Source organism: Nonomuraea sp. NPDC049480 (assembly GCF_044465905.1).
Lineage (GTDB): Bacteria > Actinomycetota > Actinomycetes > Streptosporangiales > Streptosporangiaceae > Nonomuraea.
Map to the genome: position 1 here is coordinate 625810 of NZ_JBITMD010000003.1, position 56400 is coordinate 682209.

At 71.4% G+C, this 56400-nt stretch carries 51 protein-coding genes and 1 pseudogene (2 of these 52 cut by a window edge); 30 read left to right on the forward strand and 22 right to left on the reverse strand.

The window, feature by feature from the left end; translation table 11 throughout:
• The 3 genes in view from ACIBX3_RS12610 to ACIBX3_RS12620 are tightly spaced (at most 1 nt apart) and all read right to left on the reverse strand, a layout consistent with a single transcriptional unit that may run on beyond the window.
• Positions 1-1635: the 5' portion of an aerobic carbon-monoxide dehydrogenase large subunit gene (locus ACIBX3_RS12610; RefSeq protein ID WP_397116130.1), read on the reverse strand. It extends 714 nt beyond the left edge of the window; the window shows 1635 of its 2349 coding nt (coding positions 1-1635); the start codon lies at positions 1633-1635; its stop codon lies beyond the left edge, outside the window.
• Entirely contained in the window at positions 1632-2114 is a 483-nt protein-coding gene (locus ACIBX3_RS12615) for a (2Fe-2S)-binding protein (RefSeq protein WP_397116132.1), read from the reverse strand. Before ACIBX3_RS12615 ends, ACIBX3_RS12610 begins: the two co-directional genes overlap by 4 nt.
• Before the next feature lies 1 nt (position 2115).
• On the reverse strand, positions 2116-2979 hold the full coding sequence (locus tag ACIBX3_RS12620) for an FAD binding domain-containing protein (protein WP_397116134.1): 864 nt from the start codon (positions 2977-2979) through the stop codon (positions 2116-2118).
• A gap of 85 nt (positions 2980-3064) precedes the next feature.
• Here ACIBX3_RS12620 and ACIBX3_RS12625 point away from each other — a divergent pair, with 85 nt between their 5' ends.
• Positions 3065-3973 (forward strand): LysR family transcriptional regulator, encoded by a 909-nt coding sequence (locus ACIBX3_RS12625; protein ID WP_397116136.1) that lies wholly within the window; start codon positions 3065-3067, stop codon positions 3971-3973.
• Here the strand turns inward: ACIBX3_RS12625 and ACIBX3_RS12630 are convergent.
• The 3 genes from ACIBX3_RS12630 to glk all read right to left on the reverse strand — a co-directional run bounded on the left by ACIBX3_RS12630 (position 3970) and on the right by glk (position 6446).
• On the reverse strand, positions 3970-4620 hold the full coding sequence (locus ACIBX3_RS12630) for a hypothetical protein (protein ID WP_397116138.1): 651 nt from the start codon (positions 4618-4620) through the stop codon (positions 3970-3972). The genes ACIBX3_RS12625 and ACIBX3_RS12630 overlap by 4 nt on opposite strands.
• A gap of 184 nt (positions 4621-4804) precedes the next feature.
• A complete protein-coding gene (eda, locus tag ACIBX3_RS12635; protein ID WP_397116140.1) occupies positions 4805-5416 on the reverse strand; it encodes a bifunctional 4-hydroxy-2-oxoglutarate aldolase/2-dehydro-3-deoxy-phosphogluconate aldolase in 612 nt (203 codons plus the stop codon).
• Positions 5417-5480: 64 nt separating this feature from the next.
• Positions 5481-6446, reverse strand: a complete 966-nt coding sequence (glk, locus tag ACIBX3_RS12640; RefSeq protein WP_397116142.1) for a glucokinase — start codon at positions 6444-6446, stop codon at positions 5481-5483.
• A gap of 104 nt (positions 6447-6550) precedes the next feature.
• On the opposite strand from glk, the gene ACIBX3_RS12645 reads away from it, so the two are divergent.
• Complete coding sequence (locus tag ACIBX3_RS12645) at positions 6551-6856, forward strand: hypothetical protein (RefSeq protein WP_397116144.1); 306 nt, start codon at positions 6551-6553, stop codon at positions 6854-6856.
• A gap of 36 nt (positions 6857-6892) precedes the next feature.
• On the opposite strand, the gene edd is transcribed toward ACIBX3_RS12645, so the two are convergent.
• Both edd and zwf read right to left on the reverse strand, forming a co-directional pair.
• The gene (gene edd / locus ACIBX3_RS12650) at positions 6893-8836 is read right to left on the reverse strand and encodes a phosphogluconate dehydratase (protein ID WP_397116146.1); all 1944 of its coding nucleotides are present in this window, start codon (positions 8834-8836) and stop codon (positions 6893-6895) included.
• Positions 8833-10233, reverse strand: a complete 1401-nt coding sequence (gene zwf, locus ACIBX3_RS12655) for a glucose-6-phosphate dehydrogenase (RefSeq protein WP_397116387.1) — start codon at positions 10231-10233, stop codon at positions 8833-8835. Before zwf ends, edd begins: the two co-directional genes overlap by 4 nt.
• 218 nt (positions 10234-10451) lie before the next feature.
• Between zwf and ACIBX3_RS12660 the strand changes: the two genes are divergently transcribed.
• Positions 10452-11648 (forward strand): ROK family protein, encoded by a 1197-nt coding sequence (locus ACIBX3_RS12660; RefSeq protein ID WP_397116148.1) that lies wholly within the window; start codon positions 10452-10454, stop codon positions 11646-11648.
• Here the strand turns inward: ACIBX3_RS12660 and ACIBX3_RS12665 are convergent.
• Positions 11645-13219, reverse strand: coding sequence for an ABC-F family ATP-binding cassette domain-containing protein (locus tag ACIBX3_RS12665; RefSeq protein ID WP_397116150.1), 1575 nt, complete (start codon positions 13217-13219; stop codon positions 11645-11647). The two genes, ACIBX3_RS12660 and ACIBX3_RS12665, sit on opposite strands and share 4 nt — an antisense overlap.
• 72 nt (positions 13220-13291) lie before the next feature.
• Between ACIBX3_RS12665 and ACIBX3_RS12670 the strand changes: the two genes are divergently transcribed.
• Positions 13292-13945, forward strand: a complete 654-nt coding sequence (locus tag ACIBX3_RS12670; protein WP_397116152.1) for a TetR/AcrR family transcriptional regulator — start codon at positions 13292-13294, stop codon at positions 13943-13945.
• Between the two features lie 200 nt (positions 13946-14145).
• Here the strand turns inward: ACIBX3_RS12670 and ACIBX3_RS12675 are convergent, their stop codons facing one another.
• From ACIBX3_RS12675 to ACIBX3_RS12685, 3 genes are all read right to left on the reverse strand, one after another.
• Positions 14146-15549 carry an MFS transporter gene (locus ACIBX3_RS12675; RefSeq protein ID WP_397116154.1) on the reverse strand — a complete coding sequence of 468 codons (1404 nt, stop codon included), beginning with the start codon at positions 15547-15549 and terminating at the stop codon, positions 14146-14148.
• A 414-nt stretch (positions 15550-15963) separates the two neighbouring features.
• Positions 15964-16461, reverse strand: a complete 498-nt coding sequence (locus tag ACIBX3_RS12680) for a hypothetical protein (protein WP_397116156.1) — start codon at positions 16459-16461, stop codon at positions 15964-15966.
• Positions 16462-16539: 78 nt separating this feature from the next.
• The gene (locus tag ACIBX3_RS12685; protein ID WP_397116158.1) at positions 16540-17241 is read right to left on the reverse strand and encodes a DUF2470 domain-containing protein; all 702 of its coding nucleotides are present in this window, start codon (positions 17239-17241) and stop codon (positions 16540-16542) included.
• A 77-nt stretch (positions 17242-17318) separates the two neighbouring features.
• Here ACIBX3_RS12685 and rpsD point away from each other — a divergent pair, with 77 nt between their 5' ends.
• On the forward strand, positions 17319-17933 hold the full coding sequence (gene rpsD, locus ACIBX3_RS12690; RefSeq protein WP_397116389.1) for a 30S ribosomal protein S4: 615 nt from the start codon (positions 17319-17321) through the stop codon (positions 17931-17933).
• 114 nt (positions 17934-18047) lie between these two features.
• On the opposite strand, the gene ACIBX3_RS12695 is transcribed toward rpsD, so the two are convergent.
• Positions 18048-18836: an ion transporter gene (locus ACIBX3_RS12695; RefSeq protein WP_397116160.1), complete on the reverse strand. Its 789-nt coding sequence runs from the start codon at positions 18834-18836 to the stop codon at positions 18048-18050.
• Positions 18837-18955: 119 nt separating this feature from the next.
• Here ACIBX3_RS12695 and ACIBX3_RS12700 point away from each other — a divergent pair, with 119 nt between their 5' ends.
• Together ACIBX3_RS12700 and ACIBX3_RS12705 are read left to right on the forward strand one after the other, a co-directional pair.
• The gene (locus ACIBX3_RS12700; RefSeq protein WP_397116162.1) at positions 18956-19264 is read left to right on the forward strand and encodes a DUF4190 domain-containing protein; all 309 of its coding nucleotides are present in this window, start codon (positions 18956-18958) and stop codon (positions 19262-19264) included.
• 43 nt (positions 19265-19307) lie between these two features.
• Entirely contained in the window at positions 19308-19508 is a 201-nt protein-coding gene (locus ACIBX3_RS12705; protein WP_397116164.1) for a hypothetical protein, read from the forward strand.
• A 39-nt stretch (positions 19509-19547) separates the two neighbouring features.
• On the opposite strand, the gene ACIBX3_RS12710 is transcribed toward ACIBX3_RS12705, so the two are convergent.
• Positions 19548-20906: a S8 family peptidase gene (locus tag ACIBX3_RS12710; RefSeq protein WP_397116166.1), complete on the reverse strand. Its 1359-nt coding sequence runs from the start codon at positions 20904-20906 to the stop codon at positions 19548-19550.
• Positions 20907-21716: 810 nt separating this feature from the next.
• Here ACIBX3_RS12710 and iscB point away from each other — a divergent pair.
• The 4 genes from iscB to ACIBX3_RS12730 all read left to right on the forward strand — a co-directional run bounded on the left by iscB (position 21717) and on the right by ACIBX3_RS12730 (position 27736).
• Entirely contained in the window at positions 21717-22667 is a 951-nt protein-coding gene (gene iscB / locus ACIBX3_RS12715) for an RNA-guided endonuclease IscB (RefSeq protein WP_397116168.1), read from the forward strand.
• Positions 22668-22752: 85 nt separating this feature from the next.
• Positions 22753-24789 (forward strand): spermidine synthase, encoded by a 2037-nt coding sequence (locus tag ACIBX3_RS12720; RefSeq protein ID WP_397116170.1) that lies wholly within the window; start codon positions 22753-22755, stop codon positions 24787-24789.
• A 224-nt stretch (positions 24790-25013) separates the two neighbouring features.
• On the forward strand, positions 25014-26336 hold the full coding sequence (locus ACIBX3_RS12725; protein ID WP_397116172.1) for a hypothetical protein: 1323 nt from the start codon (positions 25014-25016) through the stop codon (positions 26334-26336).
• A gap of 209 nt (positions 26337-26545) precedes the next feature.
• Positions 26546-27736 (forward strand): cytochrome P450, encoded by a 1191-nt coding sequence (locus ACIBX3_RS12730; protein WP_397116174.1) that lies wholly within the window; start codon positions 26546-26548, stop codon positions 27734-27736.
• A 9-nt stretch (positions 27737-27745) separates the two neighbouring features.
• Here the strand turns inward: ACIBX3_RS12730 and ACIBX3_RS12735 are convergent, their stop codons facing one another.
• Both ACIBX3_RS12735 and ACIBX3_RS12740 read right to left on the reverse strand, forming a co-directional pair.
• Positions 27746-29317 carry an LCP family protein gene (locus ACIBX3_RS12735; protein ID WP_397116176.1) on the reverse strand — a complete coding sequence of 524 codons (1572 nt, stop codon included), beginning with the start codon at positions 29315-29317 and terminating at the stop codon, positions 27746-27748.
• 132 nt (positions 29318-29449) lie between these two features.
• Entirely contained in the window at positions 29450-30751 is a 1302-nt protein-coding gene (locus ACIBX3_RS12740) for a neutral zinc metallopeptidase (protein WP_397116178.1), read from the reverse strand.
• Positions 30752-31019: 268 nt separating this feature from the next.
• On the opposite strand from ACIBX3_RS12740, the gene ACIBX3_RS12745 reads away from it, so the two are divergent.
• The gene (locus ACIBX3_RS12745; protein ID WP_397116180.1) at positions 31020-31889 is read left to right on the forward strand and encodes a LysR family transcriptional regulator; all 870 of its coding nucleotides are present in this window, start codon (positions 31020-31022) and stop codon (positions 31887-31889) included.
• Positions 31890-32064: 175 nt separating this feature from the next.
• On the opposite strand, the gene ACIBX3_RS12750 is transcribed toward ACIBX3_RS12745, so the two are convergent.
• Entirely contained in the window at positions 32065-33411 is a 1347-nt protein-coding gene (locus ACIBX3_RS12750; RefSeq protein WP_397116182.1) for a sensor histidine kinase, read from the reverse strand.
• Positions 33404-34078 carry a response regulator transcription factor gene (locus tag ACIBX3_RS12755; protein ID WP_397116184.1) on the reverse strand — a complete coding sequence of 225 codons (675 nt, stop codon included), beginning with the start codon at positions 34076-34078 and terminating at the stop codon, positions 33404-33406. Before ACIBX3_RS12755 ends, ACIBX3_RS12750 begins: the two co-directional genes overlap by 8 nt.
• A gap of 127 nt (positions 34079-34205) precedes the next feature.
• Between ACIBX3_RS12755 and ACIBX3_RS12760 the strand changes: the two genes are divergently transcribed.
• The 6 genes from ACIBX3_RS12760 (at position 34206) to ACIBX3_RS12785 (ending at position 39814) form a co-directional block, all read left to right on the forward strand.
• The gene (locus tag ACIBX3_RS12760) at positions 34206-35354 is read left to right on the forward strand and encodes an outer membrane lipoprotein carrier protein LolA (protein ID WP_397116186.1); all 1149 of its coding nucleotides are present in this window, start codon (positions 34206-34208) and stop codon (positions 35352-35354) included.
• Complete coding sequence (locus tag ACIBX3_RS12765) at positions 35351-36331, forward strand: ATP-binding cassette domain-containing protein (RefSeq protein ID WP_397116188.1); 981 nt, start codon at positions 35351-35353, stop codon at positions 36329-36331. Before ACIBX3_RS12760 ends, ACIBX3_RS12765 begins: the two co-directional genes overlap by 4 nt.
• The gene (locus tag ACIBX3_RS12770; protein ID WP_397116190.1) at positions 36318-37304 is read left to right on the forward strand and encodes an ABC transporter permease; all 987 of its coding nucleotides are present in this window, start codon (positions 36318-36320) and stop codon (positions 37302-37304) included. The genes ACIBX3_RS12765 and ACIBX3_RS12770 overlap by 14 nt, the downstream gene beginning before the upstream one ends.
• A 161-nt stretch (positions 37305-37465) precedes the next feature.
• The gene (locus ACIBX3_RS12775; RefSeq protein WP_397116192.1) at positions 37466-38281 is read left to right on the forward strand and encodes an ABC transporter permease; all 816 of its coding nucleotides are present in this window, start codon (positions 37466-37468) and stop codon (positions 38279-38281) included.
• Positions 38274-39062, forward strand: a complete 789-nt coding sequence (locus tag ACIBX3_RS12780) for an ABC transporter permease (protein ID WP_397116194.1) — start codon at positions 38274-38276, stop codon at positions 39060-39062. Before ACIBX3_RS12775 ends, ACIBX3_RS12780 begins: the two co-directional genes overlap by 8 nt.
• Before the next feature lie 2 nt (positions 39063-39064).
• The gene (locus ACIBX3_RS12785; protein ID WP_397116195.1) at positions 39065-39814 is read left to right on the forward strand and encodes an ATP-binding cassette domain-containing protein; all 750 of its coding nucleotides are present in this window, start codon (positions 39065-39067) and stop codon (positions 39812-39814) included.
• Here the strand turns inward: ACIBX3_RS12785 and ACIBX3_RS12790 are convergent.
• On the reverse strand, positions 39808-40284 hold the full coding sequence (locus ACIBX3_RS12790; protein ID WP_397116197.1) for a hypothetical protein: 477 nt from the start codon (positions 40282-40284) through the stop codon (positions 39808-39810). The genes ACIBX3_RS12785 and ACIBX3_RS12790 overlap by 7 nt on opposite strands.
• A gap of 122 nt (positions 40285-40406) precedes the next feature.
• Here ACIBX3_RS12790 and ACIBX3_RS12795 point away from each other — a divergent pair, with 122 nt between their 5' ends.
• Positions 40407-40940 carry an MFS transporter gene (locus ACIBX3_RS12795; RefSeq protein WP_397116199.1) on the forward strand — a complete coding sequence of 178 codons (534 nt, stop codon included), beginning with the start codon at positions 40407-40409 and terminating at the stop codon, positions 40938-40940.
• A gap of 46 nt (positions 40941-40986) precedes the next feature.
• On the forward strand, positions 40987-41700 hold the full coding sequence (locus tag ACIBX3_RS12800) for a YcnI family protein (RefSeq protein ID WP_397116201.1): 714 nt from the start codon (positions 40987-40989) through the stop codon (positions 41698-41700).
• A gap of 55 nt (positions 41701-41755) precedes the next feature.
• On the opposite strand, the gene ACIBX3_RS12805 is transcribed toward ACIBX3_RS12800, so the two are convergent.
• On the reverse strand, positions 41756-42151 hold the full coding sequence (locus ACIBX3_RS12805; protein WP_397116203.1) for a hypothetical protein: 396 nt from the start codon (positions 42149-42151) through the stop codon (positions 41756-41758).
• Between the two features lie 105 nt (positions 42152-42256).
• Between ACIBX3_RS12805 and ACIBX3_RS12810 the strand changes: the two genes are divergently transcribed.
• The 4 genes and pseudogenes from ACIBX3_RS12810 to ACIBX3_RS12825 all read left to right on the forward strand — a co-directional run bounded on the left by ACIBX3_RS12810 (position 42257) and on the right by ACIBX3_RS12825 (position 46367).
• Positions 42257-43234, forward strand: coding sequence for an alpha/beta hydrolase fold domain-containing protein (locus tag ACIBX3_RS12810; RefSeq protein WP_397116205.1), 978 nt, complete (start codon positions 42257-42259; stop codon positions 43232-43234).
• Between the two features lie 89 nt (positions 43235-43323).
• Positions 43324-44160 (forward strand): siderophore-interacting protein, encoded by an 837-nt coding sequence (locus ACIBX3_RS12815; protein ID WP_397116207.1) that lies wholly within the window; start codon positions 43324-43326, stop codon positions 44158-44160.
• Between the two features lie 331 nt (positions 44161-44491).
• Positions 44492-44644 (forward strand): annotated as a pseudogene (locus ACIBX3_RS12820) (response regulator transcription factor); the annotation flags it as partial.
• A 175-nt stretch (positions 44645-44819) separates the two neighbouring features.
• On the forward strand, positions 44820-46367 hold the full coding sequence (locus ACIBX3_RS12825; RefSeq protein WP_397116209.1) for a serine/threonine-protein kinase: 1548 nt from the start codon (positions 44820-44822) through the stop codon (positions 46365-46367).
• Positions 46368-46674: 307 nt separating this feature from the next.
• On the opposite strand, the gene ACIBX3_RS12830 is transcribed toward ACIBX3_RS12825, so the two are convergent.
• A complete protein-coding gene (locus ACIBX3_RS12830) occupies positions 46675-48027 on the reverse strand; it encodes a 6-phospho-beta-glucosidase (protein ID WP_397116211.1) in 1353 nt (450 codons plus the stop codon).
• Positions 48028-48037: 10 nt separating this feature from the next.
• On the reverse strand, positions 48038-48796 hold the full coding sequence (locus ACIBX3_RS12835) for a DeoR/GlpR family DNA-binding transcription regulator (protein WP_397116213.1): 759 nt from the start codon (positions 48794-48796) through the stop codon (positions 48038-48040).
• A 131-nt stretch (positions 48797-48927) separates the two neighbouring features.
• On the opposite strand from ACIBX3_RS12835, the gene ACIBX3_RS12840 reads away from it, so the two are divergent.
• From ACIBX3_RS12840 to ACIBX3_RS12865, 6 genes are all read left to right on the forward strand, one after another.
• Positions 48928-50115 (forward strand): carbohydrate kinase family protein, encoded by a 1188-nt coding sequence (locus ACIBX3_RS12840; RefSeq protein WP_397116215.1) that lies wholly within the window; start codon positions 48928-48930, stop codon positions 50113-50115.
• Positions 50116-50119: 4 nt separating this feature from the next.
• Positions 50120-51493, forward strand: coding sequence for an extracellular solute-binding protein (locus ACIBX3_RS12845; protein ID WP_397116217.1), 1374 nt, complete (start codon positions 50120-50122; stop codon positions 51491-51493).
• A 7-nt stretch (positions 51494-51500) separates the two neighbouring features.
• A complete protein-coding gene (locus ACIBX3_RS12850; protein ID WP_397116219.1) occupies positions 51501-52385 on the forward strand; it encodes a carbohydrate ABC transporter permease in 885 nt (294 codons plus the stop codon).
• A complete protein-coding gene (locus ACIBX3_RS12855; RefSeq protein ID WP_397116221.1) occupies positions 52382-53182 on the forward strand; it encodes a carbohydrate ABC transporter permease in 801 nt (266 codons plus the stop codon). The genes ACIBX3_RS12850 and ACIBX3_RS12855 overlap by 4 nt, the downstream gene beginning before the upstream one ends.
• A gap of 15 nt (positions 53183-53197) precedes the next feature.
• On the forward strand, positions 53198-55861 hold the full coding sequence (locus tag ACIBX3_RS12860) for a sugar-binding protein (RefSeq protein ID WP_397116223.1): 2664 nt from the start codon (positions 53198-53200) through the stop codon (positions 55859-55861).
• 112 nt (positions 55862-55973) lie between these two features.
• Positions 55974-56400: the 5' portion of a class I SAM-dependent methyltransferase gene (locus ACIBX3_RS12865; protein WP_397116225.1), read on the forward strand. 401 nt of this gene lie beyond the right edge of the window; 427 of the gene's 828 nt are visible here — the first part of the coding sequence; it begins with the start codon at positions 55974-55976; its stop codon lies off the right edge, out of view.

Here is a 56400-nt window from a genome sequence, read left to right on the forward strand (position 1 = left end):
GGCGGCGCCGGAGACGGGGGTGGAGCGGGAGCCGTACGTGCCCAGGCCGAACGGCGTCTGGTCGGTGTCGCCGTGCACGACCTCCACGTCGTCGGCGGGGATGCCCAGCTCCTGCCCGACGATCTGGGCGAACGTGGTCTCGTGCCCCTGGCCCTGCGACTGGCACGACACCCGCAGCACCGCCTTGCCCGTCGGGTGCACGCGCAACTCGGCGCCGTCGGCCATGCCCAGGCCCAGGATGTCCATGTGCTTGCGCGGGCCCGCGCCCACGGCTTCGGTGAAGAAGCTGATGCCGATCCCCATCAGCTCGCCCCTGGCCCGCTTGTCGGCCTGCTCGGCGCGGAGCTTGTCGTACCCGGCCATGTCCATGGCCAGGCGCAGCGCCTTCGGGTAGTCGCCGGAGTCGTACTCCCAGCCGGTGGGGGAGTGGTACGGGAACTGGTCGGGCTTGAGCAGGTTGCGCATGCGCACGTCGGCGGGGTCGATGTTCAGCTCCGCGGCCAGCACGTCGACCATGCGCTCGACCAGGTAGACGGCCTCCGTGATGCGGAAGGAGCAGGCGTAGGCGACGCCGCCGGGGGCCTTGTTGGTGTAGACGCCGGTGACCTCGCAGTGGGCGGCCTCGATGTCGTACGAGCCGGAGAAGACGTGGAAGAACCCGGCCGGGAACTTGGTCGGCTGCGCGGTGCCGTTGAACGCGCCGTGGTCGGCCAGCACCTTCACCCGGATCGCCTGGATCCGGCCGTCGCGGGTGGCGGCGATCTCGCCGCGCATGTGGTAGTCGCGGGCGAAGGCGGTGCTCATGAGGTTCTCGGAGCGGTCCTCCATCCACTTGACCGGCTTGCCCGTGACGATGGAGCCGACGATCGCGCAGACATAGCCCGGATAAATGCCGACTTTTCCGCCGAAGCCGCCGCCGATGTCCGGTGAGATCACGCGGATCTTGTGCTCCGGCAGCCCGGCCACCATCGCGTACAGCGTCCGGTGCGCGTGCGGCGCCTGCGTCGGGCACCAGACGGTGAGCTTGCCGGTGACCTTGTCGAAGTCCGCGACCGCGCCGCAGGTCTCCAGCGGCGCCGGGTGCACCCGCGGATAGAGCATGTCCTGCGCGACCGTCACCTCAGCCTGCTCGAAGAGGGCGTCGGTGCGGGCCCGGTCGCCGGCCTCCCAGTCGAAGATGTGGTTGTCCGCCCGGCCCTCCAGGTCGTCCCTGATCACCGGCGCGTCCGGGTCCAAGGCCTTCCTGGCGTCGATGACCGCGTCGAGGGGGTCGTACTCGACGTCGATCAGCTCCAGCGCGTCCCTGGCCGAGTAGGCGTCCTCGGCCACCACGAACGCGACCTCCTGTCCCTGGAAGCGCACCTTGTCCGTGGCCAGGACCGCCTGCGTGTCCTGCGACAGGGTGGGCATCCAGGCAAGGTTGAGCCCCTCCAGGGTCTGGCCGGTGATGACGGCCTTGACCTTGGGGTGGGCCTCCGCGGCGCTCGTGTCGACGGAGACGATCCTGGCGTGCGCGTGCGGGCTGCGCAGCACGGCGCCGTACAGCATGCCGGGCAGCCGCACGTCGTCGGTGTAGTTCCCGCGTCCCCTGATGAACCGGGCGTCTTCCTTGCGGTGCATGCGTCCGTAACTCACTGCTTCGCCCCCTGAGAACTAGACTCCGCCTCGGCCGCCCACCGGATGGATCGGACGATGTTCTCGTAGCCGGTGCACCGGCACAGCTGGCCCGAGATGGCCTCGCGGATCTGGCCCTCGTCGGGGTCGGGGGTGCGGTCGAGCAGCCAGCGCGCGGTCAGCAGCATCCCCGGCGTGCAGAACCCGCACTGCAGGCCATGGCACTCCACGAAGCCCTTCTGCACCGCGTCCAGCTCGCCGTCGCGCTCCAGGCCCTCCACCGTGGTCACCTCGTGGCCGTCGGCCATGACCGCCAGCACCGTGCACGACTTGACCGGCACGCCGTCCAGCTGCACCGTGCAGACGCCGCAGTTGGAGGTGTCGCAGCCCCAGTGGGTGCCCGTCAGGGCCAGCTCGTCGCGCAGGAGGTGCACGAGCAGGAGCCTGGGCTCGACCTCTCTCGTGTACGGCTGCCCGTTCACCGTCACTGTGATCCGCATGTCAGATCCTCTCTGCCGCAGTGAGGAGGGCGCGCCGGGTCAGCTCGGCGGCCAGATGGCGCTTGTAGTCGGCCGGTCCGCGCTGGTCGGGGTGCGGGTCGCAGTGCTCGGCCGCGATCCTGCCGGCCTCCGCGAACACCTCCGCGCCCGGCCGCTTCCCGATGAGGTGCTGCTCCGCCTCGGGGGCGCAGAAGTGCCGGGCGCCGACTGCGGTGAGCCCGATGCCGGCCTGCGCGATGACGCCGTCGCGTACGGTGATCACGGCTCCGGCGGCGGCCACCGGCCAGTCGCCGACGCGGCGCTCGACCTTCTCGTACGCGCTGCCCGTCCCGGCTGTGATCGGTACGCGCAGCTGGATCAGCAGCTCGTTCGGCTCGACCGCGGTCTCGTAAGGACCTTGGTGGAATTCCCTGACCGCGACGGTACGAATGCCGCCGGGGCCTTGGATGACCGCGGTCGCCCGCAAAGCCGTGAACACCGCCGACAAATCCTCTGAAGGATCGCCTTGGCAGAGCGAACCGCCGACGGTTCCCCGATTTCGTACTATTGGGTCGGCGATAACGCGCTCCGCATCCCGAAATATCGGGAAAAGGTCGGTTGCGGTGCTGTTGTCCAGTAACTCGGCGTGCCGCACCAGCGCCCCGATGGCCAGCTCATCGTCCTCGACCGTGATCCGCCCCAGCTCAGGGGCCAGTCCGTTGATGTCGATCAACGCCTCGGGCTGGGCCAGGCGGAGCTTCATCATGGGGATGAGGCTGTGACCGCCGGCCACGACCCTGGCTTCGGGGCCGTACCGCTCCAGGAGCTCGAGCGCGTGCGTGACGCTGTCGGCTCTCTCGTATTCGAACGTCGCGGGAACCTGCATGAGTGCACATTGCTGTCACCGATTTGTCGCGACAATCCGCAAATAAGGGATTCCTTAATGCGGGCCGACGATCTATGAAGGGGTTGTGACCCTCAGCCAGCTCGGCGCGTTCGTTTTCGTCGCCCGCCTGGGTTCCGTCAAGGCGGCGGCGCGTGCCCTCGGCGTGAGCGAGCCCGCGGTCTCCCAGTCGCTGGCCCAGCTCCGCAAGCACCTCGGGGACCCGCTGCTGACCCGGTCAGGGGACCGCATGGTGCTCACGGAGGGTGGGCGGCGCCTCCTCGGCATCGCCTCCCAGATGGTCGCGCTCGGCGCGGAGGCGGTCGCCGCCGTCCAGCCCGGCCGCCCCGCCCGGCTGCACGTGGTCATGGACGCCGGGCTGGCCGAGTACGTCGCCGGGCCGCTGATCTGCCTGTTCACCCAGCGCAAGTCGGTGGACGCCTCGACGGGCGTGGCGGCCACGGCCGAGGTGCCGCTGCTGCTGGCCAGCCGCCTGGCCGACGTCGCGCTCGGCGCCCAGGTGAGCGGGGAGGGGCTGGTGAGCCGGCGCGTGCTCCGCTGCCGCCTCGTCGTGGTGGGCGCGCCGCGCGGACGCCGGGACCACTGGCTCGTCGGCCCCTCGGGCACCGACCCCGCCAGCGACACCGGCCGTCTGCTGCGGGCGCTCCGGGTTCCGGAGTCCCAGGTACGCGTCTTCGCGAACCAGACGGCCGCATGGAAGGCCGCGGCCGAGGGCTCCGGAGTCGCCCCCGCCACGGCCCACCTGGTGACCTCGCAACTGCGCCGCGGCGACCTGGTGATCGTCGAAACGGCCGCCACCCCGCTGTCCGCCTACTGGTACGCGACGACCCTGGACCCGATCGGCCGCTCGGCCGCCGCGGGCACGTTCCTGGACTTCCTGACGACCCCGGCGGCCACTCAGGTGATGCGCACCCCGGAGGACGGCGTTCCCCGCAACCGCTTCCGTCCCCCGATCCACGTGTCGATCTGGAGCTAGGCCGCCGGCGATTCAGAGGCGATCTCGGGCAGCTGCGGGCGGGTACGGTACCGGTGGCGTTGGTAGAGGTAGAAGAGCGCAATGTGGACAACGGCGGCGAGCAGGCCGAGGGCGAGCGCGGCGCTGAGCGGTAAGGCGAGGACGGCCAGGAGCGTGATGCCCGCGCCGATCACAATGCTGTTGATCGTGCTGATCATCATCGCGATGGTGAACAAGCCGATGAGCCAGTCGCGTCGCCGCCCGATGCCCATGGTGGCGGTGGCTGCGGTGACGGCGTCGTTCTCGGCGGGGCCCGCCCACGCGATGATGTAGGCGGAGGCCTGCGGGGACAGGTCGCGGTAGTAGTTGCGGATGCGGGCCATGGCGCTGCGGCACTGGATGTTCTGCAGGCCCGTGTCGACCAGCCGTACGCTGGTGAACAGGCCGAGGATGGCCAGCGCGGGCAGGAGGGTCGCGGCCAGCGGGGCGAACGCGGGCGAGGGCGGGGCGGCGAAGCCGAGCGCCACGAGCGAGCTGGACAGCGCCATCACGTAGAGGGTGGCGCGGGCGGATTCCTCGCTGGTGGCGGTGCTGATGGCGGTCTGCAGGACGAAATGTTCGGTGGTGAGCGCGGACATGAGGGAGGGGTTGTCGTTCGGCATGCACATGCTGATTCCCCGCCGATCAGCTGATCATGACGCGATGCCGGATATTGACGCTCAAGGTGTGAAATGAGGAGCGGCGGGACCCTGCCGATCGGGCGGTCGGCCAGGCGCGCATGGCACGCTCGCCGACCGCCGCGCCCACCTTCAGGGCGACTGCCTCCAGAGGCGCCGCCTCATCGTGGCCGGATCAGCGGAGGGCGGCGGCCTCCGCGGCGAGCTTCTCCACGCGGCCCCAGTCGCCGGCCGCCAGCGCGTCCGCCGGGGTCAGCCAGGTGCCACCCACGCACCCCACGTTCGGGAGCGCCAGGTAGTCGGGGGCGGTGTTCACGCGAATGCCGCCGGTCGGGCAGAAGCGCACGTCGGGCAGCGGACCCGCCATCGCCTTCAGGTACGGGACGCCCCCGGCCGCCTCCGCGGGGAAGAACTTCAGCTCCTTGATCCCCCGCTCGACCAGCGCCATCACCTCCGAAACGGTAGCGGCGCCCGGCAGGTACGGGACCCCGCTCGAGTCCATGGCCTCGACCAGCGACAGGGTCGTACCAGGCGAGACCAGGAACTTCGCCCCAGCCGCCACGGATGCCGAAATGTCGTCGGTGGACCTGATCGTCCCCGCGCCCACGGTCGCGTCGGGCACCTCGTCGGCGATCCTGGCGATGGCCTCACGCGCGGCCGGCGTGCGCAGCGTCACCTCGATGACCGGCAGCCCTCCGGCGACCAGCGCCCGGGCCAGCGGCACGGCGGTCTCCGCGTCCTCGATCACGACGACGGGGATCACAGGGGCGAGATCGAGCAAGCTCATAGGTTCTTCTCCTCATCGGCCCGTTGCGGGCCGTCTAGTGCCGGACACACGACCGGTGTCGTTCTCAGCCCACCAGTTCCCTGCGGGCACGCTGGCTCAGCCAGGCCGCCGCGCCCGTCAGCGCCGGTTGCGGGGCCACGATCAGCGCGGTGCCGATGGCCGCCAGGTAGTGGGCCATGTCCGGATTGTCAGCGAAGCGGGTGCGGAAGCCACTGGTGCGCACGCGTTCCACGATACGTGGCAGCACTCCGCCGCCCAGGTAGACCCCTCCCCTCGCGCCGAGGGTCAAAGCCACGTTCCCGGCGAAGCTGCCCAGCATGCCGCAGAACACCTCGATGGTCTCCGCGCACAGCGAGTCGTCGAGGCGGGCCACGATGTCCGAGGCGGTCAGCTTGGGCGCGCTCACGCCGTTCACCTGGGCCAGCGCCCGGTGCAGCCGGACCAGGCCGGGCCCCGACAGCACGTGCTCGGCCACCACGTGCGGCAGCCCCTGCGCCTGCAGGGCCCGGACGATCTCCAGCTCACGCCGGTCCACCACCGGCACCGTGACGTGCCCGCCCTCGCCCGGGATCGGCGTCCAGCCGTGCTCGGTCGGCACCAGCCCGCCCACGCCGAGTCCGGTGCCGGGGCCGAGCACGGCCTTGACCCCGTAGCCCGGCTCGGGGCCGCCGAGGGACACCAGGTCGTCGCGGTCCAGGTGCGGCAGCGACACGGCCAGCGCCTCGAAGTCGTTGAGCAGCTTCGTGTACGGCACGTCGAGATCGTGTACGGACCCGGCCCACGTGGAGTTCGTGAGCCGGTAGCGGTCGCCGTCGATCGGCCCGGCCACCGCCAGGCAGGCCGCCCCGGGTCGCACTCCGCCCGCGTGTTCCGCGAGATAGGCGGCTACGGCTTCGGGGAGGGTCGCGTAGTCGGACCCGGCCAGGACCGCGACGTTCGCGGGTCGCGCGCCCATCGAGGTGACCAGCCCGAACCGGGCGTTGGTCCCCCCGATATCGGCGACGAGCCACGGAAGGTCGAACACACTCACCGCACACACCTCCGGAAGTCAGGGCGGCTCCAAGATCGCCCGCCATACACCGAAGGATGCCATCGAACGCCCGCAGCGCCCCATCCGGGTCCGGAGCACGGCGCATGACACCCAAGGCCGGCCACCCCGCACACCGCACCACCACCACACCGCGCCCCGCGACTGAGTCGTGCGTGGTGACCGTGCCGCGCCCTGTGGCCGTGCCGCGCCCTGTGGCCGTGCCGCGCCCTGTGACCGTGCCGCGCCCTGTGACCGTGCCGCGCCCTGCGACCACATCGCGCCCCGTCGCCGGGTCGCGCGATGTGTCCTGCGCCGTGATCCTGGCGCGTATCGCCGTCCGCGCAGGGACCATCGTGATCACCACGCTGCCCACCGAGATCGCGCCGCCGCCCTGCTCCGTGCCGGGGTGACGGCGCTCGCCGTCCTCCGCGCGGGCAGGCGACCGCTCACCTCACCATTCCCGCGGGCCGCGCCCCGACGGGGGTGCCGGTCTCCAAGTGGGAGACGCCGGCCTCGGCGGGGAAGCCCAGCCCGGGGCCGTGGTGCGGAGACTCGGCACCGCTGACGCCGAAGATCCCGGCCCCCTGCTCGGCGTGCCCCGCCATCCGGCGGAACACCGCGAACAACTCCCGTCCCGTGCCGACCCACTGCGCGTCGCTCAGCGGCCGCCCCTCGGGCGTGCGCCGGGCCAGCTCCTCGGCGGGCACCAGCAGCTCCAGCGTCCCCGCCGCCGAGTCGAGCCTGATCACGTCGCCGTCGCGGACCAGCGCGATGGGCCCGCCGTCAGCAGCCTCGGGCGACAGGTGGATGGCGGCCGGCACCTTCCCGGAGGCCCCCGACATGCGGCCGTCGGTGACGATGGCCACCCGCTGCCCACGGTCGAGCAGCACGGCCAGCGGCGGCGTGAGCTTGTGCAGCTCGGGCATGCCGTTCGCGCTCGGCCCCTGGTAGCGGATGACCGCCACGAAGTCCTGCCCGTCCAGCTCGCCGGCCTCGAACGCCTTCAGCAGGTCCAGCTGGTCGTCGAAGACCTTGGCCGGCGCCTCGATCACCAGGTGCTCGGCCTTGACCGCCGACACCTTGCTGACGGCGCGGCCCAGGTTGCCCTCGACCATGTGGATGCCGCCGTCCGCCGAGAACGGCCGCGCGACCGGCCGCAGCACGTCCAGGTCGGCGCTGCCGCCGGTGACGGGCGCCCAGACCGGAGAACCGTCCACCAGTGACGGCGCCTCGCGGTAGCGGTCGAGGCCGGGCCCGGCCACGGTCATGACGTCGGCGTGCAGCAGACCCTCGTCGAGCAGGTCGCCGATGAGCACCTGCATGCCGCCGGCGTCGCGGAAGTGGTTCACGTCCGCCTGGCCGTTCGGGTAGATCTTGGTGAGCGACGGCACGACCGGCGACAGGCGGGCGAAGTCATCCCAGGTCAAGATGATGCCGGCGGCCGCCGCCATGGCGACCAGATGCAGCGTGTGGTTCGTGGAGCCGCCGGTGGCCAGCAGCGCGACGCAGGCGTTCACGATGGACTTCTCGTCGACCACCTCGCCGATCGGCGTGTACTCCTCGCCGTGCGCGGTGATCTCCACCGCTCGCCGTCCGGCCGCCTCCGTCAGCGCGTGGCGCAGCTCGGTGTGCGGGTTGACGAACGTCGAACCCGGCAGGTGCAGGCCCATGACCTCCATGAGCGCCTGGTTGGAGTTCGCGGTGCCGTAGAAGGTGCAGGTGCCGGGGGAGTGGTACGACTTCGCCTCGGCGTCCAGCAGCTCGACCCGTCCGACCTTGCCCTCGGCGAACAGCTGGCGGGTGCGCGCCTTGACCTTGTTCGGCAGACCGGAGGCCATCGGCCCGGCCGGCACGAAGATCGCCGGCAGGTGCCCGAAGTGCAGCGCTCCGATGAACAGGCCCGGCACGATCTTGTCGCACACGCCCAGCAGCAGCGACGCGTCGAACATGTCGTGCGACAGCGCGATCGCGGTGGCCATGGCGATCACGTCGCGGCTGTAGAGCGACAGCTCCATGCCGGCCCGCCCCTGGGTGATGCCGTCGCACATGGCGGGCACGCCGCCGGCGACCTGCGCGACGCCTCCGGCCTTGCGCACGGCCGCCTTCAGCTCCGGCGGGTACGTCTCATACGGCTGGTGCGCCGACAGCATGTCGTTGTAGCTGGTCACGATCGCGACGCCGGGCTTGGCCGCACCCCGCAGAATGGGCTTGTCCTCGGCGTTCGCGGCGGCGAAGCCGTGCGCGAGGTTCGCGCACCCGAGGTGGGCGCGCGCCGGCCCCTTGGCCCTGGCGGCCTCGCCGTCGCGCCGGATGCGAGCCAGGTAGGTGGCACGGCTCGTGGCGCTGCGTTCGGCGATGCGGTCGGTGATCTCCTGGATGACGGGATTCACAGTTCCTCCTCGTGCCACGCGCGACCGCTACGGCCGAGCAGTTCGTGGGCTCCGGCGGGGCCGGTGGTTCCGGCCGGGTAGGGCTCGGGCAGGGCGGGGTCGGCCTTCCAGGCGTCCAGGATCGGGTCGATCCAGCGCCAAGCCGCCTCCACCTCGTCGCGGCGCATGAACAGCGTCGGATTCCCGGCCAGCACGTCCGTCAGCAGCCGCTCGTACGCCTCCGGCACCCGAGCCGTGAACGTCTCGCCGAAGCTCAGGGACATCGGCACCGGCTTCAGCGTCACCTCGCCCGCGCCCGGCTCCTTGGCCATGATGTGCAGCTCGATGCCCTCCTCCGGCTGCAGCCGCAGCACGAGGCGGTTCGGCGTGCCGCCGGGGAAGATGGAGTGCGGCACGTCCTTGAACTGCACCACGATCTCCGAGCGCCGGTGCGGCATCCGCTTGCCGGTCCGCAGGTAGAACGGCACTCCGGCCCACCGCCAGTTCTTCACCTCGGCGCGGATCGCGGTGAACGTCTCCACCCGCCGCGACGCCTCGGTCGGCGCCGTGGAGCCCGGCTCGTCGAGGTAGCCGGGCATGTCACCGGCCCCGACGTACTGGCCGCGCACGGTGAAACGGTCAGCCTCGGTGCCCGCGATCGGCCGCAGCGCCTGCAGCACCTTGACCTTCTCGTCGCGGATGGCCTCGCGGTCGTTGCGGGCCGGCGGCTCCATCGCGGTCAGGGTGAGGAGCTGGAGCAGGTGGTTCTGCACCATGTCGCGCAGCGCGCCGGCGTCGTCGTAGTAGCCGCGCCGGCCCGGCGTGCCGACCGTCTCGGCGGCGGTGATCTGGACGTGGTCGATCCAGAGCGAGTTCCAGACCGGCTCCAGGAAGGCGTTGGCGAAGCGCAGGACCAGCAGGTTCTGGACGGTCTCCTTGCCCAGGTAGTGGTCGATGCGGAAGATCTGGCGCTCCTCGAAGATGGCGCCGACCTCGTCGTTGATCGCCTGCGCGCTCGGCAGGTCGTGGCCCAGCGGCTTCTCCAGCACCACGCGGGAGCGCGGCGTCACCAGGCCGGCCTCGGCCAGTTCCCGGCAGAAGGGGCCGAACGTACGCGGCGGGCTGGCCAGGTAGAACACCCGGTCGCGCGCCTCGGAACCGGCCAGGGTCGCCGCCAGCGCCTCCCAGCCCGACCGGTCGGCGCCTCCGACGTCGACCGACACGTGGTGCAACCGGCCCAGGAAACGCCGCCACACGTCCGGGTCGTCGACCGGGACCCGGTCGCGTACCTCGGCGTCCACCTTGCCGCGGAAGTCGGCGTCGGTCAGCCCGCCCCTGGACATGGCGATGACGCGGGTCTCCGGGGAGAGCCGGCCCTCCCTGTCGCTGTGGTACAGCGCCGGGAGCAGTTTGCGCATGGACAGGTCGCCGGTTCCGCCGAAGACCACGAGGTCGGCGGTGTGGGCGGTGGTGGTTGCCGGATGGGTGGACACGGTGAGGGACTCCGATGATCTACCAAAGCAGGGACAGAACGGACACTAACGAGAGTTTGGGATGTACACAAGCGGAGTTTTGGCATTTGAGATAAAAAAGTAATGACTTTTCATGACCTAACCCCATGTGGTTCACTTAGCCGATGCCACGACGTACCGCCGGGACCCTCGCCACGAGCGGCGAGGTGCTGCGCCTGATCCGCACCGGTGAGGCCGTGACGCGGGCCGACCTGGGCCGGGTGACCGGCCTGTCGCGACCCGCCGTCCAGCTGCGCGTCGCCGAACTGCTGGACCGCGGCCTGGTCGTGGAGCGCACCGACGCCCCGTCCACGGGCGGGCGGCCACCGGTCCGGCTGGAGTTCAACGCCACGGGCGGCGTGGTGCTGGTGGCGGCGCTCGGCGCCAGCCGCACCCGGGTGGCGATCTGCGACCTGGCCGGGGCGGAGCTGGACGGCCGCGAGTTCGCGATGGACGTGGAGCAGGGGCCCGACGTCGTGCTGCCGGTGCTCATGGACACCTGGGACGAACTGCTCGGCGACCGCCCGCGCTCGATGATCAGGGGCGTCGGGATGGGCATGCCGGCCACCGTCGAGTTCGCGCAGGGCCGCACCGAGAGCGCCCGCGTGATGGCGTCATGGACCGGCGTGGTGATCCCGCCGATCATCCGCGAGCGCTTCCCCGTCCCCGTGCTCGTGGACAACGACGTGAACGTGCTGGCCATCGGCGAGCACCGCGGCACCTACCCCGACCTGGACGACCTGATGTTCGTCAAGGTCTCCACGCGCATCGGCGCGGGCGTGATCGCCGGCGGCGGCATCCTGCGCGGCGCGCTCGGCGCGGCGGGCGAGATCGGGCACATCCCGGTGCAGGACGGCGGCGGCGTGTTGTGCCGCTGCGGCAACACCGACTGCGTCGACTCCGTGGCCAGCGGCACCGCGCTGCTGCGCGACCTGCGCGCGGCCGGCAAGGACGTCAAGACCATCGCGGACGTCACGGCGCTCGTACGGGCGGGCGACGCCGAGACCATGGCCATGGTCCGCACCGCCGGGCGCCGGATCGGCGAGGTGCTGGCCGGGGCGGTCAACATCCTCAACCCGTCGGTGGTGGTGCTGGGCGGCGACGTGGCGGAGGCGTTCGGGCCGCTGGTGTCGAGCATCCGCGAGGTCGTCTACCGCCGCTCCACGGCCCTGGCCACCCGGCGGCTGCGCATCGAGCCGAGCAGGCTGGGCGCGGGAGCGGGCATCAGCGGGTGCGCGGTCATGGTGCTCGACCACGTGCTCTCGCCCGAGGCGGTCGACGACACCATGACGGTCTCGTCCCTGCGCAGGGTCTCCAGCTAGCGGTCCCAGCGCGGCTCGTCGCTCTCCCGTACGAGCCCGTCCGCGCCGAAGATCAGATACCGGTCGAGGTCGGCGGCGAACCACCGGTCGTGCGTGACCGCCAGCACCGTCCCCTCGAAGCCCTCCAGACCCCGCTGCAACGCCTCCGCGCTGGCCAGGTCCAGGTTGTCGGTCGGCTCGTCGAGCAGCAGCAACGTCGCCCCCGACAGCTCCAGCAGCAGGATCTGCAGCCGGGCCTGCTGCCCGCCCGACAGTGTCTCGAACGGCTGGCCGCCGGCCGGCGCCAGCTCGTAGCGGGCCAGCGCCGCCATGGCGTCGTTGCGGGTCATCGCGTGCTCGCGCATCACCACGTCGGCGGCCGCCTTGCCCTTCAGGTCGGGCCGCAGGTGGGTCTGCGCGAAGTAGCCGGGCGTGACCCTGGCGCCCAGGCGGGCGGCGCCGGTGTGCGCGATCGGCTCGCCGGCCAGCAGGCGCAGGAAATGGGACTTTCCGGTGCCGTTCATACCGAGCACGCCGACCCGTTCGCCGTACCAGATCTCGGTCGAGAACGGCCGCAGCAGCCCCGTCAGCTCCAGCTCCTCGCAGACCACCGCCCGCTTCCCGGTACGCCCGCCGCGCAGCCGCATGCGGACGTTCTGCTCCTTCGGCGCCCGCTGCGGCGGCCCCTCCCGCTCGAACCGCTCCAGCCGCGTCACCGCCGACTGGTACGCCCCCGCGAGCGCGTCGTTGTTCGCCGAGCGCTGGCGCAGCGTGTGCACGAGCCGCCGCAACCTGGCCCGCTCGTCCTCCCAGCGCTGCCGCCGTTCCTCCAGCCGCTCCCTGCGCCGCCTGCGCGCCTCGGCGTAGCTCGCGAAGCCGCCGCCGTGCACCCACACCGTGCGCCCCTCCACGGTGACGATCCGGTCGGCCGCCTCGGCCAGCAGTTGCCGATCGTGCGAGACGAGCAACACGGTCTTGGCCGAGCCCCTGATCGCCCGCTCCAGCCACTGCTTGCCGCGCACGTCCAGGTAGTTGTCCGGCTCGTCCAGCAGCAGGACCTCGTCGGGGCCGCGCAGCAGCGCCTCCAGCATGAGCCGCTTCTGCTCGCCGCCCGACAGCGTGGCCAGGCTCCGGTCCTTGATCCGCTCGTACGGCAGCCCCAGGGCCTCCGTCGCGCACACGTCCCACACGACCTCCAGCTCGTAGCCCCCGGCGTCGGCGTAGTCGGCGATGGCCTGGGCGTAGGCCAGCTGGGCGGGCTCGTCGTCGGTCCGGGAGATCGCGGCCTCGGCCGCTTCGAGTTCCGCCGCCGCGTCCCGGACACGCTGCGGCGCCACGTTGAGCAGCAGGTCGTGCACGGTGCCCGCGCCGAGGAACTGCCGCATCACGCCGATGCCGCCGCTGCTCGCGATCCGGCCGTCGGCGGGCTCCAGCTCGCCGGCGATCAGCCGCAGCAGCGTGGTCTTGCCGGCGCCGTTGGGCCCGACGAGCGCCGCCTTGGCTCCGTCGCCCACCTTGAACGACGCCTCCAGCAGCAGCGGCCGCCCGTCGGGCAGCAGGTACGTCACCCCGCTCACTTCGATGTGTCCCATGGCAGCTCCCTCGATCGCTGTTCTATTACTAGACCATCGATCCGGTCGCTCGTACAACGTATTATCTCCTTCGTGGACACCGTGTGGTCGCGCCCCCAGAAGGCGCCGAGGCAGACGCTGACGCTGGAGCGGATCGTGGCCGAGGCGGTCGCGCTGCTCGACGAGCAAGGCGTGGGGCGGCTGACCATGCGCCGTCTGGCCGAGCGGCTCGACACCGGCTCGACCACCCTCTACTGGCACGTCAAGACCAAGGACGACGTGCTGGACCTGGCCCTGGACGCCGTCTTCGGCGAGGTGCGCCTGCCGGAGCGGCGGCCGGACGGCGCCTGGCACGCGCTCGTGCGCGCGCTGATCAGCGGCTGGCGCGCGGCCCTGTTGCGCCATCCGTGGTCGGCCACCATCTTGGACCGCCCGCTCATGGGCCCGAACGCGCTGGAGCGCACCGAGTTCTTGTACGCGGCACTGGCGGCCGCCGGCTTCGCCGACCCCCGGGCCGCCGCCTACAGCTTGTCCAACTACGTCATGGGCTCGGTCATCATGCAGGTCAGCTTGCAGGACGGCGACGGTGAGGACACCGGCGCGTTCCTGCGCGAGCGCGCCGCCCGCTACCCGGCCCTCGCCGAGCATGGCCTCGACCACGAGTGGGACGCCACGTTCGACGAGGGCCTCGGCTACCTCCTCGCCGGGATGGAGCAGGCCAGAAAACCAGAAACCGGCCCCCTCTGACGAGCCGCCCGGCCGGGCCCGGCGCGGCATCGGGCAACGGCGCGCCGGCCCAACCAAGACCGCCCCGCCCATGACATGCCTCCCGATGAGGCGTCGTCACGGGTGAGGCGGTCAGGGTGAGGCGGTCAGGGGTGAGGCGGCGTACCGGGAGACGCCGGCCCGAGGGTGGAGAGCCCGCACGCAGCGGGCTCTCCGGGTCCTCAGTGGACGGGGTTCACGTCGTCCATGGCCTGCTTGGGCAGCAGCAGCCCGACCGCGAAGGTCGCGACGATCATCCCGGCCGCCACCCCGAGCGTGATCTGCACGCTGCCGGTCCCGAAGTACACCGTGCCCAGCAGCGCCAGCCCCAGCGCGCCGCCGACCTGCTGCAGCGCGGTCAGCGTGCCGGACGCCGAGCCGGTCTCGCCGGGCTCGACCGCCGCCATCACGATGCCGAAGTACGGGCTCATGATCAGGCCACTGCCCAGACCGGTCACCGCGAGCACCGGAGCCAGCTGCCAGGGGGAGACGCCCGGCGCGGCGACGGCGATCACGCCGAGCACGCCGAGTCCCATGACGAGCGCCCCGGCCAGGAGCACTCGCCGCCCGTGCCGCCGCGCGGCCTGCGCGATCCCCATGCCCGCGATCATGCCGAGCGACGAGGGGACTCCGGTCAGCGCCGCCTTGAGCGGGGAGTACTCCAGGCCGAGCTGCGTGTAGAGCCCGACCACGAAGAAGATCCCGGCGAACGCGGCGAAGTAGATCGTGCCGGTCGCCATGCCGGAGACGAACGCCCGCTTGCGGAACAGGCTCGGCGCCACCAGCGGGTCGCCGCCGCGCGCGGCCTTGCGCCGCTCGTACGCGGCGAACCCGGCGAACACCACGCCCGAGGCGGCCATCATGCCGAACGACCACGCCGGCCATCCGTGCTCGCCGCCCTGCACCAGCGGGAACACGATCAGCACGGTGCCCGCCGAGGCCAGCAGCGCCCCCGGCAGATCGAGCCGCACGCCCCCGGCGGGACGGGTGCCGGGCAGGTAGCGCAGGGCGGCCAGCGCGGCGGCCACGCCGACGGGCAGGTTGATCAGGAAGATGAGCCGCCAGTCGACGCTGGTCAGCGCGCCCGCCAGGATCGGCCCGCCCACCGCGGACAGTCCCATGACCGGCCCGAACAGTCCCATCGCCGCCGCGAGCTCCTTGGGCGGGAACATCTCCTTCATCATCCCCATGCCCTGGGGGATCATCGCCGCCCCGAACAGTCCCTGCACGATCCTGGCCGCGATGATCGTCTCGGGGGAGAAGGCCAGGGCGCACAGCAGCGACCCGGCCGTGAATCCGGCGACCCCGATGAGGAACATGCGCCTGCGGCCCACGATGTCGCCCAGCCGCCCGCCGACCAGCAGGCCCGCGGTCATGGCCAGCGTGTACGCCGCGCCGAGCCACTGGATGAGTGAGGCGCCGCCCCCCAGCTCGGCCCGCATCGTGGGGCCCGCGACGTTGGTGACGGTGGCGTCGAGCAGCTCCATCACCGAACCGGCGAGGATCACCGCGAGCGCGGGCCGGCGCCACTTGTAGGGCGCCGGCTCGGCGGGTGTCTGCACTGGGCGGATGTCGAGAGCGGTCATCTCTGCCTCCAGGATCGGAACGGCTCGTTCTGTTCCACTATAACAGAACGGAACGCTTCATTCCATAAATGGAGGCGTGAGATTCGGCCTCACCACGGCACAAGGCAAGAGGGCGCTTCGTCGCGGCGGGCAGCCCGTGAGCCTTCACGACCGGCCATGACAGACGGCAACCCGGTGCGGCGCGTGCGGTGACGTCGGGCGACCGTAAAAGGAGGGGGTCGTATCCCTTGAGAGGAGAAAGCCTCTAAGAGGAGAAAATCCCCTCGCGGCGGATCGTCTGCCAGGGCAGCGCGAAGGTCATGAGCACCACCGCGACCACCGCGAGGAACCAGCGGCCGCGAGGATCGGCCCTCCGGGCCTGGTGCGCGGCAGGAGAGACGGACTCGACCGGCCTCACCTGAGGGCCGGACCGGCTCAATTCTTCGGGCCGTGCGTCTTGTCCGAGCCGAGGCCGGGAGGTTCCTTCGTCTGGCCGGGCGGGATGCGCTCGGCGTCGGTCGTGGCCGGAGCGCTGGCAGGCGGGGCCGGCGTCGGCGTCTTGGAGACCGGCGTGGCGGCCGGGCTGGTGCTCTGCCGCGCCACGGGGGCCTGGCTCCGGGACCGGGTGGGGGTGGCCGTGCGCCTGGGCGCGGGCGTGGCCGGGACCACGGGCGCGACCGATCTGGTGGGCCGTCCCGTCGCCGGGCTCGACTCGATGGCGGCCGGCACGGACTTCTCGGGCGCGCCGCTCCCGTCGCCGGGCCACTCGACGGCGTCCAGCCTGGCCGTGTTGAACGCGCCACCGATCAGCACCGCCGCCGTGGCCAGCATCAGCGTGCCGAGCAGCACTCCGGCGATCATCAGCACCCGCCTGCGCCGGCCCCTCTGGTCGACGGAGACGGCCGTGCCCGGCGATCGATGCGCTCCACTCACGCATCTGATGCTAGAGACGCCGGACCACTCCTCGGGCCGATGTAAAGCTATGTCCGTTTAATCCACATAAAACCGTGATTAACAGCTGCAGAGCAGGCCGCGCAGCGCCGTCTCCAGGCACAGCCCCGACTGCGCCGGCGTCGGCCACGCGAAGCGCACCAATGACTCGTCCACCCGTACGGTCGCGCCGAACCGGTCCAGCTCCCACAGCCACACATCGCCGGGCGCCTCGCCCAGCTGCCTGGACACGCCGGCGGTCAGCTGCGCCCGGTGCGAGGAGTTGACGTGGGCGAGCACCCGCTCGGCGGTCTCGGTCAGCGGGTCGGGCCTCGCGCCCAGGTAGTCGTCGGCGTCGAGCAGCCCCGACTCCTGGCCGGTCAGGTAGACGACCTGGCCCACGTCCATGCGCAGCAGCTGGGGCGCGCCCCGTTCGCCGAACCGCTCCAGCGCCTCGAACAGGCTCTCCTCCGCGCTGTGCGCGGCCACCGCCACCGCCGCGGCCCGCGCCTCGCTCTCGGGCACCGCCTCGGCCCAGCCCTGCACCTCGATCAGCCCGCGCGGGTGCGTCACCTCACCCAGTTGCCGCATCGCCGTGAGGTTCACCGCCACCACGGCGTCCCCGCTCAGGCCGTGCAGCGGCTCGCGGGGAAGCACCAGGAGCACGGGACGGCCGCGCTCGTCCACGCCGCCTCGGGCGGGCGAGGGGGCGCCGTCGACGGAGAGCTTGGCGACGCTGGCGGTCGCGGCGAGAGTGCGGACCCGCTCGGGGATCGGCAGCATGACGCCTCCTAGGGGTAACATTTAGTGCTAGGTTAGCCTTACCTTAGTAAGGACTACCTAATCACATTGAGGTGAACGTGCGCTACACCGGCCCCAAGGTGCGACTGTCGCGTCGCGCGGGCGTCCCGCTGACCAGGAAAGCCGTCCGCTACTTCGAGCAGCGCCCCTACCCGCCGGGCGAGCACGGCCGTAAGACCAACCGCCGCACCACCGGCGACTACGGCCTGCGGCTGCTGGAGAAGCAGAAGCTGCGCTGGTACTACGACGTCTCGGAGCGGCAGCTGCGCCGCTACTGGGACCTCGCCGTACGCAAGTCCGGGGCGTCCGGCGCCGAGCTGGTGACCCTGCTGGAGAGCCGCCTCGCCTCGCTCGTCCTGCGCGCAGGGCTCGCGCCGTCGATCTACGCCGCCAGGCAGTACATCAACCACGGCCACATCGCCGTGGACGGCCGCAAGGTGGACATCCCCAGCTACCTGGTCAAGCCCGGCCAGGTCATCACGGTGAGGGAGCGGTCGCGCAGGATGCAGCCGTTCGTGGCCGCCGCCGAGGGGATCCACGCCGACGAGCGCATCGCGCCCTATCTGTCGGTCGACCACGCCGACCTGCGCTTCACGCTGACGCACCGGCCCGAGCGCGAGCAGATCGTCGTCCCCGTCGATGAGCAGCTCGTGGTGGAGTTCTATTCTCGTTAGCCGCAGATCAATCGGAAGAGCGTCACGCCGACCGGCTCGAGCCGGGAGAGCGGGGCGCTCTTTGCGCTTCTTCGCGGGAGCGCCCGCCGGGCGGCCTGCCGGCCGCGCGGCGGGTCACCCGGGGGTGCCCTGCCGGCGGAGCTCGGCGACCTCCTTGCGGAGCTCGGCCAGCTCCTCCAGGATCCGCTCGGTGTGGGCGGTGGTGTCCTCGATCGCGGCCCGCTCCTCGGCGTTCTCCTCGTCCATGGCGCTGACCACGACGGCCATGAAGAGGTTCAAAATCACGAACGTGCACACCAGAATGAAGATCGTGAAGAAGATCCAGGCCGACGGGTGCCGGATCATCACCTCCCTGGCGATGTTGCCCCAGTCGTCGCCGGTCATCGTCTGATAGAGGGTGAACAGCGAGGTCGGCAGGCTGCCGAAGCGGTCGGGGGAGGCCTGCCCGTAGAGCTTGGTGGCCATGACCGCGGCCACGTACAGCACCAGGGCGAGCAGCACCACGATCGAGCTCATCCCCGGCATCGCCCGCAGCAGCGCCGACACCACCCGGCGCAGGCTCGGCACGACCGACAGCAGCCGCAGCGCGCGCAGGATGCGTAACGAGCGCAGCACCGACAGGCCACCCGTCGCGGGTGCGAAGGCGATGGCCACGATGACGAAATCGAAGAGGTTCCAGGGGTCGCGGAAGAACGCGCAGCGCTCGACATAGAGCTTGACCGCCAGCTCGGAGGCGAAGACGTAGAGCGCGATGTGGTCGACCACGGTCAGCAGGGTGCCGTGGCGCTCGACGACGGCCGGGAAGGTCTCCAGGCCGAGCGTGCCTGCGTTGATCAGGATGACGGCGACGATGAACCGCTGGAAGTGCCGGTGGGTGATGATGGTTTGGGTGCGTTCACGCACAGGGGCAGGCTCCTTGGGCGGGATCGGTTCGGTGCCGTACCATGATGACGCACCATGATCAAGAGGGAGTCTGTGGTATAAACCCACCTGACTGCCGCATGCGAGGGGGCCGAGCGATCATGTCTTACCCGAACTACGGTCCCGCCTACGGGCCGCAGCACAGCCACCCCAACGGCACGACCATCCTCGTGCTCGGCATCCTCAGCCTGGTGGTGTGCAGCATCCTCGGGCCGTTCGCGTGGTCGATGGGCACCAAGGCGCTGCGCGAGATCGACGAGAGCGGCTACCCCTACGAAAACCGCGGGCACATCGCGGCCGGGCGGATCTGCGGGATCATCAGCACCATCCTCATGATCCTCACCTTCGCGTTCCTCATCTTCGTCTTCGGCATCGCCGCCATCTCCGGCGGCTTCTCCAGCAGCTACTAGCGGCCGCGCGCCGTAGCCGCCGAGCCCCGGCTCGTTCCTGCCGATGCCGATGCCGATGGCGCCGGGCCGGCTCGACGCCATCTCGCACATCAGCCCCTTCAGGTACGTCCTGGACGCGCTGCGCGACCTGTTCCACGGGCAGTACCTGACCGGCACCGTGGGTGCGGGGGTGGCGGTGACCGCGGTCTTCGCCGTGGTCAGCCTCACGGTCGGGACGCGCGTGTTCAGCCGCCAGAACGCCTGACCCCGCCGCCTCCCCGGCCGTCCGGTGGGATGCGGGGGCTCAGGCCGCGCTCTTGGCCCGTCGCTGGAGGGCGGCGATGATCCCCGCCGGATCCACGGTCCCGTACCCGTAGTCGTAGTCGAACCCCACCTCGCTACGATCCTCCGCGGTCCGCCGCAACAGCGCCCGCAGCTGGGCCGGCGACAGCTTCGCCGACGGCCACGTGGTGCGCACGGCCGCCACCAGCCCCGCCACCACCGGGGTCGCCGCGGAGGTCCCCGAGTCCGGCGCGCCGTCGCCGAACGCCTTCGACCCCAGGAAGTGCGTGTACGCGCACACGTCCGGCTTGCGGGCGGTCAGCCGCCCCGGCCCCTGCGAGGAGTAGCCCACCCGCTCGCCGTTGACGTCGATGCCGCCGATCGACAGCGCCTTGGGGTGGGAGTTGGCGCCCACGATGGGCCGGTTGGGGTAGGCGCAGCGCCCGTCCGGGCACTCACGCCCGCAGTTGCCGGCCGCGAACAGCACGTCGGCGCCGGCCCGGTCGAGGGCGGCCACCATCAGGTTGAACGGATGGGCGGCGTTGTCGGAGTAGTTGCCCGGATGCCCGACGGGGAAGTCCCACTCCGGCGAGAACGACCCCCACGAGTTGCTCACGACCAGCGCCCGCGTGCCGGCCGGCTGGGCCCCCAGCACGGTACGCAGGTGCGCGAACGCGGACACCGCGTCCGACAGCAGCCCGTCCAGCGCCGAGCCGCCCGGCCGGGTGGACAGCAGCAGCGGGATGTCGATCAGAGAGGCCTGCGGGGCGGCGATGAGCGCGTCGAACGCGCACATCGTCCCGTGGTCGACCTCGAACTCGCCCGGCTTGCCCGGCACGCCCGGCGGGCTCCAGCACCGGTCGGCGTCGAGCGTGACGCCTCTGCCGAGCTGCCTGGCGGTGTGGGCGGCGTTGACGCCGGTGTCCAGCACGGCCAGCGCCACGCCGGTCCCGTCGAGGCCCTCCGCGTGCAGCCCGGCCACGTTCATGAGCCGCTCGACGTCGCGCCAGTCGCCGACCGGCGGATCGCCGCCGCAGGTGGGCGAGGACTCGATGACCGGGTCGGAGAAGACTCCCACCACGTCGGGCCGGAGCGCGGACAGCATCGTGACCCTGGAGGCCGGCTCGTCGTCCGAGATCGTGCCCCGTACCAGCACGGAGGCGTCCTCGGCGGCCAGGGAGAAGTCGAGCGGCTGGTTGAGCGAGAGGGGGTCGCCGCCCACCGCGGGAACGGGCCGCGGCAGGGCCACGGGAACGAAGGCCGGGTCGAGTTCGACGCCGGGCAGGCCGTCCGCGACGTCGGCCGTGGTGGCGGTCTGGCCGGGGTCGGCCACCGCCGCGACCAGGTCGGGGGAGGGACGGAGCTGGATCAGGACCCGCATGTGTCACCACCGGTCGTATCTGGAGGGAAACGAACGTCCCAACATTCCTCCATCCGGCGGTGGACGTCCAGCGCATTCCAGGGGTTTTGACCTGCGAAAACACCCCAAACTGCGCGAGGTGGACGACCTTTTCCGGGCCGTCGGGCTCAGTGGATTGCAGAGAGATCACTGGTAATGAGCGGGGTGGCCATGAATCGCTCGCATGTTCCACCCGGCAGCCTGATGGAATGGTAATCTATCGGTTACTTATTGTGAGATCGGGGTGCCGAGGGTGGGGCAGACGTGCTGTTCGTTCGATATCTGTAGCAGGCAGGATGAGGGCGGCACACGGGGCAGCATCAGGCGCAGGATCTCACCTGCACCCCCATGCGAGCCACCGCCGTGGGAAACGATCCCAGACACCAGCACTGGAATAGGATCACATAACCGATCACAGATGCTTCCGCGTTTTCGGGTCCAGCTGACTACGGTGAGGCATCGTCACTCGCTCCTCGGTCTGCAGGCCGTGGCTCGTTCCCCCGTCTGACGTGGGGCGGGCCGGAGTGACCAGACCCAGCCACCACGACAAGGGAGGTGACCTTGGTGGCTACGTTGGACACACGTCAGCAGATCCACTCCGCCGTGCTTCCTCAGCGGCGGACCCTGGGATTCGCGCCTGCAGACAACCCTGGGGCAGGGACGAAACGGGGCGCGGACGCTTTCGGGCAGCGGAGTGTCCAACATGGTCGAGGGGAGACCCTCGCCGCCTCACCTGGCGGTGAGGGCGTCACCCGCGCAAGCGGAGAAGCCGGTCGTGAGACCGCACCCCGCGTGTTCGTCCTGGCCTCGGACGGCACGCCGCTGGATCCCTGCCATCCAGCCCGCGCCCGCAAACTCTTGAAGTCGGGGCGGGCGGTGGTGGCCCGGCACGGCCTGTACAGCATCCAGCTTGACCACCGCGGCGGCAAGATCCGCGACAAGCTCACGGCACGGGCCGCCCACCGGCGCGGTAGACGATCGCGGAACCTGCGCTTTCGCGCCCCCAGGTTCGCCAACCGTCGACGCCCCGACGGCTGGCTCGCCCCAAGCCTCCGACACCGGGTGGACACCGCGATGAATTGGGTGGCGCGGCTGCGCCGCCTGGCTCCAGTGCGGGCGATCCACGTGGAGACCGTGCGCTTCGACACGCACGCCCTGGCCGCAGGAAGGCCACTGGCAGGCGTGGAGTACCAGCACGGTACGCTGCACGGCTATGAGGCCCGCGAATACCTGCTGGAAAAATGGGGGCGGGCCTGCGCCTACTGCGCAGCGGGCGGCATCCCGTTGACCATCGACCACATCCACCCCCGCTCACGAGGCGGCTCGGATCGCATCAGCAACCTGTGCCTGGCATGCGTGCCCTGCAACCAGGCCAAGAACAGCACACCGGTCACCGAGTTCCTGGCCGGCCGCCCAGCGGTCCTGGCTCGGGTGCTGGCACGGGCCAAGGCACCGCTGCGGGATGCCGCCGCGGTGAACGCCACCCGCTGGGCTCTCTTCAGGGCACTGACGGCGACCGGCCTGCCCGTGCGCTGCGGCAGCGGCGGCCGCACGAAATGGAACCGGCACCGCACCGGCGCCCCTAAATCCACCGGCCGGGTCGCCGTGCGCACCTCCGGCAGTCACACCGTGCAGACTACTGGTGGGCCGGTGAAGACCTCGTACAAGCATCTCCGGCTGCTCCAGCGAGCCGACGGCTACACCTACACGATCAAGAAGGAAGAACACCGGTGCGCACCCTGACGGCGAGCCGCCTTTCCCCGCCCCGCTATGCGGGAGCCCGTTTCCTCCCCGGCCTGAAGGCTGGAGTATCCACGGAGAAGGTCCTATGACGCTCCAGGCCCAGAAGCCGGTCGACGACGGAGAGAAAGCCCACTGGCTGGCGGTGCGGCCGAGGCTCATCCTCGCCAGCGCCTTCATGCTCTTCCTCGAGCTGGCGCTGATCCGGTGGACCGGATCGAACATCGTCCACCTCAGCTATTTCACGAACTTCGTGCTGCTCGGCTCGTTCCTGGGCATCGGGCTCGGGTTCCTGCGCGTGGGGCGCTCGCGGCGGCAGCCGTACTACTCGCCGGTCGTGCTCGCCGTCCTGGCCGTCGTCGTGCTGACGTTCCCGGTGACCGTCGACAGGAACACCGAAGGCGTCCTGTATTGGACGAGCCTGTCCACCAGCGGGCCGCCCGCGTGGCTGATCCTGCCGGTCATCTTCTGCGCCGCCGCGCTGATCCTCATGGGGCCCGCCGAGCTCGTCGGCCGCTGCTTTCCCGAGCTGCCGCGCCTGGAGGCCTACCGCTACGACCTGATCGGCAGCCTCACCGGCATCGCGGCGTTCACGGCGCTGTCGTTCCTGAGCGCGCCGCCGGTCTTCTGGGGGCTGATCGCCGCCATCTGCTACGGCCTGCTGCTGGTGCCCCGGCCGCGGGCGCTCTACGTAGGCCTGGTGACCGTGCCCTCGCTGGTCGTCGTCGGGCTGCTGCTGGCCGAGACGCTGACCGCGGGGGCGATCTGGTCGCCGTACTACAAGGTCACCTCCAAGCCGATGCAGGTGCTCGGCATCGGCGTCACCGACATCGCCGTCAACGGCATCCCGCACCAGCAGGCCGTGCCCGCCGCCGCCCGCCTGCAGTGGGAGCGCCAGTACGGGCTGCCGTACGAGCGGACCGTCAAGCCCCCCAAGGACGTGCTCATCGTGGGCGCGGGCAGCGGCACCGACGTGGCGATCGCCCTGTCCAAGGGCGCGAACCGGGTCGACGCCGTCGAGATCGACCCCAAGCTCCGAGAGCTGGGCGAGTCCGTCCACCCCGACCGGCCCTACGACGACCCGCGCGTCACCACCCACATCACCGACGGCCGCGCCTTCCTGGAGCGCACCGGCGCCACGTACGACCTGATCCTGTTCGCCCTGCCCGACTCGCTCACCCTCGTCTCCGGGGCCAGCTCGCTGCGGCTGGAGAGCTACCTGTTCACCGAGGAGGCCATGCGGGCCGCCCGCGAGCACCTCAAGCCGGGCGGCACGTTCTCGATGTACAACTACTACCGCGAGAGCTGGCTCGTCGACCGGCTGGCCTCGACCATGCAGCGCGCCTTCGGTCACAAGCCGTGCGTCGACGTCGTCAGCACCGCCGGCCAGCAGGCCGTGATCACCGCCGGGCTGGCCGCGTCGGACCAGCGCTGCGCCTCCGAATGGCCGGGCGCCGCCGCCGGCACGCCGCAGCCCGCCGACGACGACCGGCCTTTCCTCTACCTCCACGACGCCACGATCCCGCCGATCTACGTCATCACGCTCACCCTGATCCTCATCGTCAGCCTCCTCGCCGTCCGCGTCGTCGCGGGCCCGTACCGGCGCATGCGCCCGTACGCCGACCTGTTCCTGCTCGGCGTGGGGTTCATGCTGCTGGAGACCAAGAGCGTGACCGGCTTCGCGCTGCTGTTCGGCACCACGTGGGTGGTCAACGCCATCGTCTTCGCCGGCGTCCTGGTCGCCGTGCTCGCCGCCGTCGAGATCACCCGCCGCTTCCGCACCCCGCCGCTGCCGGTCATGTACGGCGTGCTGCTCGCCGGCCTGCTGCTGGCCTGGCTGGTGCCGAACGAATGGCTGCTCTCCCTGCCGCTGCCGCTGCGGGCGGTGGCGGCCGTGACGGTGGCGTTCCTGCCGATCTTCGCCGCGAACGTGGTCTTCGCCAAGCGCTTCGCCGACACGGCCGACGCGACCACCTCCTTCGGCGCGAATCTGCTGGGGGCGATGGTGGGCGGCTGCCTCGAATACGCGGCCCTGGTGATCGGCTACAAGGGGCTGTTGATCGTCGCTGCCCTCCTGTACGTGGGCGCGCTGGCCCTGATGCCCCGCAAACGCGCGCTCGTGTGACGCGAGAGACCGGAAAAATGGCCGTGACGCGCGGCCTGATGAATGGTCGGGTTAATTGTCCCCTTCGCGGGTTGATTTGTCGGGGAATGCGAGGTGAGCTGGAGATACCGGCATGCGGCAATCGCATGGGTCGTTGAATGCGAAAAGGGAAAGTGGTCTTTTCGAAAGGAGGCGTGAGTATCGGGGGTGACGTCCGGTAAACCCGCGAGAAAAGGTGAATAATCATGGCGACACAAGGGGCGGCCAGGATCGACGTCGAGCGTGTCCTGCGGGAGGAGCCGGTGCCCGCCGGCCGCGCGGATCAGGTCGCCGAGGCGCTCCCCAAGGGAATGTTGTTCGCGACGCCGGGGACGGCCGGGCAGGCACGCGTTCCCGACACCGAATGGGCGCTCACCTCCGCCTGGTCCCATCGGGGACGGACCGCCACGGGAAGCGCCGCCGTCCACTACGGCGCGGGCCACGACCGGCTCGTCCGGCCGATGATCATCGCTGACGGGTTCGACCACGGGCCCAGTGACCTGGCCGCGTTGTGGAACCGGCTCGACGCGCCGTACCCGCCCGAGCGCAACCGCCTGCTCGGCCAGCTGCTCGCGCAGGGCATCGACGTCGTGCTGCTCGGGTTCGACGTCCGGCACACCCACATCCAGGCCAACGCGGGCGTGGCGGCGGCGTGCGTCCGCCGGGCCGTCACCGAGCGGGCCGGCGACGCGCCCCTGATCGCCGCCGGGGTCGGCGTGGGCGGGCTGATCACCAGGTACGCGCTGGCCGAGATGGAGACGCGCGGCGAGGACCACCAGACCGCGACGTACCTGTCCTACGACTCTCCGCACAACGGCGCGTGGATCCCGCTCATCCTGCAGCAGCTCGCGTACTTCTCCCAGCGCCTGGCCCCGGCCGGCCAGGCCGGCCTGATCAGCAGCCCCGCCGCGCAGCAGACGTTGTGGGCGTGGGTCGAGAGCGACCGCTACTCGGGACCCGTCGCCACCGCCAGCCCGCTGCGCGTCGAGTTCCTGGAGGACCTGCGGCGCGCGGGCTGGTTCCCCACCCGGCCGCGCAAGCTCGGGGTGGCCAACGGCGCCGCCGACGGCACCGGCAGGAACGTGCCGCCCGACAAGCACGCGTTCGAGTGGAGCGCGCTGGAGGGCGTCGTCGCGGCGACCGTCCGCACCCAGCCGGAACGCGGCGTCAACAGCCTGGTCGGCGGCATGCGGGCGGCGCCGATGTGGGAGAGCAGGAGCTACACCAGCGACGTCCCGGCGTTCGACGGCGCGCCGGGCGGGACGCTGCCCTCGTACGGGATGGTCGCCGACCGGCTCGGGGCGCCGATCGAGAACCGGTACCGTTCGGCCTGTTTCGTGCCCTCGGTGAGCGCCGTCGCCCTCCGGTACGACCCGGTGGAGTGGCCGGTCGACCTCTACACCGACATCACCGCCCTGTCGCCGGAGCAGAGCCAGCTCGACGACTACCACTGCGACTCCGACAACTCCGAGCACGGCAAGGTGACCGCGACGCTGGCCGAGTGGATCCTGGGGCAGCTCGCCAAGTAGAGCCGGGTGCGGGGGGCGCACCGCGCGGCGCCTCCCGCACCCGCACCATGGTTCGAAGTCATGAGGTCACCCCGGCAGCACGACGCCGGCGCCGCGAACGCAGGTGGAAAGCCCGGGTTCCGGTATGAGCGGCCGGACGCGAGTATGGGGTTGGATCACGAGAGTTCCGGTGCGCCGGATGCGCCGGAACCGTGAACGGGAGGAGAGACATGCCGTCCGGGCAGGAAGGGGCGCCGGCCGATCCGTACCCGGTATACGCCCGGTGGCGGGAGTCGGGTGGGCTGCGGCGGGTGGATCTGCGCAGCGGGCTGTACGGGTGGCTCGTGACCCGGTACGACGACGCCCGCGCCGCGCTCGCCGATCCCAGGCTCAGCAAGGACCCGCGCGTGGCGCCGCCCGACTGGCAGGAGGCGGGGCGCGGGCGGCCGCTGGAGGACCGCTCAGGCCTCGGCACCCACCTGCTCACCACGGATCCGCCCGAGCACACCCGGCTGCGGCGCGTGGTCTCCCGCTACTTCACGCCGGGAAGGCTGGACGCCCTGCGGCCGCGGATCGAACGCCGGGTGGACGCGCTCATCGACGGCCTCCAGGGGCGGGCCGAAGCCGATCTGATCGCGGATTTCGCCTCGCCGCTCCAGCTCGCCACCCTCTGCGACGTGCTCGGGGTGCCCGCGGCCGACCGTACGGACTTCCAGCGGTGGACCACGGCCGTCGTCTCGTCCGACGAGGACGGCGACGCCCGGCCGGAGGCGCTGGGGCGGCTGGGCACCTACGTGGGCGAGCTGGTCGCGGCCAAGCGGCGCGCGCCGGGGGACGACGTCATCAGCGCGATAACGGCCGCCGCCGACGACGGGGAGCGGCTGGGCGAGGCCGAGATGATGGCGATGATCTTCCTGCTGCTGGTGGCCGGATACGAGACGACGGTCGGGCTCGTCGGGCTGGGCGTCTGCACGCTGCTCCGGCAGCCGGACCAGCTCCGTCTGCTGCGCGAGCGTCCCGAGCTCGTGGATCAGGCCGTGGAGGAGCTCCTGCGGTACGACAGCCCCGTCGAGCGGGCGACCTGGCGGTTCGCCACGGAGCCGATGGAGCTGGGCGGCGAGCACGTGCCCGCCGGGCGGCCGATCCTGGTGGCGCTGGGGGCGGCCAACCGGGATCCCGGGCGCTTTCCCGAGCCGGACCGGCTGGACATCACCCGGGAGGACGCCGCCGGCCACCTGAGCTTCGGTCACGGGCCCCACTTCTGCCTCGGCGCCCAGCTCGCCCGGATGACGGGCCGGGCGGCCCTGAGCGGGGTCGTACGCCGCCTGCCCGGGCTGGCCCTGGCCGTGCCGCCCGAGCGACTGCGGTGGCGGGCCAGCCTGACCGTCAGAGGCCCGCGGTCGCTTCCCGTCGTGGTGTGACGGTCGTCGTCAGAGGCCGCACAGCTCATCCACGGACTCGGCGTCGGCCTTCTGGCTGTTGCGGGTCGGGGTCTGCGTGGGACCGGCGGCGCGGGTCTTCGCCGGCGTCGGCCCCGTGACGCTGGGCGAGGCGCTCACGCCGGCCGTCTGGGCCTGCTTGGGCGGGCGCATCGAGGCGTTGATCGCCTTCTTCGTGGCCTGGCGGATCTTCACCCAGTCCGCGCTGCCCGGCCAGAACGCCGGCGGCACGAACTGCAGGCTCGTGATCTTGGCATCCTTGACCTTGACGGCCACCTCCGCCAGCGGCTGCACGAGCTGCTGCGGGATGTTCGTCTGTGCCATGCGCTTGGCCGCGCCGGCGATCTTGTTGAAGTTCGTCAGGATGACGGCGGGGGTGGCCTGCTGGGCGAAGGCGCCGATGACGCAGCGCTGGCGGCCCATGCGGGAGAAGTCGTCGCTGTTCACGCGGGAGCGCCCGTACCAGAGGGCCTGCTCGCCGGTCAGCTTCCGGTAGCCCGCCTTGATCGTGCCCGCGGTGCCGTAGAGGCCGCCCCACCGGACGTCCTGCTCGACGCGGATCTTCAGGCCGCCGATGGCGTCGACCAGCGCCGCGAAGCCGTACATGTTGATCAGGGCGTAGTAGTCGATCTTGAGGTCCAGGGTGTAGCCGACGGCGTCCATCAGCGCCCGGGGGCCCTTGTTCTTGCCGCCCATGATCTCCGGGTGGTCGTTGGCGTACTGCCAGACCTCGTTGAGCAGGCCGCCGTTCGGCAGCTCGGCCATGAACCCGTTGGGGAACTGCCTGGCCAGCGGCGAGGACGGCGGGAAGCGTACGTGCTGGAGGTTGCGCGGCAGGCTGAACAGGACCGTGTTGCCGGTCTTGAGGTCCACGCTGGCCACGTTCATGCTGTCGGTCCGCACGCCGGTGCGGTTGCCCGCCGCGTCGCCGCCGACGAGCAGGAAGTTCACCCGGGTACGGCTGCCCCACGGGTTGTCGGGGTTCTTGGCGATGGGCGGCCCGTCGGAGTCGGGCGAGGAGGGGAAGATGTCGCCGATCGCGTTCCGGAGGGTCTGCACGTAGCCGGCCGCCAGTGCGAACGGCGACATGACCGCCACGCACAGCACGCCCACGATGATGCCGGTCACCACCTGGCCCTGCTGGTTCAGCCGGTTCGGGCCGAGCGCCACGTACGAGGTGACCATGAGCGCGAACCACCCGAGCGCGAACGCGGAGGCCACGACGATCACCGTGATCTGCATCCCGTCGCCGGCGAAGGACGTGAGGCTCGCTACGAGATCCTCGCGGGTCAGGGCGAAGGCCAGGGCTCCCAGCAGCGCCACCGCGTACACGCTGATGAGGATCATCCCGGTACGGCGATGCCCGGCGCGCAGGTGCGCGGCGCCGGGCACGAGGGCGGACAGGGCGGTCCAGCCGAGTACGGAGGCTGTCGTCAGCGGTTTGGCGAAGCGCGGAGCGCGGGAGCCGGAGGCGCCCGAGCCGCCCGATGCCGGGCGCGGGCGGCGCGCGGGGCGCTTTTTCCTGCCTCCTAGCACGGTGCCGACCCCATCGCGCTTGCTCACACCGGCTCCTTTACATGCCTACCAGGCAAAACCGTCGTTGCCCCCCGTTGGGCACAAGATTGCCAGGATTCTAGTCCCCATATATGGACATCAGAGACATGTACTCAACATGAGATGAACACCACGTGCATTTCAGGAGGTCGCGGAGGGCGGCGCCAGCCACGTGTTGCACTGGTACGCCTTGCTCCGCAGCCACCCCTGACGGAACCAGCGATTGTTGTTCGCGGGGGTGCCGTGGTCGCGCGGATAGCCGGGGTAGTCGCCCACCTGGGCGTAGAACGAGAACAGCCGGGCGCGGTTGACCGTGTTCACCGGATACGATCCCGCGACCGACCGCATCCACATGCCGCCGAAGCAGGTCGCCTGCAGTTCCAGCCGCCGGCTGAGCGCCAGCTTGCCGCTCTGGCTGGAGGAATCCAGAGTGCTGCTCCACCAGGAGTTCATCAGGCCCGTGATGTTCTGCACGTGGTGGCCGTACTCGTGGGCCATCATGCTGATGATGCCGCCGTGCCAGGAGATGATCTGCCCGTAGCCGCGGGAGTTGCCGTTGCCGCGGGCCATGGCCGAGGTCGAGGCGTAGATCGTGCTGTTGCGCGGGCAGTAGTACGGCACGATGCTGCCGGCGTGCGGGTAGTCGCCGCAGGCGCCCCTGCCGCGTCTGGCCGCGATGGCGTACCCCGGCGGCCGGAACGGGATCCCCTGCCGCTCCAGGATCGGCCGCCAGGCCCGGTCCATGCATTTGCCGGTCTTCAGGATCAGTGCTTTGAGCTGGCTGTCGCTGAAGATGTTGACGTTGCCGGCCGGGCAGTTGAGCCGTGGCAGCGCGCCCGCGCGGTAGACGGTGTTGTTCTTCAGGCTCGTGTTGAGCGTGACCTGTTTCGGCGGCGTGACCGTCGTGTCCGGCTCGTCGGGCTTCTCGGTCTCCCGTGTCCGCGTCGGGAAGGGGTCGGGACGGTCGGTGTCACGCGACGGCGGCTCGTACGTCGGGATCGCGATCGGATTCGTCGTCTCCGACCGCGACGAGGCCTTGAGCATCGCCGCGCCCACGACGATCAGCGCGAACAGCGCCGCCATCGACCCGAACACGATGCCGAGCACCCCGGCGACGCCCATGCCGGACTTCCTGCGCGGCGGCTGGTGCCACTGCCGCGGCGGCATCGGAGGCGGCGGTGGCGGGGGAGGGGGCGGCTGCCACTGCCGGCCGTACGGTGGAGGAGGCGGCGGGGGCGGCGGGGGTGGCGGGGGCTCCGGCGCGAACGTGCGCGTGCGCCCGTCGCGGGAACCGGGCGGCGGGTACGGCCCGCCCTGCGGGGGAGCACCCTGCGGGTAGGGCGGCTGCCCCTGCGGGTAGGGCGGCTGTCCCTGGGGCGGCGGCGCGTACGGCTGCCCGCCCTGGCGCTGCGGCTCGCGGTGGCCCGGCGGCGGCCACGGCAAGGACGGTGGCCTGTGTGGCTGTCCTGGCCCCTGGGGCGGGGGCGGATATTGCCCGTTCCCTGTCACCGTGTCTCCCCGTTCACCCGTCTGCCTGGAATGACTAGCTTTGTCCCGCGACTTGACGGACCCTTAGCAAATTTGGGGCAAAAGCATACTCATTTATCACCCGTCACGGATGTAGCAGCACTCGGTTACAGTCCGAAATCATTCGAGGTGATCTCGGTTATCTCCCGGTCCGCGGACCGGGCTGTGTCCTAGCTTCATTGGCATGAATCTCCAGCAGCTCCGCTATGTGGTCGCGACTGCGGAGCACCGCACCATGACCGACGCGGCCAGGTCGCTGTACATCGCGCAGCCTGCGCTTTCCCGCGCGATCCGCGATCTCGAGCGAGAGCTCGGCATGACCCTCTTCGCCCGTTCCGGCCGTGGCGTGGTCGTCACCGCACAGGGCCGGCGGGTGGTCAAGCTGGCACGGGAGGCGCTCGACGCCGTCCACGAGATCGAGGGCCTGGCCAACCACGGCGGCGTCACCGAGGCGGAGCTTCGCATCGCCTCGACGCCCAGCCTCGAGCCCGGACTCGCGGGGCGGCTGCTGCCCGCCTACGCGGCCGAGCACCCCGGTGTACGCGTTCAGATCGTGCGTTGCGACGGCCGCGAGGGCGTCGTCACCGCCATCCGGGATCAGCGAGCCGATCTCGGGCTCACCGATCTGCCCGTGCCCGCCGACCTCATCACCCACCCGCTCGAACGCCAGGAGATCGTGCTGATCTCCCCGCCCGGGCTCGACCTGCCCAATCCGGTGCCGATGGGCAAGCTGCACGGCATGCGCCTGGCGCTGCCGGCCCGCGGCAGCACCCGGCGCAGGGAGCTCGACGCGATGTTCGGCAAGTACGCGGTGACCCCGGTGGTCGTGCTCGAAACCGACGAGCGCAACGGCTGGCTGAACGCGGTCCGCGCCGGCCAGGCCTCACTGCTGTGGTACCGCGGCATGGCCGAGCAGGCCGCACGCGCGGGCCTGGTGGTGCGCTCGCTCGAACCCGCCGTGCGCCGCGTCATCGCCGTGGTGCACGCCCGTCGCCGCCTGCCGATGATCGCCCAGGACTTCCTGGCCACCGCCGAAAAGGGGACAGCCGCCTGACCACTTTTCGGAACGCTCCATGATCCGACTACCACCCCCCGAACCGCGCTGATCCCCAGCACCCCGCCGGAACCCGCCTGCCGCCTCTTCCGCCGGGTCGTGGGACAGCGGCCCACAGGCGGCGATCTCCAGCACTCAGCAGCCGGCCGTGCCGCGGTCTGCGGCCACGTCGTGCTCAGCGGGAGACGGGGAGCCGCACCACGACGCGCAGTCCCGGTGCGGCGTCCTCCAGCGAGACCGTGCCGCCGTGGGCGCGCACGGTCTCCCGTACGATCGCCAGCCCGAGCCCGGCGCCGCCCTCGTCGCGGCTGCGCCCGGAGTCGAGCCTGGTGAAGCGGTTGAACACGCGATCTCGGTCCTGCTCCGGGATACCGGGCCCGTCGTCGGTCACGGTCAGCACGCCGTCGGCGGTCAGCACGACCTCCACCTTGGAGGAGGTGTGGCGTACCGCGTTGTCCATGAGGTTCGTCAGGACCCTGCTCAGGTCGAGCGCGTCGCCGCGGACCACGACCGGGTCGCAGGCGGTCAGGCGCGCCTCGCCGTAACGGTCGGCGGTCTGGCGCACCACCTCGTCGAGGTGCACCGGCTCGCTCCTGGCCGGGACACCGCCGCGCTCGTCCAGCCGGGCCAGCGCCAGCAGGTCCTCGGCCAGCCTGGACAACCGCATCGTGTCCTCCAGCACGCCCTCGGCCGTCTCCACCCAGTCCTGGCCCTCGGGGTGGCCGAGCGCCACCTCCAACTGCAGCCGGATGCTGGCCAGCGGGCTGCGCAGCTCGTGCGCGGCGTCGGAGACCAGAGCGCGCTGGCGCTGCTCGGCGTCCTCCAGCCGGGCCAGCATGCCGTTGAGCGTGGTGGCCAGCGAGTGCACCTCGTCGCGCGACTGCGGCACCGGCAGCCGGCGCGACCTGGCGGTGTGCGTGATGTCGGCCGCGACCCTGCGCAGCGCGGCGATCGGGCGCAGGGTCCGGCCGATCATGATCCAGCTCGCCACGGCGAGCAGGACGACCAGCGCGGGCGTGCCGACCAGCAGGACCCGCCCGGCCGTGCCGAGGCTGGTCTGGATCTCGGTGATGGGCCTGGCCGCGATCACCGTCTGCCCGCGGTCCGCGCTGAGCACGACCACCCGCAGGAAGCCGGGGACCGCGTACGGCCGCCCGTCCAGCAGTATGGCCTGCCCGCCGCGCAGGGCCCTGGCCCTGGCCGCGGCGTCCAGCAGGGGCACCAGCCGGTCCGTGCCGTACGTGACGTGCGTGATCCGGCCCCGGGCGTCGACGACCTGCACGATCGTGCCGTCGTGGGTGGTGATGGGGCTGGTCAGCGTGCCGGCGTCGGCGGCCACGCGCACGGCGTCGGCCTGCCTCCTGGTGCTCTCGTCCACGGTGTCCATCAGGGCCCGGTCGAGCACGCTGAGCAGCACCGACGCCGACAGGGCGAGCGCCAGCGCGAGCACCGCGGCGGCCGCCACGGTGAGCCTGAAACGCAATCCCTGGCGGCGCCACCACACGAGCGGGGACTCAGCCACCGTCGCCCGCCAGCCGGTAGCCGGCGCCGCGGACGGTCTGCAGCGCGTTCCTGCCGAACGGGGCGTCGATCTTGCGGCGCAGGTAGCCGACGTACACCTCGACCACGTTCGGGTCGGTGTCGAAGGTGTCCCACACGTGCTCGAGGATCTCCGACTTCGACACCACCTCGTCGCGCCTGCGCATCAGGTACTCGAGCAGCGCGAACTCGCGCGGCGTCAGCTCCACCGAGGTGCCGCCCCGCTCCACCCTGCGCCGCGCCGGGTCCAGCGACAGGTCGCCGGCCGTCAGCACCGCCGGCCGCCGTCCCGCGTCGCGCCGCAGCAACGCCCGCAGCCTGGCCACCAGCACCACGTACGAGAACGGCTTGGTCAGGTAGTCGTCGGCCCCCAGGTCGAGCCCGTCGGCCATGTCGTACTCGCCGTCCTTGGCCGACAACATGAGGATCGGCACCCAGTTCTCCTCCGCGCGCAACTGCTTGCACACGTTGTAGCCCGACAGCCTCGGCAGCATGATGTCGAGCACCACGACGTCGTAGTCGCCCTGCCGGGCCGCGTGCAGTCCCTGCTCGCCGTCGTGGGCGAGGTCCACGGCGAAACCCTCCGCCTGGAGCCCGCGCTGCAACGCCGCCGCCATGCGCCGCTCGTCCTCGACGACAAGTACCCTCATGTGCTGATTCTCCCGTCCAGTGCCTGAGACCACCCTGAGAAGGCTGAGAGCAGTCTCAGACTGTCTCAGGTCCGCCTAAGGATGCACGACGCAGGCTGTGTACATCGACATACCGTTAAGGAGTGAGATGCGCAGAGGCACGTTCGTGAGGTGGGGGGTACCGATCGCGGCGGCGGCCGTGATCGGAGCAGCGATCGGCGCCGGCCCCGTCATAGCCGCGGTGAGCGGCGAGCCCGTGCTGCCGGAGCGCTCGGCCCAGCAGCTGCTGGCCGACGCCGTGGCGGCGACCAGCAAGTCGCAGGGCATCGCGCCGATGTCCGGCACCGTCCAGCAGACGGCGTCGCTCGGCCTGCCGGCGCTGCCGCAGACCGGCGGCGGTGGCGCCACGTCGCCGCTCAGCCTGCTGTCCGGCTCGCACGAGGTGAAGGTCTGGTACGGCGGCGAGAACAAGATGCGCGTGGCCATGCCGACCCAGCTGAACGAGACCAACCTGATCGTCAACGGCGACCAGGCCTGGTACTGGGACAGCGCCACCAACACCGCGACCAAGCTGACGATCAAGGCCGGGACGGGGCAGAAGCCCGTCACGCCCACGCCGCAGCCGACCGATCTGACGCCGCAGGCGGCGGCGGAGCGGCTGCTGACCGAGGTCGACGAGCACACCGACGTCCGGGTGATCAACACGGCCGAGGTGGCGGGCCGCCCGGCCTACCAGCTCGTGCTGGCGCCCAAGGCGGAGGGCTCGCTGGTGCAGGAGGTACGCATCGCGCTCGACGGCGAGACGTACGTGCCGCTCCAGGTGCAGCTGTTCGCCAAGGGATCGGCGGAGCCGGCGTACCAGGTGGGCTTCACCCAGGTGACGTTCACCCCGCCGGCGGCCGAGAACTTCACCTTCACCCCGCCCGCGGGCGCCAAGGTGGAGGAGGCCACGCTCGGCGAGAACGGCGTCGGCGAGAAGGCCGAGCAGCGCGCCGAGCACGCCGCCGACGTGGCGAACGGGGCCAAGTTCGTCGGCGAGGGCTGGGCGCGGGTGGCCGTCGTGCCGTTCAAACTGTCCGACCTGCAGGCCCAGGCCACTCAGGGATCGGAGGACGGCGGCAACGCGGCCGCGATGCTCGACACCGTGCTGAAGTCCGCCACCCCGGTGAGCGGCACGTGGGGCTCCGGCAAGCTGATCAAGACCAAGCTCGTCACCGCCCTGCTGACCGACGACGGCCGCCTCCTGGTCGGCGCGGTCACCCCCGAGGAGATCACCAAGGCGGCGGGCACCAAGTGACCGCCATCACGCTGGAAGCGGGGGCGCCCTTCGGGGCGGCCCCGCCCTCGGGGCCGGACTCGGCCGCCATCGTCACGCACGGCCTGACCAAGCGCTTCCGCGGCGGCCAGATCGCCGTGGACGCGCTGGACCTGGCCGTGCCGCGCGGCGCGGTGTTCGGCTTCCTCGGGCCCAACGGCTCGGGGAAGACCACCACGATCCGTATGCTGCTCGGCCTGGTCACGCCCACGGCCGGCGAATACTCCGTGCTCGGCCTGCCGCCCGCCCAGGCCCTGCCGCGGGTGGGGGCGCTGGTCGAGGGACCGGCGTTCTACCCGTACCTGTCCGGCGCGGCCAACCTCATGCGCTTCGACGCCGCCGACCCGACAGCGCGGGGAGCCACCGCCAAGCGGCGCATCGCCGAGGCGCTCGAACGCGTGGGCCTGTCGGCGGCCGCGGGCAAGCGCTACCGCAACTACTCGCTCGGCATGCGCCAGCGCCTGGCCATCGCCGCCGCGCTGCTCGGGCCGCGCGAGCTGCTCATCCTGGACGAGCCGACCAACGGACTCGACCCGCAGGGCACCCGCGAGGTCCGCGCGCTGGTCAAGGAGATCGCCGCCGACGGCACCACCGTCTTCGTCTCCTCCCATCTGCTGGGCGAGGTCGAGCAGATGTGCACGCATGCGGCGATCATGCGTACCGGCAGGCTGGTGGCGCAGGGCACGATCGCCTCGCTGAGCAGCGGCCTCGTCGCCCGCGTCAAGGTGGAGACGCCGGACGTGGCCGACGCCACGCGGGTGATCGGCGCGCTCGGCCTGGCCGACGTGCGGGCGGGCGAGGGTGAGGTGACCGCCGAGCTGGGCGGGCACGCGCCCGAGGAGATCAACGCCGCGCTGGTGGGGCAGGGTGTGGCCGTACGGGGGCTGGCGGTCGTGCGGCCGAGCCTCGAGGACGTGTTCGTCGGGCTGACCGGGGAGGGATTCGATGTCGACGGCTGACACCGATCTGATCGGCTCGGGAGCTCCGCTCCCTTCGCCGACGGAGAACCGGCGCACGCCTGGGCTGGTTCCCGTGGCGGAGACCATGCGCAGCGCCGAACGGCAGCCGCCCGAGGTGCTCGCCTCGCCGCAGCCGCCGCCCGCCAGAGGAACGTGGGCGTTCTGGCGGCTGCTCGGCTCGGAGCTGGGACTGACGTTCCGCCGGCCGCGCAACCTGGCGCTGCTGGCCGTGCTCGGCGCCGTGCCGATCCTGCTCGGCGTGGGGCTGCGGCTGGCCGCCGGCTCCGGGGACGACGCGGAGATGAGCGGCATCATCCAGGACGTCATGGGCAACAGCCTCATGCTGACGTTCCTGTCGTTCTCCTTCCTCGTCCTGCTGCTGATGCCGGTGGCGGTCAGCGTGGTCGCGGGCGACTCGGTCGCGGGGGAGGCGGGCCAGGGGACGCTGCGCTACCTGCTGGCCGCGCCGGCGGGGCGGACGCGGCTGCTGGCGGTGAAATACCTGAACGCGGTCGTCTTCGCCTACGCGGCCACCGCCGTGGTCGCGCTGTCCGCGCTGCTGACCGGGCTGATCCTGTTCCCGGGCGGGTCCGTGACGCTGCTGTCCGGCACCACCATCTCGGTGGCCGACGGGTTGCTGCGCATCCTCATCACCATCGGGTACGTGGGGGCGGGCATGGCGGCGCTGGCGGCCGTCGCGCTGGCGCTGTCGACGTTCACCGAAGTGCCCATCGGGGCCATCGCCGGGACCATGGTACTGATCATCATCTGCCAGGTGCTGCGCGCGATCCCGGACCTCGCGCCGATCACGCCGTACCTGCTGCCGACCCGGTTCACCGACTTCGACGCGGTGCTGCGCAGCCCGATCGACACGGGGGCGCTGCGGGACGGGCTGCTGACCTTCGGGGCGTACATCGCGTTGTTCGGCTCGATCGCGTGGGCCCGCTTCTCCGGCAAGGACATCACCTCCTGACGCCCTGACACCCGGCACGAGCGCCGCCCGCGCCCGCGGGACGGCGCTCGCCCGCGTTCCTCGGCCCGGTTTATTGCGTTGCGGACCGCCGAGCAGGCGGCCGATAATTTCCTCCTTTGTGGCGGCAGACCCGTGCATGGGTCCGGACACGGCGCGTAGCCGTGTCCTCACACATCCGGAGGTGCAAAACCATACCGCTCTATGCCCGGCTTGTCCGGTACGGCTTCCGCAAGCACGCCACCTACGTCTGGGCGGCGGTCGCCGGCGCGTTCACCAACAGCGTGTTCGGCGTCCTGCGCGCCTACATCCTCATCGCACTGTGGCAGGCCCGTCCCGGGCTGGCCGGCTACGACATCGCCGACGCCATCACCTACTGCTTCATCACCCAGGCGTTCATCGGGCCGATGCAGCTGTTCGGCGGCGGGCTGTCCATCCCCGAGCGCATCCGCAGCGGCGACATCGCGCTCGACCTGGTCCGCCCGGCCTCGCTCCAGCTCTGGTCGCTGGCCGAGGACGTGGGCCGGGCCGCGTACCTGTTCATCGTCCGCGGCCTCCCGCCGATGGTGCTGGGCGCGGCGTTGTTCGGCATCGTCGTGCCCGCCGACCCCGGCCGGTGGGCGGCGTTCCTGACCGGTTTCGCCATCGCGGTCGTGGCCAGCTTCGGCTGGCGCTACCTGATCGCGCTGTCGGTCTGCTGGCTGGTCGACGACCGCGGTGTGGTGGTGCTGTCCCTGGTGCTGACGACCTTCTTCAGCGGCATGATGGTGCCCCTGCACATCTTCCCCGGCCGGCTCGGCGACCTGGTCACGGCGCTGCCGTGGGCGGCCATGGTCCAGATGCCGACCGACCTCTACCTCGGCAAGGCCCCGGTCCTGGAGACCCTCGCCTTCCAGGCGTTCTGGGCGGCGGTCCTGCTCGGGCTCGGCGCGCTCGGCACCAGGGCGATCCGCCACAAGGTGGTGATCCAGGGTGGTTAGGACATACTTCCTGCTGGCCTGGACCTGGACCCGCGCCGCCGCGGCCTACCCGGTCTCCTTCTGGGCGATGGCCGTGGGCGGCCTGCTCGTGACGGGCCTCGACGTGGCCGTCATCCTGGTCGTCTTCGCCAACACCACCAGCCTCGCCGGGTTCTCCCGCGAGGAGGTCCTCTTCCTGTACGGCACCTCCAGCGTCGCCTTCACCCTCTGCGACATGTTCGTCAGCAACATCGACAGGGTGAGCCAGCACATCAAGGCCGGCACGCTGGACACGTTCCTGATCAGGCCGGTCAGCGCGTGGATCCAGCTCGCCACCGACCGCTTCACCGCCAACCGGCTGGGACGGGTGCTGCAGGCCTCCGCCGTGCTCGGCTACGCCGTGACCGCGCTCGGCCTCGACGTCCGCCGCGCCTGGATGATCCCCGTCATGGTGGTCACCGGCGTGGTCATCTTCACGTCGTTGTGGACGCTGGCCGGGGCGCTGCAGTTCGCGCTGACCGACGCGCCGGAGGTGAGCAGCTCCCTCACCTACGGCAGCCACCAGCTCAGCCAGTACCCGCTCAGCATCTACGGCCGCGACCTGGTCAGCGGCGTCACGTACGTGTTCCCGCTGGCCTTCATCAACTGGCAGCCCGGCCTGTACGTCCTGGGCAGGGACGATCCCTTCGGCACGCCGGAGTTCATGCGGTTCCTCGGACCGGCCGCCGCGCTGGTCCTCGCCCTGCTCGCCGTGCTGGCCTGGCGGCAGGGCATCAGGCACTACCGATCAACGGGGAGTTGAGGATGATCGAGCTCGACCGGGTGGGACGTTCGTTCAAGGTGAAGAGGAATGTCGTCCACGCCGTACGCGATCTGTCGTTCACCGTGCCGGCGGGAGAGTTCGTCGGCTGTCTCGGGCCCAACGGCGCGGGCAAGTCCACCACGATCAAGATGTTGTGCGGCATCCTCACGCCCACCTCCGGCCGGGTGCGCGTGGCCGGGCTCGACCCGTCGCGCCGGCGCACCACGCTGGCGCGGCGGATCGGGGTGGTGTTCGGGCAACGTACGACGCTGTGGTGGGACCTGCCGCTCGCCGACAGCTTCGAGCTGATCCGGCTGCTGTACAAGGTCGACCGCGACGCGTTCAGGTCGCGGCTGGACGAGCTGACGCAGACGCTCGACCTGGGCGCGTTCCTGCGGACGCCGGTGCGGCAGCTCAGCCTGGGGCAGCGCATGCGCGGCGACCTGGCGGCGGCGCTGCTGCACGCGCCGGACGTGCTGGTGCTGGACGAGCCCACGATCGGGCTGGACGTGGTGAGCAAGGCCGGCATCCGGGATTTCCTGCGGCGGATCAACGCCGAGCGGGGCACGACCGTGCTGCTGACCACGCATGACCTCGGCGACATCGAACGCCTGTGCCGCCGGGTGATGCTGATCGACCACGGGCGGCTGGCGTTCGACGGGACGCTGGAGGAGCTGATGGCCACCGCGCCCGGCCAGTCCACGATCGAGGACGTCGTCACCCGCCTCTACACGGGCAGTGCGGCTCAGTAGTAGCCGCTGCCCTCCGGCGCGGCCTCGTAGTCCTCGTCGACGTCGTCGCGCTGACGCGACCAGCGCGACGGCATCAGCACCGGGATGAACAGCGCCACGCCCATCAGGGCCAGCACGCCCGTCGTCAGGAGGGTCCTGGCGCCTTGCCCGGCCTCTCTGACGATCTGGTTCACCGACGGCTCGGCGGGAATCAGGGAAAGCGCCTGGTTCATGTCGAGCGCGTAGACGACCGTCCACGCCAGCAGGACCATGGACGGCACGAACGTCGCGAGCGGCGAGACCCGGCCCGCCACCACGAGCCCGAAGACCAGTCCGACCGCGGCCATCGCGCCGAGCGCGATCCACATCTTCGTGCTGTCCGGCGGTGTCGCCGCGGCGTTCCCGACAGCCTGTTGCACAGCCCAGCCGCCGCCTCCGAGCACGGCGACGGTAACCACAAGCCCGATGAACAACCCAGCCAAGTGCCGCAACGCTCTCACCTCTATGTCAACGCGATCGGCACGACCATAGCGACAAATGTTGTGTACCGACCAGGCATTGTGAACTCGAGGTCTCATGACACCCCTGCCCCGTGAGACCATGTGGCACACCCATGCGTGCGCAACTCCCCCTCCGGCTCGCACGGACGGCCGCCTTCTCCGCCGTCTGTGTGACCCTCGCCGTGCTCGCCCATGTGGTGGGCGGCGGCTCCGGGCCCGCACCATGGGTCGCGGGGCTCGGGCTGGCGGCGGTGGCCGGGCTGGGGCTGGCGCTGTGCGGCAGGGAGCGCTCGACCACGACGATCAACGTCGTGCTGGTCCTGGCGCAGCTCGGGCTGCACGAGCTGTTCGCGGGCGACGACACGGCCTATGTCTCGGTGCACGGGCACGGGGAAGGCCTGGCGGTCAACGTCGGCATGCTGCTCGCCCACGTGACGGCCACCATGATCACCGGCCAATGGCTGGCACGCGGCGAGGCCGCGCTCTGGGCGCTGCTGCGCCGCCTCGGCCGCCGGCTCGTCCTGCTCCACCTCGTCGCGGTGCCCGCCGTGCGGCCGTCCGCGCCGATCGTCTTCACCCGGATCGTCCCGCTCCAGCCGGGGTTCCGGCACTGCCTGGCCAGGCGTGGTCCTCCACTTCCCGCCTGATCGTCTGACACCCCTTTTTCCTCATTCAGCCAAGTGGAGTTCCGCCATGTCCTTCGTACGCCGTGCCGCGACCGTGCTCGCCGCCACCGCGGTCCTCACCGCCGGGCTCGCGCTGCCCGCGCTGGCCCACGTCACCATCCAGCCGGGGACCGCCGAGCAGGGCGGGTTCACCAAGGTCGCGTTCCGGGTCCCCAACGAGCGCGACAACGCCTCGACCACCAAGATCGAAGTCTCCTTCCCCACTGACCACCCGCTGGCCTTCGTGTCGGTCAAGCCCTTGCCCGGGTGGGAGGTGAAGGTGACGGAGAGCAAGCTGCCCAAGCCGGTCAAGACCGAGTACGGCGACCTGGAGGAGGCCGTCACCAAGGTCGTATGGTCGGGAGGCAAGATCAATCCGGGGGAGTTCCAGGAGTTCGAGGTGTCCATGGGGCAACTGCCCAAGGACACGGGGCAGCTGATGTTCCCGACCAAGCAGACGTACTCGAACGGTGAGGTCGTGGACTGGTCGGAGGCCCCGAAGGCGGACGGGACGGAGCCCGAGCACCCGGCTCCGCTGCTCAAGCTCGTCCCCGCCGCCACGTCGGGCTCGCACGGCACCGCCTCGGCGGCGGCACCCGCCTCGCCGGCGACGACCCCGGTGGCCGCGGGCACGTCCTCCACCGACGGCACCGCCCGGCTGCTGGGCGGAGCGGGGCTGGCAGTGGGCGTCGCCGGCGTCATCATCGGCGCCATGGGACTCCGCCGCCGCCCCACCGCCTGACCCTCCCCTGCCCGGCGTCCGGGTGCTCGTCTGCCGGACGCCGGGCACATGGTGGTCAGCGGTCGGCGATGCGGTAGACGAAACGCAGGCCCGACCAGGTCGCGTCGATGGCGGCGACTTTGTTGTCCACCAGGCCCAGGGACAGGCCGTAGTCGCGGATCGGGTTCTCCGACAGGTCCGTGGGGACCTTGCTGGAGCGCTTGGGCCAGCACACCCAGAGGCCGCCGTTCTTGACCAGGCGGCCCTTGGCGGCGGGAAAGGACTCGTGGAGCGCGGCGGAGTCCGGGCAGAAGACGAGGATGACGTCGTACGGGTCCTCGTCCGCGGTCCGGTGCACCTCCGCTTCGGGCTCTCCCAGAGGGAGACCGTCCGGGGCGTCCACGGCCAGGACCCGGTGACCTGGCTTGACGCCGAGTTTGCGCGGCAGCGGAGTCCCCGAATATCCGGACATGTGCACCAGCGTGACACAACGCCGAAATGTCCGCGTAAGCGATGAGATACTTACTGGCCGGTAGGAACCGCCTCTACGGGGAAGGAGAGTCTTCGGAGGGTCGAAATGCAGATCGACGGGGATGCGGTTCCCGAGTACCCCTTGAGCTGGCAGGCCCGCGCGCTGACCGGTCTGATGCGCGGGACCTTGAAACCGGCGTCCACGCTCTTGATGCGCCATCCGCTCGCGCTGGTCGGGGCGGCTCGCATCGGCGAGGTCACGCGCCTGGTCCAGGTGCCACATCCGGCACACGTCACGATCGTGCCGGCGGCGTTCTCGGACTGCGGAGGCGAGTGGGTGCGCGGCGGCCAGGGGCTCGATGAACGCAAGGCGGTGCTGTACTTCCATGGCGGCGGTTATTTCTCGTGCTCGCCGCGGACGCACCGGTCCATCACGTGGCGGCTGTCGGTGGTGGCCAGGCGGCCGGTCCTGGCGCTCGACTACCGCCAGGGTCCGGTCCACAAGCTCGCCGATTCGCTGGCCGACGCCCTGGACGCGTACGACTGCCTGCTGCGGCGCGGCCACGCCCCCGAGGACATCATCCTCGCGGGCGACTCCGCCGGCGGCCATCTGACGCTGGCGACCCTGCTGGCGCTGCGGGACCGGGGGTTGCCGCTGCCCGCGGCCGCGATCTGCCTGTCGCCCTGGGCGGACCTGACCGACATCCCGCGCCGCGCGAACCGCTGGCAGGACCCCCTCCTGCCGGCCAGCCGGGTGCGGTGGCTGGCCCGCCGGTGGACCTCGGGGCTGGACCCGCGCGATCCGCTGGTCTCGCCGGTGCACGGGGATTTCACGGGACTGCCGCCACTCATGATCGTGACGGGGTCCACCGAGGTCCTGCGTGACGAGGCCCGGCGGGTGGCCGAACGGGCGCGTCGCGACGGGGTTCTCGTCAGATACGAGGAATGGCGGCGCATGCCGCATGTGTTCCCCATATTGGCGGACGTGCTTCCCGAGGCGCGGCTGGCGTTCCGGCACATGGCGCGCTTCCTCGCCGCGGTCGGCGCCCGCCCCGGGTTGGTGGACGACACGGCGGCCGCCTGATCCGGCGAAGATCCGGCCCCGACTGGCGGTGCACGCCCGGAAGCGTATAAGGTTAGCCATACCTAACTTTTGTCAGGGGGCAGTTCTTCATGGCTGACAAGCCCGCGGATCATCACCGAGGCGTCGTCCTGCGAACCGAGCGGCTCTCGCCGCACATGATCCGGATCGTGGTCGGCGGCGACGGGCTGGCCGACTTCGCCACCTCCGGACTGACCGACCACTACGTGAAGATCGTCTTCCCCTACGAGGGTGTCGAATATCCCGAGCCGTTCAGCGTGAAGGCCTGCCGCGAGACGATGCCGCGTGAGCTGTGGCCGCGGCTGCGCACCTACACCGTGCGCGCCTGGGACCCGGACTCCCGCGAGCTGACGCTCGACTTCGTCGTCCACGGTGACGAGGGCCTGGCCGGGCCGTGGGCCGAAGGGGCGCGGCCGGGTGACGTCGTGCTGATGCTGGGCCCGGGCGGTGGCTACGCGCCCGACCCCGAGGCGGACTGGCATCTCCTGGTGGGCGACGAAAGCGCGCTGCCGGCCATCGCGGCCTCCCTGGAGACGCTGCCGGACGGGGCGCTCGCGCACGTCCTGGTGGAGGTGGACGGGCCCGAGGACGAGCTCAAGCTCGGCACGGCCGCCGACGCGCGGATCTCCTGGCTGTACCGCAACGGTCGGCCCGTGGGTGAGCTGCTGGTCCACGCGGTACGCGGGCTGGAGTTCCCGGAGGGGAATGTGCACGCGTTCGTCCACGGCGAGGCCGGGTTCGTCAAGCAGCTCCGCCGTCACCTGCGCATCGACCGCGGGATCGGGATGGACCGGCTGTCGATCTCCGGGTACTGGCGGGCCGGGGTGGACGACGAGGGCTGGCGCGCGGTCAAGAGGGACTGGAACAGCGAGGTGGAGGCCGAGGAGGCCGCCGCCGTCGCCGGCTGACCCCGCCGCCACCGCGGGGTGGTCCTCCCCGTCATAAGGTGGACCCATGGCGCTCTCGTGGCGGCCGCGCGGCGCGGTGGCGCTGACCTCGCTCTACTTCGCGAACGGCTACCCCGAGGTGCCCATCCATGTGGCCTGCATCGTGGCGCTCTACACGGTCGCCGACCGGACCCATCCGCTGATCGCGGTGGCCTGCGGGTCCGTGGCGGTGGCGGGGGCCGCCTGGCAGGAGATCACGTCGGCCATGCCGCCGGGCGACATCGTCATGATCACCGGCTGGCTGCTCATGGTGATCGCGTTCGGCGCCGCGTCCCGCAGCCACCGCGCGTACATCGCCGACCGGCTCGTGCTCAGCCACGCCACGGTGAAGACGCACGTCAGCCGCATCCTGGGCAAGCTGGGCGCCCGCGACAGGGCGCAGCCCGTGGTGGTGGCGTACGAGTCCGGGCTGGTGACGCCGCGCTGGGTCCGCGGCGACCTCTAGCCGCGGAGCGCAGGAGAGGCGAAACGCCACTTCAGACCGTCTGATCACACGGTTTACTCACTCCGGAGAAACGACCGCCTTACCTCCAATACCCCTTATGTAAGACATGCGGAAAGCCTCCGCGGATCCGGTCACAGTGTGCTTGCCGTGTCCAGATCAAGGAGAGGCGAACCGGATGGCGCGTGGTGAGGGCGGCATGCCTCCTGGGGTGCGACCGCTTACGGTGGGGGACCCGGTCATCTTCGGCCGATACCTTCTCCTCGGCCGCCTCGGCACGGGCGGGATGGGAGTGGTGTATCTGGCCGAACACCCGCAAGGGGGCCTGGTCGCGCTCAAGACACCGCACGCGGTGCATCTCAACGATGCCACGTTACGGGCGCGCTTCGCTGAGGAAGTGGCTTTCTCGCGAAGATTGGTGCCCTTTTGCACGGCAGCGGTCGTGGAGGACGGCGCCGACGAGGACCGCCCGTATCTGGTCACCGAGTACATCCCCGGTCCGGCCCTTTCCCAGGTCGTCATGGCCAGGGGGCCGCTCACGCCCGACCTGGCCTACGGCGTGGCGCTCGGCGTCGCCGCGGCCCTGGTCGCCGTGCACGAGGCGGGGCTCGTGCACCGGGACCTCAAGCCCGGCAACGTGCTGCTGTCCACGCGCGGGCCGCGGGTCATCGACTTCGGCATCGCCCGCGACGTCGACACGCTCGCCGCGCACACGCAGGCCGGGCAGGTCATGGGCAGCCCCGGCTGGGTGGCGCCGGAGCGGCTGACGGGCGGCCCCGCGATGCCGGCGTCGGACGTGTTCGCGTGGGGGTGCCTGGTGGCGTTCGCGGCGTCGGGGCACCATCCGTTCGGCGGAGGGGAGGCGGATGTGCTGACCAGGCGCATCCTGTTCGACCCGCCGCGCCTGGAGGGCGTGCCCGCCATGCTCCGGCCCGCCGTCGAGGCCGCCCTGGCCAAGGACCCCGCCGACCGGCCCACGGCCGCCGACCTGCTGCGGGCGTTGCTGGCCGCCGGCGGCGTCGGCGATCCCTGGGACCTGCGGCAGGCGGTGGCGGACGTCCTCGGGAAGATCTGGACGCCCGTGCCCCATCCGCCCGGAGGAGGGAGGGCACGCCTCGCCGCGCCGCCCGGCGAGCCGGAATCCGGCACCGCCCCACGGCGGAAGAGCCGGGCGAAGGCGGAGGCGCATCTGTCGCACGCCACCTTCGCGGCCCTGGCCACGGTGTCGATCGCGGCCGTCACGGTGGTCGTGGCCTCGGGGGTCGACGCGACGAGAGTGGGGGGTGGCTCGCTGCTGCCCGGCAACCCGCCGGTCGTCCAGCCCCAGGGCAGCGCCGGCTCCACCAGCCGGCCGTCCGTCACCCCGACCGGCGGCCTGCCGCCCACGGCGGCGGCGACCGTGGCTCCCGTCACGTCCACGCCCACGGTCTTCGTCACGCACACCCGTACGAAGGCCCCGGTCACCGTGCTCAGCACCTCGCCGGACCGTAAGGACGACACGACCCGCCCGTCGAACACGAGCGGCCCCGGCGACCCCGGCGATCCCGATCCCGGGGAGTGCGCGAATCCGGCGGCGCGCAGGCGCGCGAACGCGGCGGCCCGGCGCGACTGCCCGCAGCCGTCCAGTTCGATCACGACGATCCCGCAGGACGGCCCCGGCGAGTCACCGGACCCCTCCACGTCGGCCACCACCACCCCGACGGAGACGGCCACCGGCGGTTCCTGAGCCCGGCCCACCGTGTCCGGGGCGGGGCGGGAACAGGTCATGTGGTTTGCTCGTCGCCGCTCTCACGATCGATCTCCAGCAACATCTCCCCGTCCTCCTCCGTGCGGTCCAGGGAGTCCCGGACACTGCCGATGAAGACACCTGCCAGGCACTCGGCCTGCGACTCGAGGCGGCGGAATCGCTCGTTAGCTCGCTTGTGCAGAACAGGTCCGATGGGCCGGCGAGTACGTCGTGGTCCAGCAGGATGAGGAAGCGCCGCTCCGGGCACCGCATGATCCGCATCTTAGGATGTCGCGGTCCGTCTCCCTCATGACTTCTTCACAGGCGCGAAGAGGGCGGCCAGTTCCGGGATGCGGGCGCGGTAGCCGTCGAGCAGGGCGCGGGCCGTCGAAACCGAGTCCACCAGCGGGTGCAGGGCGAACGCCTCCACCGCCAGGTGCGCCGAGCCCGTCAGCGCAGCTTCGATGGTGGTCTGCTCGACCGCCTTCACCTGCTGGACCAGGCCCAGGAAACGGCCGGGGAGCGGGCGGGTGGCCAGCGGGGTGACGCCGGCGGCGCCGACCGAGCACGGGATCTCCACGACCGCGTCCTCGGGCAGGCCGGGCACGGCCGAGCCGTTGCGTACGTTGAGGATCATCGTCGAGGGCTCGCCGCGGGCGATGGCGGCCATGAGGGCGAGCGCGATGCCCTCGTACCCGCCCGCTTCCAGGTCGGCGGCGTCCCGCTCGCCGGCGTCGGTGGCGTCGCGGGCCTCGGCCATGTATGTGGCGTCGCGCTGCCTGCGCGCCTTGCGCCACTCGGCGAGCGCCTGGCCGGGCCGCGCCCGGACGGCCGCGTAGAAGGCGTCCTGCTGGCCGATCAGGGACTCCCCGCGGGTCTGACCGGAGATCGCGGCGATCGACTCCCGGGTGAAGTAGTAGTAGTACAGGTATTCGTTGGGGAGCGCGCCCAGCGTCCGCACCCAGTCGGGGCCGAAGATGCGGGCCTCCTCCACCTGCCGCAGCGCCGTGTCGTCGGCCAGCAGACCGGGCAGCACGTCGTCACCCTGGTAGGTCAGGCCGCGCAGCCAGCCGAGGTGGTTGAGCCCCACGTAGTCGGGCGACACGCGGGCAGGATCGAGCCCGAGCGCGGCGGCGGCCCGCCGGATCAGCCCGATCGGCGAGTCGCAGATGCCGATCACGCGGTCGCCGAGCACCCGCCGCATGGCCTCGGTGATCATGCCGGCCGGGTTGGTGAAGTTGATGACCCAGGCGCGGGGCGCGAGCGCGGCCACCCGTTCGGCCACGCGGACCGCGACCGGGATGGTGCGCAGCCCGTACGAGATGCCGCCGGGACCGGTGGTCTCCTGGCCGAGCAGGCCCAGCTCCAGCGCGACCCGCTCGTCGGCGGTGCGGCCGGCCAGGCCGCCGACGCGGATGGCCGAGAAGACGAAGTCCGCCTCACGCAGGGCGGCGTTCAGGTCGGTGGTGGTCCGCACCGAGGGCGGGGAGTGCCGGCCGGCGGCGAGCCGGCTCAGGACGTGGCCGATGGCCTCCAGCCGCTCCGCCGACACGTCGTACAGCACCACCTCCTCCACGCGCGGTTTCGCCGCATCGCGCAGGAGCGCGCCGTACACGAGCGGCACCCGGAAGCCGCCGCCCCCGAGAACGGCCAGTCTCATCCTCACCCCTTCACGTGAGCAGCACCTCGGCGCCGGCGGACGCGCAGTTGCGCAGCGTCGCCTCGTCGGCACCCTCGTTCGTCACGATCACGTCGATGTCCTCGGGCCCGCACACCCGCAGGGCGCCGGTGCCGGGGAACTTGTGGCGGTCCACGAGCAGCACCACCTGCCCGGCCGCCGCGATCATGGCCCGTTTCAGCGGCACCTCGGCGAGCGTGGTGTCGACGAGCTGCCCGTCCGGCCGCACGCCGCTGGCCCCCAGGAACACCCGGTCGGCCACCACCTGACTGAGCGCCGCCTCGGTCAGCACCCCGACCAGCGAGTGGTACGGCCGGCGCACCATGCCGCCGAGCAGCAGCAGCTCGACCTCCGGGTCGGAGCGGAGCACGTCCAGCACGGCGAGGCTGGAGGTGACCACCGTGACGCGGCGGCCGCGCAGCCGCCGGGCCAGCCGCATGGTGGTCGTCCCGATGTCGAGCAGGACCACGTCGCCGTCGGCGACGAGCTGCGCGGCGCGGCCGGCCACGGCCTCCTTGTCCTGCTCGTCGACCGGGGCCACGGCGGAGAAGGGCCGGTCGGCGTCGGCGTCCACGCCGGCCAGGGCGCCGCCGCGGACGCGCCGCAGGGTGCCGTCGCGGTCGAGCACCTCCAGGTCCCTGCGGATGGTGGAAGGGCTGACGCCGAGCTGGCTGGCGAGATCGCGAACGCTGGTGGCGCCCGAGAGCCGGACGCGGCGCATGATCTCGGCATGCCTGAGGCGCTGGAGCACGGCGCGAGTGTATCAGTCAATTTCGCGCATGAGTAAGCATTTTGCTCCAAACACTCGCGTAAAACACTTGAACTGCGCGAGTAAACGTGCAAGATTGCGCACATCCCGGTGTGTCGAGGAGGACCCATTCCGTGTCTGTCCAGGCGTACGACCCGCTCGCCGACGAGCGGACCCCGGAGGGGCCGCAGTTCGACGTGTTCCTGGCCGGCACGGTCTTCCTGGACATCATCTTCACGGGCCTGCCCGCGATGCCCGAGGCCGGCACCGAGATCTGGGCCGAGGGCATGGGCTCGTGCCCGGGCGGCATCGCCAACCTCGCCATCGCGACCAGCCGGCTCGGCCTGCGCACGTCGCTGGCCGCCGCGTTCGGCGACGACGACTACGGCGACTTCTGCTGGCGCACGCTGGAGCAGCAGGAGTCGGTCGACCTGTCGCGGTCGCGGCGCTTCGAGCACTGGCACTCGCCGGTGACGGTGTCCATGGCGGTGGACCGCGACCGCAGCATGGTGACGCACGGCCATCCCGCGCCCATGACGGCGTCCGAGCTGATCGGCAAGCCGCCCCGCTCCAAGGCCGTGATCGTGACGCTCTCCGCCGAGGAGCCGCTGGGCGCCCCCGGCAGCGCGTGCAACTGGGCCGAGCTGGCGCACCACGACGGCGCCCTGATCTTCGCGGACGTGGGCTGGGATCCGTCGGGTGACTGGTCGTCCACGCTGCTCGACCAGTTGTCGGTCTGTCACGCGTTCCTGCCGAACGCGACCGAGGCCATGGCCTACACCCGCACCGACACGCCGCGCGACGCGCTGTACGCGATCGCCGACAAGGTGCCGCTGGCCGTGGTGACCGACGGGGCCAACGGCGCCATGGCCATCGACTCGCTGACGGGCGAGGAGGCGTTCGTCCCCGCGCCGCGGGTGACGGCGCTCGACCCGACGGGCGCGGGCGACGTGTTCGGCGCGGGCTTCGTGCTCGGCACCCTGTGCCGCTGGCCGCTGAGCGACCGGCTGGCGTTCGCAGAGGTGTGCGCGGCGCTGGCGGTGCAGCAGTTCGGCGGGTCGCTGGCCGCCCCCGGCTGGGGGGACATCGCCGACTGGTGGCACGAGGTGCGGGAGGCGGCCGGCCACAGCGGCGCCTACGGCAGCTCGCTGGCCCGCCGCTACGCCTTCCTCGACCGGCTGGTGCCGACCGTCCCGGTCGGCGCGGTGCGCCGCGCGGTCGCCACCATCGCCCGCTACGCCGACGTCGGAACAGGTCACCGCACGACCCCCGCCGACGGCGAGGACCCGGATACGCCTCGCGTGCCTGCGCAAAAGGAGTGACACCATGAACCCCCCGACGCGACACCGGACCCTCGCCGTGCTGGCCGCGAGTGTCCTGGCTCTGGCCGCGTGCGCGCCCGGCTCCTCCGCTCCGCCCGCGTCGTCCCCGGCGTCCTCAGGACCGCCGAGCGCGGTGCGTACCGACGCCTCGGCCCTCGGCGACGTCACGCTCACGGTCTGGGACCAGGAGGTGCGCGGCGGCCAGGCCGCCCAGATGAAGCAGCTCAACGACGCCTTCCAGGCCAAATACCCCAACATCAAGCTCAACCGGGTGTCGCGCTCCTTCGACGACCTCAACACCACCCTGCGCCTGGCGCTGAGCGGCAACGAGCCGCCCGACGTGGTGGAGGCCAACAACGGCCGCTCGGCGATGGGCGCGTTCGTGAAGGCCGGCCAGCTCCGCCCGCTGGACCCCTACGCCGAGGCCTACGGCTGGAAGCAGCGCTACCCGGAGTCCGTGCTGCGCTATTCGCGTTACAGCGCCGACGGCAAGCTGTTCGGCGAGGGCAACCTGTACGGCCTGCCGCAGGTCGGCGAGGTCGTCGGCATCTTCTACAACCGCGCCAAGCTCACCAAGCTCGGCATCCAGCCGCCGAAGACCTGGCCCGACTTCGAGGCGGCGCTGGCCACGGCCAGGGCGGCCGGCGAGGTGCCGCTGCAGTTCGGCAACCTCGACAAGTGGCCGGCCGTCCACGTGTTCGGCACCGTGCAGGGCCGCCACGTGCCGCCCGGCCAGATCGGCACGCTGGCCTTCGGCCGCAAGGGCGCCTCATGGAACACGCCCGAGAACACCGCGACCGCCGAGCAACTCGCCGGCTGGGTGGACAAGGGCTACTTCGCCAAGGGCTTCAACGGGCAGGGATACGACCCGGCGTGGCAGGCGTTCGGCAAGGGCCAGGGCGTCTTCATGATCGCCGGCACCTGGCTGCTCGCCGATCTGCAGAAGGCGCTCGGCGACGACCTGGGCTTCATGCTGCCACCGGGCGCCACGGCCGGCGCGCCGCCGGTCGCGACGGGCGGCACCGGGCTGCCGTTCGCGATCACCGCCAAGAGCCCCAACCCGGACGCGGCGGCGGCGTACATCAACTTCATCACCACCGCGGACGCCATGAAGGTGCTCACCGACACCGGCAACCTGCCGGTCGCCGAGACCGGGCAGCAGAAGGTGGCGGCGGGGCCGCAGCAGGACGTCTTCAGCGCGTTCGGCACGATCACGGCGAAGAACGGGTTGGTGCCGTACCTGGACTACGCCACGCCGACGTTCGCCGACACGCTGGGGGCGGCGCTGCAGGACCTGCTGGCGAAGAAGGCGACGCCGCAGGAGTTCCTGGCCACGCTCGAGAAGGACTACAAGACGTTCGCCGAGAGCAACGGATGACCTGCCGATGACTGAGGTCCGGCCTCCCGGGGAGCCGCGCCGCGTCGCCTACCTCTATCTGCTGCCGGCCTTCGCCGTCTACGCGGCGTTCCTGCTCTTCCCGATCGGCCGCGCGGTGCAGTTCTCGCTGTACGACTGGGACGGGCTGTCGCTCGGCCGGTGGGCCGGACTGGACAACTACGCCGCGATCGTCGCCGACGAGGGGTTGCGTGCCGCGTTCGGGCACGCGCTGGTCCTCATCGTCTTCTACGCGCTGATACCGCTGGCCCTCGGGCTGACGCTGGCCGCGATACTCAACCACGCCAAGGTGCGAGGGCTCGGGTTCTTCCGCACCGTGGTGTTCCTGCCCCAGGTGGTGGCCATGGTCGTGGTGGCGGTGGCCTGGCGGCGCGTGTACGCCCCGGACGGCACGCTCAACTCGCTGCTCGGCGCGCTCGGGCTGGACTCGCTGACGCGGGGCTGGCTCGGGGACTACACGTTCGCGCTGCCCGCGGTCGGGGTGGTGGGGACGTGGTTCGAGACGGGCCTGGTGACCGTGCTGCTGCTGGCCGGGATGAGCCGCATCCCGGGCGAGCTGTACGAGGCGGCGCGGCTCGACGGGGCGGGCGCGGTCAGGGAGTTCTTCGCGGTCACGCTGCCGTCTGTGCGCGGGGAGATCGCGGTCGCCCTCACGCTGACGGTGATCGCCGCGCTGCGGACGTTCGACCTGGTGTACATCACGACGCGCGGCGGCCCCGGCACCTCGACGTCGGTGCCGTCGTACGAGGTCTACCACCGGGCCTTCGGGCTCAGCCAGGTCGGCTCGGCCGCGGCGATCGGCGTCACGCTGACCGTCGTGATCTTCGCGATCTCGTTCGGGATCAACCGGTTCGCGGACAGGAGGATCTCGTGATCTCGCGGGGGGAGCGGGTGGCCAACTACGTCATCCTGTCGGTGTTCGCCGCGTTCGCGCTCTTCCCCATCGTGACGATCCTGTCCGCCGCGCTCGGTCCCGCCGACAGCGGCGGCACGGCCGGGCTGGGGAACCTCGCGGCGGCGTGGGAGATCGGCCGGTTCGGCACCTATCTGCGCAGCAGCCTGGCCGTGTCGTCGTTCGTCGTGGTCGTCAGCGTACTGCTGTCGATCATGAGCGGGTACGCGTTCGGCACGATGCGCTTCCGCGGCCAGTCGGTGCTGTTCTACCTGTTCATGCTCGGGATCATGATGCCGAGCGAGGCCATCGCGGTGCCGCTCTACTTCGACCTGCGCACGCTCGGCCTGATCGACACGTTCTGGTCGATCGCGCTGCCGCAGGTGGCGCTGTCGGTGGCGTTCGGGACGTTCTGGATGCGGGCGTACTTCCGGGCGTCCAACCGGGCGATCGTCGAGGCCGCCCGCATCGACGGCGCGTCGACCTGGCGGATCCTGTGGCAGGTGCTGGTGCCGCCGGCCAGGCCCGCGGTCGTCACGCTGACCGTGCTGGTCTTCATGTGGACGTGGAACGAGTTCCTCATCCCGCTGATCATGGTGACGCGCGAGTCGCTGCGGACCGCGCCGCTGGGCCTGGCCTTCTTCCAGGGCCAGTACACCTCCGGCTTCACCCTGCTCGCAGCCGGGTCGGTCATCGTCGCCACCCCGGTCGTGATCTTCTACTTGTTCCTCCAGCGACACTTCGTCCGCGGGCTGCTCCAGGGGGCCGTCCGTGAGTGAACCCCGGGAGGTTCCATGCGCCTGCTGATGGCCGCTTTACTGCTGCTCACGCCACCCGTGCCCGCCGCGTCGCCCGCCGGGCCCACCGGGTCCGCCGGGTCGCCCGCCGGGTCGCCCGTCGACCTGGACGCGCTGTTCGTCGGCGCGCACCCCGACGACGAGGCGTTCACGCTGTCGACGCTCGGCCAGTGGAACGAGGACCACGACGTCCGCGCCGGCGTCGTCACCGTCACCCGGGGCGAGGGCGGCGGCAACGCCGTCGGTCCCGAGGAGGGGCCGGCGCTCGGCCTCCTGCGCGAGGCCGAGGAGCGCACGGCGGTCGCGAAGGCCGGCGTGCGCGAGGTGTTCAACCTGGACGACGTCGACTTCTACTACACGGTGAGCGCCCCGCTGACCGACCAGGTCTGGGGCGGCGACACCCTGGAGAAGGTCGTCCGCGTCGTACGCCAGACCCGGCCCGAGATCCTGCTGACCATGGACCCGGCGCCGACGCCCGGCAACCACGGCAACCACCAGGAGGCCGCGCGGCTGGCCATCGAGGCGTTCTACGCGGCGGCCGATCCCAGGAAATTCCCTGAGCAGATCACCCGCGAGGGGCTGCGGCCCTTCGCGGCCGCCCGGCTCCTCACCGGCGGCGGGCGCGGCACCTCGCAGACCGGTCCGTCCTGCGCCTCATCCTTCCGGCCCGCCAATCCCGCGCAGAACGTGTACGGGGTGTGGAGCGGGCGCGCCTCCCAGGCCCAGGGCGGCCGGACGTGGGCCGCGATCGAGCGCGACGCGCAGCGCACGTACGCCTCCCAGGGCTGGGCCGTCTTCCCCGACGTGCCGTCCGACCCCAACCAGCTCGGTTGCGACTTCTTCACGCAGGTGGACGCCCGGGTGCCGGTCCCCGCGCCGGGGAGTCAGGCCGCGGCGGCGCCCACGGCGATCCTCGACGGGGCGCTGACCAGGGCGAGCGGGACCGTCCCGCTGGGGACTCTGCTCGGACTGCGGACCGGCGCCTTCGACGTGCGGCCGGGGACGCCGTTCACCGCCGAGGTGACCGCGACCGCGCCGCCCCGCGAGCCGCTGGGCCGCTCCTCCGTGGAGCTCCGCGTGCCCGAGGGATGGGCGGTCAAGGGCTCCGGCGACCTGGGACGCATCGCCGCCGGCCGCACGGCGTCCGCGACGTTCACGGTGACACCGGCCCAGGGCGCCGCCGCGGGGCGGGCCCGCGTCGGGGCCGTGCTGACCACCGAGCGGGGGCGCGGCTACACCGACCGACAGGTCGAAACCAGTCCGGCCGTGCGCGGGCAGCAGCAGCTGCTGCCGCAGGTCGCCCAGTACGAGAAGTGGGTGGCCGACCTGGGCGTGCCGCAGCTGCGCGGCCTGGTCACGCCCGTGCTCACGCTGCCGTCCGGCGCATCCAGGCAGGTCGGCGTCGTGGTGACCAACGTGAGCGACACGACCCGGTCCGGCACCGTACGCGTGGACCTGCCCGCCGGCTTCTCCGCCGACCGGACCGAGGCCGCCTACCGCGACCTGGCCGCCGGGGCCTCCACCACTGTGCCCTTCACCGTCACCAACACCGACACCTCGCTGAAGACCTCCAACGAGGGTGGCGACTACGCCTACACCATCACCGTGGACGGCGCCGTCACGGGCCGGCCGGCGCTCGAGCTCGTCCCCGCGACCACGATCCCGCAGGCCGCGTCGGCGCCGGTCGTCGACGGGGACGACGCCGATTACGCCGGGCCCGCCCTCGACATCTCCCGGCTGTGGGAGGGGAGCGCGTGCTCGTCGGCCGCCGACTGCTCGGGCACGGCCAAGCTCGCCTGGCACGACGACACGCTGTACGTGGCGGTGCGCGTGAAGGACGACGTGCTCGGCACGCGGCTGGCCGCCTCCGACTGCAAGCGCCACTGGCGTACCGACTCGGTGGAGGTCACGCTCGATCCCCGCGGCACCTCCGAGAACACCTCCACGACGTTCAAGACCGCCGTGCTGCCGGTGACCGCCGAGGGACCGCCCTGCGCCCTGCGCGACGCCGACAACCGCCAGGGCCCCGCCACGGGCGTGCGGATCGCCTCGAAGACCGCCGCCGGGGAGTATTCCGTGGAGCTGGCCATCCCGATGGAGGTGCTGCCGGGCGCCGTCGATCCCGGACATCTCGGGCTGAACATCCTGGTGTACGACTCCGACACCCAGGACAAGACAGGGCAGACTCGCATCGGCTGGTCGACGTGGGGCGGCGTGCAGGGCGACCCGTACCGGTGGGGCGTCGCGACGCTGCCGGGCTACCGTCCTCCCGCGGACCGGCCGGTGCCGGATCCGGTGATCCCCGACACCGCTCTGTCCAGTTTGGACTCACCGCAGTCGCTGGAGCAGGCGGTCCGCGTCCACGTCCCGGTGGCGGGTGGTCCCGCGGCGGAGGCGCCGGTGAGCGGCCGGGTGATCTCGGCCGCGCGCGCCGGGGACGGGGTGAAGGTGACGCTGCGTACCGGTGCGGGCGGCAAGGCGCACCTCTTCGTCCGCGACGGTCAGGGGACGGCGGGCGGACGTGTGGTCACCGTGCCCGGCAAGGGCACGACGACCGTGACGGTGCCCCTGACCCGCGCCCTGGCCGCCTCCCCGGCGGTGGTGGCGGGCTGGGAGGCGTCCGCCGGCGGCACGACCGCCTCCCAGGTGCGGGTGCGCTGACGAAAGAGAAAGGGGATCGCTATGGCGTCGTCCTGGTCGGGGGACGGCGGACGAGCAAGGCCCGGCCAAAATCGTTCGCCTTAACCGCTGGAGGACAGATAGCGTCCCCTCTGTGCGGGACGAGGTCTACCACTACAACGAGGAACGCTGGGAAGCCCTGGTGGAGGCGGACGCGTTGTTCACCCGTCCCATGCTCGACCTGGACGCGGAGAAGGCTCGGGCTTATCTCGGCCTGGACAAGCTGGGCATCCCCGGCGACCTGGCGGGCCGGAAGGTGCTCTGCCTGGCGGGAGGAGGCGGGCAGCAGTCTGCGGCCTTCGCGCTGCTCGGGGCCGACGTGACGGTTCTCGACATTTCCTCCGGGCAACTGGAGCGGGACCGCGCGGCCGCTGAGCACTACAGCGTCGGCATCCGCACGGTCCAAGGAGACATGCGGGACCTGTCGGCCTTCGAAGACTCCTCGTTCGATCTGGTCTGGCATCCGTATTCGCTGACCTTCGTCCCGGACTCCCGGATCGTTTTCCGCGAGGTCGCGCGAG

Bases quoted from the DNA above. Each gene is read 5' to 3' on its own strand.
- ACIBX3_RS12615 (WP_397116132.1), bottom strand. From the start codon at position 2,114: ATGCGGATCACAGTGACGGTGAACGGGCAGCCGTACACGAGAGAGGTC.
- ACIBX3_RS12620 (WP_397116134.1), bottom strand. From the start codon at position 2,979: ATGCAGGTTCCCGCGACGTTCGAATACGAGAGAGCCGACAGCGTCACG.
- ACIBX3_RS12630 (WP_397116138.1), bottom strand. From the start codon at position 4,620: ATGTGCATGCCGAACGACAACCCCTCCCTCATGTCCGCGCTCACCACC.
- eda (WP_397116140.1), bottom strand. From the start codon at position 5,416: ATGAGCTTGCTCGATCTCGCCCCTGTGATCCCCGTCGTCGTGATCGAG.
- ACIBX3_RS12645 (WP_397116144.1), top strand. From the start codon at position 6,551: ATGACACCCAAGGCCGGCCACCCCGCACACCGCACCACCACCACACCG.
- zwf (WP_397116387.1), bottom strand. From the start codon at position 10,233: ATGCGCAAACTGCTCCCGGCGCTGTACCACAGCGACAGGGAGGGCCGG.
- ACIBX3_RS12660 (WP_397116148.1), top strand. From the start codon at position 10,452: ATGCCACGACGTACCGCCGGGACCCTCGCCACGAGCGGCGAGGTGCTG.
- ACIBX3_RS12665 (WP_397116150.1), bottom strand. From the start codon at position 13,219: ATGGGACACATCGAAGTGAGCGGGGTGACGTACCTGCTGCCCGACGGG.
- ACIBX3_RS12675 (WP_397116154.1), bottom strand. From the start codon at position 15,549: ATGACCGCTCTCGACATCCGCCCAGTGCAGACACCCGCCGAGCCGGCG.
- ACIBX3_RS12685 (WP_397116158.1), bottom strand. From the start codon at position 17,241: ATGCTGCCGATCCCCGAGCGGGTCCGCACTCTCGCCGCGACCGCCAGC.
- ACIBX3_RS12700 (WP_397116162.1), top strand. From the start codon at position 18,956: ATGTCTTACCCGAACTACGGTCCCGCCTACGGGCCGCAGCACAGCCAC.
- ACIBX3_RS12705 (WP_397116164.1), top strand. From the start codon at position 19,308: ATGCCGATGCCGATGGCGCCGGGCCGGCTCGACGCCATCTCGCACATC.
- ACIBX3_RS12710 (WP_397116166.1), bottom strand. From the start codon at position 20,906: ATGCGGGTCCTGATCCAGCTCCGTCCCTCCCCCGACCTGGTCGCGGCG.
- ACIBX3_RS12720 (WP_397116170.1), top strand. From the start codon at position 22,753: ATGACGCTCCAGGCCCAGAAGCCGGTCGACGACGGAGAGAAAGCCCAC.
- ACIBX3_RS12725 (WP_397116172.1), top strand. From the start codon at position 25,014: ATGGCGACACAAGGGGCGGCCAGGATCGACGTCGAGCGTGTCCTGCGG.
- ACIBX3_RS12730 (WP_397116174.1), top strand. From the start codon at position 26,546: ATGCCGTCCGGGCAGGAAGGGGCGCCGGCCGATCCGTACCCGGTATAC.
- ACIBX3_RS12745 (WP_397116180.1), top strand. From the start codon at position 31,020: ATGAATCTCCAGCAGCTCCGCTATGTGGTCGCGACTGCGGAGCACCGC.
- ACIBX3_RS12755 (WP_397116184.1), bottom strand. From the start codon at position 34,078: ATGAGGGTACTTGTCGTCGAGGACGAGCGGCGCATGGCGGCGGCGTTG.
- ACIBX3_RS12760 (WP_397116186.1), top strand. From the start codon at position 34,206: ATGCGCAGAGGCACGTTCGTGAGGTGGGGGGTACCGATCGCGGCGGCG.
- ACIBX3_RS12770 (WP_397116190.1), top strand. From the start codon at position 36,318: ATGTCGACGGCTGACACCGATCTGATCGGCTCGGGAGCTCCGCTCCCT.
- ACIBX3_RS12785 (WP_397116195.1), top strand. From the start codon at position 39,065: ATGATCGAGCTCGACCGGGTGGGACGTTCGTTCAAGGTGAAGAGGAAT.
- ACIBX3_RS12795 (WP_397116199.1), top strand. From the start codon at position 40,407: ATGCGTGCGCAACTCCCCCTCCGGCTCGCACGGACGGCCGCCTTCTCC.
- ACIBX3_RS12800 (WP_397116201.1), top strand. From the start codon at position 40,987: ATGTCCTTCGTACGCCGTGCCGCGACCGTGCTCGCCGCCACCGCGGTC.
- ACIBX3_RS12805 (WP_397116203.1), bottom strand. From the start codon at position 42,151: ATGTCCGGATATTCGGGGACTCCGCTGCCGCGCAAACTCGGCGTCAAG.
- ACIBX3_RS12810 (WP_397116205.1), top strand. From the start codon at position 42,257: ATGCAGATCGACGGGGATGCGGTTCCCGAGTACCCCTTGAGCTGGCAG.
- ACIBX3_RS12815 (WP_397116207.1), top strand. From the start codon at position 43,324: ATGGCTGACAAGCCCGCGGATCATCACCGAGGCGTCGTCCTGCGAACC.
- ACIBX3_RS12825 (WP_397116209.1), top strand. From the start codon at position 44,820: ATGGCGCGTGGTGAGGGCGGCATGCCTCCTGGGGTGCGACCGCTTACG.
- ACIBX3_RS12830 (WP_397116211.1), bottom strand. From the start codon at position 48,027: ATGAGACTGGCCGTTCTCGGGGGCGGCGGCTTCCGGGTGCCGCTCGTG.
- ACIBX3_RS12845 (WP_397116217.1), top strand. From the start codon at position 50,120: ATGAACCCCCCGACGCGACACCGGACCCTCGCCGTGCTGGCCGCGAGT.
- ACIBX3_RS12850 (WP_397116219.1), top strand. From the start codon at position 51,501: ATGACTGAGGTCCGGCCTCCCGGGGAGCCGCGCCGCGTCGCCTACCTC.
- ACIBX3_RS12860 (WP_397116223.1), top strand. From the start codon at position 53,198: ATGCGCCTGCTGATGGCCGCTTTACTGCTGCTCACGCCACCCGTGCCC.